Source organism: Acinetobacter sp. SwsAc4 (assembly GCF_013391535.1).
In the GTDB taxonomy this organism is placed as follows: Bacteria; Pseudomonadota; Gammaproteobacteria; order Pseudomonadales; family Moraxellaceae; genus Acinetobacter.
In genome coordinates this window covers 1-40,597 of sequence record NZ_JACAXC010000028.1, presented here as the reverse complement: position 1 = coordinate 40,597, position 40,597 = coordinate 1, and the positions used below count along the sequence as shown (strand labels likewise).

36 protein-coding genes, 2 tRNA genes and 7 pseudogenes are annotated in these 40,597 nt (G+C 36.3%); 29 read left to right on the top strand and 16 right to left on the bottom strand.

The window, feature by feature from the left end; genetic code table 11:
• The 3 genes and pseudogenes from HYG88_RS12395 to HYG88_RS12385 form a co-directional block, all read left to right on the top strand.
• Nucleotides 1-110: pseudogene (locus tag HYG88_RS12395) on the top strand (RNA-guided endonuclease TnpB family protein); the annotation flags it as partial.
• A 10-nt stretch (nt 111-120) separates the two neighbouring features.
• Entirely contained in the window at nt 121-519 is a 399-nt protein-coding gene (locus HYG88_RS12390) for a hypothetical protein (RefSeq protein ID WP_178883208.1), read from the top strand.
• A gap of 78 nt (nt 520-597) precedes the next feature.
• Nucleotides 598-3,474, top strand: coding sequence for a type I restriction endonuclease subunit R (locus HYG88_RS12385; protein ID WP_178883207.1), 2,877 nt, complete (start codon nt 598-600; stop codon nt 3,472-3,474).
• A gap of 17 nt (nt 3,475-3,491) precedes the next feature.
• Here HYG88_RS12385 and HYG88_RS12380 read toward each other — a convergent pair whose 3' ends face one another.
• Nucleotides 3,492-4,616: a Fic family protein gene (locus HYG88_RS12380; protein WP_178883206.1), complete on the bottom strand. Its 1,125-nt coding sequence runs from the start codon at nt 4,614-4,616 to the stop codon at nt 3,492-3,494.
• A gap of 260 nt (nt 4,617-4,876) precedes the next feature.
• On the opposite strand from HYG88_RS12380, the gene HYG88_RS12375 reads away from it, so the two are divergent.
• Genes HYG88_RS12375 through HYG88_RS12340 form a run of 8 tightly spaced genes read left to right on the top strand, consistent with a single transcriptional unit; the run spans nt 4,877 to nt 16,458 of the window.
• A complete protein-coding gene (locus HYG88_RS12375) occupies nt 4,877-7,213 on the top strand; it encodes a dynamin family protein (RefSeq protein WP_178883205.1) in 2,337 nt (778 codons plus the stop codon).
• A gap of 18 nt (nt 7,214-7,231) precedes the next feature.
• Nucleotides 7,232-9,439: a dynamin family protein gene (locus tag HYG88_RS12370; protein ID WP_178883204.1), complete on the top strand. Its 2,208-nt coding sequence runs from the start codon at nt 7,232-7,234 to the stop codon at nt 9,437-9,439.
• An 11-nt stretch (nt 9,440-9,450) separates the two neighbouring features.
• Entirely contained in the window at nt 9,451-10,947 is a 1,497-nt protein-coding gene (locus HYG88_RS12365; protein ID WP_178883203.1) for a dynamin family protein, read from the top strand.
• Nucleotides 10,948-10,951: 4 nt separating this feature from the next.
• The gene (locus HYG88_RS12360; protein ID WP_178883202.1) at nt 10,952-11,737 is read left to right on the top strand and encodes a DUF1566 domain-containing protein; all 786 of its coding nucleotides are present in this window, start codon (nt 10,952-10,954) and stop codon (nt 11,735-11,737) included.
• 12 nt (nt 11,738-11,749) lie between these two features.
• Nucleotides 11,750-12,622, top strand: coding sequence for a DUF1566 domain-containing protein (locus tag HYG88_RS12355; RefSeq protein WP_178883201.1), 873 nt, complete (start codon nt 11,750-11,752; stop codon nt 12,620-12,622).
• 3 nt (nt 12,623-12,625) lie between these two features.
• Nucleotides 12,626-13,393 (top strand): DUF1566 domain-containing protein, encoded by a 768-nt coding sequence (locus HYG88_RS12350; protein WP_178883200.1) that lies wholly within the window; start codon nt 12,626-12,628, stop codon nt 13,391-13,393.
• Nucleotides 13,394-13,406: 13 nt separating this feature from the next.
• Complete coding sequence (locus tag HYG88_RS12345) at nt 13,407-14,276, top strand: DUF1566 domain-containing protein (RefSeq protein ID WP_178883199.1); 870 nt, start codon at nt 13,407-13,409, stop codon at nt 14,274-14,276.
• A 34-nt stretch (nt 14,277-14,310) separates the two neighbouring features.
• The gene (locus tag HYG88_RS12340; protein WP_178883198.1) at nt 14,311-16,458 is read left to right on the top strand and encodes a glycine zipper family protein; all 2,148 of its coding nucleotides are present in this window, start codon (nt 14,311-14,313) and stop codon (nt 16,456-16,458) included.
• Between the two features lie 150 nt (nt 16,459-16,608).
• On the opposite strand, the pseudogene HYG88_RS15460 reads toward HYG88_RS12340, so the two are convergent.
• From HYG88_RS15460 to HYG88_RS12305, 9 genes and pseudogenes are all read right to left on the bottom strand, one after another.
• Nucleotides 16,609-16,677, bottom strand: a pseudogene (locus HYG88_RS15460) (hypothetical protein); the annotation flags it as partial.
• Between the two features lie 533 nt (nt 16,678-17,210).
• Complete coding sequence (locus HYG88_RS12335) at nt 17,211-18,065, bottom strand: hypothetical protein (RefSeq protein ID WP_178883197.1); 855 nt, start codon at nt 18,063-18,065, stop codon at nt 17,211-17,213.
• Nucleotides 18,066-18,094: 29 nt separating this feature from the next.
• Nucleotides 18,095-20,212, bottom strand: coding sequence for a TonB-dependent receptor (locus tag HYG88_RS12330; RefSeq protein WP_005157370.1), 2,118 nt, complete (start codon nt 20,210-20,212; stop codon nt 18,095-18,097).
• Between the two features lie 92 nt (nt 20,213-20,304).
• Entirely contained in the window at nt 20,305-21,426 is a 1,122-nt protein-coding gene (locus HYG88_RS12325) for a lipopolysaccharide assembly protein LapB (protein WP_178883196.1), read from the bottom strand.
• Nucleotides 21,427-21,476: 50 nt separating this feature from the next.
• Nucleotides 21,477-21,716, bottom strand: a complete 240-nt coding sequence (locus HYG88_RS12320; RefSeq protein ID WP_005165093.1) for a hypothetical protein — start codon at nt 21,714-21,716, stop codon at nt 21,477-21,479.
• Between the two features lie 15 nt (nt 21,717-21,731).
• A complete protein-coding gene (locus HYG88_RS12315; protein ID WP_178883195.1) occupies nt 21,732-23,225 on the bottom strand; it encodes a DUF4331 domain-containing protein in 1,494 nt (497 codons plus the stop codon).
• A gap of 195 nt (nt 23,226-23,420) precedes the next feature.
• Nucleotides 23,421-23,569 (bottom strand): annotated as a pseudogene (locus HYG88_RS15455) (transposase); the annotation flags it as partial.
• Nucleotides 23,570-23,571: 2 nt separating this feature from the next.
• Nucleotides 23,572-23,832: pseudogene (locus tag HYG88_RS12310) on the bottom strand (hypothetical protein); the annotation flags it as partial.
• Nucleotides 23,833-23,909: 77 nt separating this feature from the next.
• Nucleotides 23,910-24,140, bottom strand: a pseudogene (locus HYG88_RS12305) (IS5/IS1182 family transposase); the annotation flags it as partial.
• A 240-nt stretch (nt 24,141-24,380) separates the two neighbouring features.
• Between HYG88_RS12305 and HYG88_RS12300 the strand changes: the two are divergent.
• Nucleotides 24,381-24,608, top strand: coding sequence for a hypothetical protein (locus HYG88_RS12300; RefSeq protein WP_004662973.1), 228 nt, complete (start codon nt 24,381-24,383; stop codon nt 24,606-24,608).
• Nucleotides 24,609-24,692: 84 nt separating this feature from the next.
• Nucleotides 24,693-24,824 (top strand): annotated as a pseudogene (locus HYG88_RS12295) (IS30 family transposase); the annotation flags it as partial.
• A 22-nt stretch (nt 24,825-24,846) separates the two neighbouring features.
• On the opposite strand, the gene HYG88_RS12290 reads toward HYG88_RS12295, so the two are convergent.
• Nucleotides 24,847-25,077, bottom strand: a complete 231-nt coding sequence (locus HYG88_RS12290) for a hypothetical protein (protein WP_004662971.1) — start codon at nt 25,075-25,077, stop codon at nt 24,847-24,849.
• A gap of 290 nt (nt 25,078-25,367) precedes the next feature.
• Between HYG88_RS12290 and HYG88_RS12285 the strand changes: the two genes are divergently transcribed.
• From HYG88_RS12285 to HYG88_RS12250, 8 genes are all read left to right on the top strand, one after another.
• Nucleotides 25,368-25,979 (top strand): LexA family transcriptional regulator, encoded by a 612-nt coding sequence (locus HYG88_RS12285; RefSeq protein WP_005159261.1) that lies wholly within the window; start codon nt 25,368-25,370, stop codon nt 25,977-25,979.
• A 4-nt stretch (nt 25,980-25,983) separates the two neighbouring features.
• Nucleotides 25,984-27,282: a Y-family DNA polymerase gene (locus tag HYG88_RS12280; protein WP_005159263.1), complete on the top strand. Its 1,299-nt coding sequence runs from the start codon at nt 25,984-25,986 to the stop codon at nt 27,280-27,282.
• 325 nt (nt 27,283-27,607) lie between these two features.
• The gene (locus tag HYG88_RS12275; RefSeq protein ID WP_178883194.1) at nt 27,608-28,255 is read left to right on the top strand and encodes a hypothetical protein; all 648 of its coding nucleotides are present in this window, start codon (nt 27,608-27,610) and stop codon (nt 28,253-28,255) included.
• Between the two features lie 17 nt (nt 28,256-28,272).
• On the top strand, nt 28,273-29,238 hold the full coding sequence (locus HYG88_RS12270) for a D-glycerate dehydrogenase (protein ID WP_005159267.1): 966 nt from the start codon (nt 28,273-28,275) through the stop codon (nt 29,236-29,238).
• A 111-nt stretch (nt 29,239-29,349) separates the two neighbouring features.
• The gene (locus tag HYG88_RS12265; protein WP_178883193.1) at nt 29,350-29,937 is read left to right on the top strand and encodes a 1-acyl-sn-glycerol-3-phosphate acyltransferase; all 588 of its coding nucleotides are present in this window, start codon (nt 29,350-29,352) and stop codon (nt 29,935-29,937) included.
• Nucleotides 29,938-30,091: 154 nt separating this feature from the next.
• Nucleotides 30,092-31,504, top strand: a complete 1,413-nt coding sequence (locus HYG88_RS12260; protein WP_256731731.1) for a M48 family metalloprotease — start codon at nt 30,092-30,094, stop codon at nt 31,502-31,504.
• 28 nt (nt 31,505-31,532) lie between these two features.
• Nucleotides 31,533-31,898 (top strand): GFA family protein, encoded by a 366-nt coding sequence (locus tag HYG88_RS12255; RefSeq protein ID WP_178883210.1) that lies wholly within the window; start codon nt 31,533-31,535, stop codon nt 31,896-31,898.
• Nucleotides 31,899-31,938: 40 nt separating this feature from the next.
• Nucleotides 31,939-32,298, top strand: coding sequence for a hypothetical protein (locus HYG88_RS12250; protein ID WP_004662963.1), 360 nt, complete (start codon nt 31,939-31,941; stop codon nt 32,296-32,298).
• A 79-nt stretch (nt 32,299-32,377) separates the two neighbouring features.
• On the opposite strand, the gene HYG88_RS12245 is transcribed toward HYG88_RS12250, so the two are convergent.
• Together HYG88_RS12245 and rpsU are read right to left on the bottom strand one after the other, a co-directional pair.
• On the bottom strand, nt 32,378-32,824 hold the full coding sequence (locus tag HYG88_RS12245; protein ID WP_004808327.1) for a GatB/YqeY domain-containing protein: 447 nt from the start codon (nt 32,822-32,824) through the stop codon (nt 32,378-32,380).
• A gap of 29 nt (nt 32,825-32,853) precedes the next feature.
• The gene (gene rpsU, locus HYG88_RS12240; RefSeq protein ID WP_004652785.1) at nt 32,854-33,069 is read right to left on the bottom strand and encodes a 30S ribosomal protein S21; all 216 of its coding nucleotides are present in this window, start codon (nt 33,067-33,069) and stop codon (nt 32,854-32,856) included.
• A gap of 145 nt (nt 33,070-33,214) precedes the next feature.
• Between rpsU and tsaD the strand changes: the two genes are divergently transcribed.
• The 4 genes from tsaD to HYG88_RS12220 are packed head-to-tail and all read left to right on the top strand — an operon-like array spanning nt 33,215 to nt 35,975.
• Complete coding sequence (gene tsaD / locus HYG88_RS12235; RefSeq protein WP_178883191.1) at nt 33,215-34,222, top strand: tRNA (adenosine(37)-N6)-threonylcarbamoyltransferase complex transferase subunit TsaD; 1,008 nt, start codon at nt 33,215-33,217, stop codon at nt 34,220-34,222.
• 1 nt (nt 34,223) lies between these two features.
• Nucleotides 34,224-34,676, top strand: coding sequence for an AAA family ATPase (locus HYG88_RS12230; protein ID WP_178883190.1), 453 nt, complete (start codon nt 34,224-34,226; stop codon nt 34,674-34,676).
• Complete coding sequence (locus HYG88_RS12225) at nt 34,676-35,431, top strand: tRNA(His) guanylyltransferase Thg1 family protein (RefSeq protein ID WP_178883189.1); 756 nt, start codon at nt 34,676-34,678, stop codon at nt 35,429-35,431. The genes HYG88_RS12230 and HYG88_RS12225 overlap by 1 nt, the downstream gene beginning before the upstream one ends.
• A gap of 40 nt (nt 35,432-35,471) precedes the next feature.
• Complete coding sequence (locus HYG88_RS12220; protein ID WP_004662957.1) at nt 35,472-35,975, top strand: hypothetical protein; 504 nt, start codon at nt 35,472-35,474, stop codon at nt 35,973-35,975.
• Between the two features lie 75 nt (nt 35,976-36,050).
• Here the strand turns inward: HYG88_RS12220 and HYG88_RS12215 are convergent.
• The 3 genes and pseudogenes from HYG88_RS12215 to HYG88_RS12210 all read right to left on the bottom strand — a co-directional run bounded on the left by HYG88_RS12215 (nt 36,051) and on the right by HYG88_RS12210 (nt 37,562).
• Nucleotides 36,051-36,406, bottom strand: a pseudogene (locus HYG88_RS12215) (DUF6670 family protein).
• Complete coding sequence (locus HYG88_RS15450; protein WP_372616658.1) at nt 36,342-36,575, bottom strand: hypothetical protein; 234 nt, start codon at nt 36,573-36,575, stop codon at nt 36,342-36,344. The pseudogene HYG88_RS12215 and the gene HYG88_RS15450 overlap by 65 nt, the downstream one beginning before the upstream one ends.
• 102 nt (nt 36,576-36,677) lie before the next feature.
• Nucleotides 36,678-37,562 (bottom strand): ATP-binding protein, encoded by an 885-nt coding sequence (locus tag HYG88_RS12210; protein WP_178883188.1) that lies wholly within the window; start codon nt 37,560-37,562, stop codon nt 36,678-36,680.
• Between the two features lie 178 nt (nt 37,563-37,740).
• Between HYG88_RS12210 and HYG88_RS12205 the strand changes: the two genes are divergently transcribed.
• From HYG88_RS12205 to HYG88_RS12190, 4 genes are all read left to right on the top strand, one after another.
• Nucleotides 37,741-39,249, top strand: a complete 1,509-nt coding sequence (locus tag HYG88_RS12205) for a DUF3336 domain-containing protein (RefSeq protein WP_178883187.1) — start codon at nt 37,741-37,743, stop codon at nt 39,247-39,249.
• Nucleotides 39,224-40,045 (top strand): protein kinase, encoded by an 822-nt coding sequence (locus HYG88_RS12200; RefSeq protein WP_178883186.1) that lies wholly within the window; start codon nt 39,224-39,226, stop codon nt 40,043-40,045. Before HYG88_RS12205 ends, HYG88_RS12200 begins: the two co-directional genes overlap by 26 nt.
• A 106-nt stretch (nt 40,046-40,151) precedes the next feature.
• Nucleotides 40,152-40,236, top strand: a tRNA-Leu gene (locus tag HYG88_RS12195).
• A gap of 68 nt (nt 40,237-40,304) precedes the next feature.
• Nucleotides 40,305-40,378 (top strand) — tRNA-Trp (locus HYG88_RS12190).
• The last annotated feature ends 219 nt before the right edge of the window (nt 40,379-40,597 follow it).

Sequence of the window (40,597 nt, the reverse complement as noted above, 5' to 3'; positions counted from 1 at the left end):
AATGGCAGTGCATGGAGTGCGGTACGCTCCATAATCGAGATATAAACTCAGCACTGAATATTCTTGCGCTCGGACATGAGCGTCTCGCAGGAGGAATCCCCGTCCTTTAGGTCGGGGAGGATGTCAACCCTCACCAATATTATTGCGCTGGATCAGGTACAAAAGAACCAGTTAATCAGTGATGATGACGCTGCCGAACTTAGAAAAAAAGGTTTAATTGAAGGTAGAAAGCCAAATTATTGTATCTCTGCAAATGTGGCTGAACAAACAGATCAGCAAGCAGAATATTTAGAAATGCGTGGTTTGGATGATCAGCATTATCAGGGACTCATTTTGGAATATTTACGCAAGTTTAAGCAGGCGAAACGAGCTGATTTTGAAAAGTTATTAATCGATAAATTACCGCAAATATTAGATGAAGACCAGCGTAGACATAGAGTACGTAATTTATTGCAAAAAATGCGTAGAGATGGTTTGGTCGAAGCTAAAGGTTTGACATGGTATTTAAAGAAGAGCTAGTTTTAGCTAGTTTTAGCTAGTTTTAGCTAGTTTTTTATATAAGTTATTGTTAATTAAATATTTAATTATGAGAGAAATATGACAGTACAAAGCGAATATCAACTTGAAAATGAACTGATTGCACAACTGCAAGGACTGGGCTATGCAACCGTTACCATCAAGGATGAACGCCAACTACTGTCAAATCTCAAAACACAAATTGAACGTGCCAACGGACTTGCGCCACTGTCAGAATCTGAATGGAAGCAGGTCATTAGCTTTCTCAATACAGGTACAGTATTTGAACGAGCTAAAAACCTACGTGACCAGTTTCCTGTCAAATTTGATGATGGTTCAAGTAAGCACATCTTCTTTTTATCGGATGACTCAAGCAAAAACGTATACCAAGTCACCCATCAAATCACGGTAGATCATCGTGATTTTAATGGTCGAACCAGCCGTTTTGATGTCACGCTCTTGGTCAATGGTTTGCCTTTAGTTCAAATTGAATTGAAAAAACGAGGCATGGAAATTGCTGAAGCCTTTAATCAAACCCAACGTTATATTCGTGAAGCATATTGGGCAGGGCAAGGCCTATTTAGTTTTATTCAGCTTTTTATCATCAGTAATGGCGCAAATACTCGCTATTACTCAAATGGTACGACTGGGATAGAGTTTGCCTTTCCGTGGGCAGATGTTGCCAATAAACATATCAATGAAATTGTCGATTTTGCGGATGCATTTTTAAATCATCAGCATCTGACAGACATGCTGACCCAATACATGGTGATGTTAGAAACCAGTAAAAGTTTGATGGTGCTACGCCCTTATCAAATTTACGCCGTGCAAAAGATTATTGCCCATGTGCAAAATTCAGAACAAAACGGCTATATCTGGCATACCACAGGTTCAGGTAAAACACTGACATCATTTAAAGCCAGTCAGCTGATCATGAAGATGCCTGATGTAGAAAAGGTCTTGTTTGTGGTGGATCGTAATGACCTTGATACACAAACTTCACGTGAGTTTAATGCTTTTAAAGCCGAGAGTGTGGATAGCACAGACAGCACGCACACTTTGGTTAAACAACTCGATCAACGCCACGACAAGCTGATCGTGACCACCATTCAAAAGCTGAATCGTGCGATTAGCACGGATCGATATTTAGAACACATTAACTACCTCAAAGACAAGAAAGTGGTGTTTATTTTTGATGAATGCCATCGTAGCCAATTTGGTGATACCCACCAAAACATTAAAAAGTTCTTTAGTAATGCACAGATGTTTGGATTTACGGGAACACCGATCTTTGAGGAAAATAGTCAATCTAAAGCAGGATTGAAGCTCACCACAGATTATTTATTCAATCAGTGTTTGCATCAATATGTCATTGTAGATGCGATTCGAGACCGTAACGTATTGCAGTTCCAAATAGATTATCGTGGCAAGTATACTGCTAAGGGTATGCAGAATAACCTCGATTATGACGAAGATGTTGAGGGGATTGACACCAAAGAGCTTTATGATAATCCACAACGATTAGAAATGATTGCCCGTTATATCGTTGAGACACATGACACTAAAACCAAAAACCGTGAATTTACGGCGATGTTTTGTGTCAGTTCAGTGGATACCTTAACGCAGTATTATGAACTGTTTGAAAAGGTACAAGCTGAGAAGCAACAACAAGATGAAGCGGAAGGTCGATTATTTAAACCTCTCACCATTGCAACTATTTTCTCCTATGGTGCGAATGAAGCTGTTGAGAACAACGACCAAAATGGATTGATTCAAGAAGAGTCAACAGATGCACCGAGCCAAATCAATCAGTCTAGCCGCGACAAGTTGGATCGCTACATTGCCAACTATAATGCCCAGTTCGGCACGAATTATAACTCTGGTGATGGATTCTATGCCTATTACCGTGATATTGCAGATCGGGTAAAGAAAAAGCAGATTGATATTTTACTGGTCGTAAATATGTTCCTTACAGGTTTTGACTCTAAGCCGTTAAATACCTTGTATGTCGATAAGAACCTTAAATATCATGGTCTAATTCAGGCTTTTTCACGGACTAACCGTGTCTATAACGATAAAAAACCATTCGGGAATATTATTAGCTTCCGTAACCTAAAACGTGCCACCGATGAAGCATTGGCATTATTTTCAAATAAAGAAGCACGGAAGACTGTACTTGTCCCAAGCTTTGATGAAATCAAACAAGATTATGAGCAAGCTGTTGAAAAGCTACTCAGTATTACCCCTGACTATCAAACAGTAGATGATTTAGTCACAGAAGATGAACAACTTGAATTTATTAAAGCATTCCGTGAGGTCATGCGCTACAACGCCCAGCTACAAACCTTCATTGAGTATGATCAAGACGACACTAAGCTTGATAAACAGCACTTTGCGAATTTTGCATCTAAATATGCTGATCTCTGTCGAGCGATTCGTAAAACAACCAAGAAAGAAAAAGTCTCTGTGCTGGATGATGTCGATTTCCAGTTGGATTTATTGCACAGTGATCGTATCAATGTGGGTTATATCCTGACGCTGTTACAGATGGCAATAAATGCTGAAACAGATGAGCAGCGTAAGAAATACGAAGCTCAAGTACACGATCTCATAGGCAGTGATATTAGCTTGCATGATAAGCAAGATTTGATACAAAAGTTTATTGAAGAAAACATGCCGAAAATGATCAATGGGCAAAGCGTACAAGTGGCTTTTGCTCAGTTCTGGGATGCAGAAAAAGAGCAAGCCTATCAGCATTTTTGTGAGCAAGAAAAGCTTAAACCTGAAGCAATGAAACAGGTTTTAGATAATTATGAGTTTAATAAGCGCTTGCCGCGAAAGGAAGAGATGAAAGAGTTGCCAAACTACAAGATCAAGCTTTTTGAGCGGGACAGTGTATTATCCAATTTATTAGTGAAAACACGACAGTTGATTGAGAAGTTTTATGTGGGGTTGTAGTAAGGGTTTAGAATGACTTAAACCCTTAAATTTTGGATTTGATACCTTGTATTTCTCCCACCACCTTCAAGTTTTATGATACAGCCTTTTTCCAATAAATCAGTCAGGTGGCGAGTTGCCGTTGCTCGGCTAACTTTAGCCACTTTCTGATATTGTGAAGCACTGATGCCATGCTCAAAGCCATTTTCCCCACCATCAAGCAGTCGATTTAAAACTTTACGCTGCCCCTCATGTAAATCCACTTCCGAAAAAACCTGCCAAAACGTACTTTTTCGAAGCGTCCTTTCAATACGCTTTAATGTCTGCTCAAGGCTTTCATTGAGTGCCTGTAGAAACCAAAGTAACCAATCCGTAATATCAGAATCACTTTTTTGAGTGGCTTCAAGAATTTCATAATAACTCTTACGCTTATTTAGGATGACAGGTGACATTGCATATAGACGAATACTTTGTTGATCCATCTGAGCTAAAGCCAAGTCAGTCAATGTACGGGTAATACGTCCATTACCATCATCAAAAGGATGGAGTGTCACAAACCATAGGTGAGTAATGCCAGCCCGAATGAGTGGGTCAAGCAGGGTATTGGTTCTACCTGTGTTAAACCACTGAATAAATTCATCTACACGTTGCTCTAAACCATCTCGTGGTGGAGCTTCAAAATGTACAGTAGGGTAATCCATGCGCCCTGATACAACCTGCATAGGTTCATGTCCACGTAATTGTCCTATCCGAATACGTTGCATCGTCCAGTCAGTTTCATTAAATAACCATTGATGCCATTGGAATAATCTTTCAACAGATAAGTCTTGTTCAAAATTATTTAAGGCATCCAACATGATATTGGCTAGACCATCTGAACGTTCTGAGCTTGGATAGGGTTGTTCCAGTGATACACCTAGGCGTTTTGCCAGAGATGAACGCAGCGAATAAACATTCAGAGTTTCATTTTCAATTGCTGAGGATGAGACAAGATTGGCAATCAGGTTGTCTAGGGTAAGGTATTCTTTTTCAGGATTATGCTGACTTTGTCCAATCAGGATTCCAATTTTTTGATGAATGTGTCTAGTGAGTGGAAGAATATTTTCATCTTTCCATGTAAAGGCTGTCCAGTTAGATTGTTTCCAGATCCAGTCATCATACATGCTTGGTCATCCCCTGAAATAGTTAAGAATAGGTTTGAGTAGATTGTAGTATATATTTGACTCATTTAATGAGTTAAATATATGGGTTGGATCGATTTTAATTATAGGCATGATAGAAATAACTTTAGGTGAAAGTATTTCCAAATTTCTAATAATTATTGATTGGATTAAGTCTAATTTCATTTGTAAAAAATATATAACAGATGGTATTCTGCATTACATAGGTATTTAAAAAATAAGTATTTTTGGGAGTGTGGTTGGTGGTAAACTACCTTAACGAAGGATTGCAAATCCGTAAAGAAAAAATTCAGGATGCTGTGAATTATTTAGAGCAAACAGAAATATTATTTCAGCAACTTGGGCAACAAGAACTGACTCATATTACGCAGAAATTTGATGATATACAAAAATCATTAGAGTCTGGCGAAGAAGTAAAATTAGTTGTGATAGGTGAGTTTTCTCGAGGAAAATCAACTTTAGTTAATGCTTTACTTGACATTTTATTATTGCGTTCAGCTCAAGAAGCAACTACAGCAATTAATACTTTTGTTAGGAAATTGCCTGAAGGTGTAGAGCAACGCTTTATTCGTATTCATTTTCAAGATGGAAAAGTACAGGATATTGAATGGTTAGAAAATGACATAGACACTTTAGAAAAATGGAGTACAGAACTAGATACGACTCATGCAAGTGCTAGACAACAACTTGACCGCATTGAAATTTTTACATCACATCCATTATTAGACCAAGGGCTTGTGCTGATTGATACCCCAGGGTTGCAATCGGTGGTTGAATATCATGAAGGGATTACTCGTAGAGCCATTGATGAAGCTCATATTGCAATTTGGGTGCAAAGTACACAACAATTAGGTGGAAATGCAACTGAGTGGCAATTTTTATCGAATACGATTCGTAAAAATTTTAATAAATTTCTGACCGTTGTAAATATGTGGGATAGTGTTCTCGAACCACAAGATCCATTTGACCAACAAAAGTCTTTAGCAGAAAGAGAATCACAGAAATATCAACATGTAAAAAATAATTTTAGAAAGAACTTATCTGATGTTTCCGAACAAGACCTAGATGTCATGACCAATAGTGAGCATCTTATTGGAGTGAGTGCAGCATGGGCATTATCTAAGGAACAGGATAAAAGAGAACGTTCTAATATTAGTATGTTATCAAAAAGAATCAGTGATATGCTTTCAACGGGTGAGGCATTAGATGAAATTTATAAAAAACCTTTACGAACTTTGGTTTCGATTCAGACTGAATTAAGTGAATTTATTCACGAGGAATTACAACAGTTAGATTCTAGTCAGACGATTGCTGAACGACAGCGAGAAAGTGAAAAACTTGATTTAGAAATCAAAAACTTACAGCAAGAGCTTAAAATTACCAATGATAATGCACGAACAGAGCATCATCGGGTAGCAACATATTTAATTGCTGATTTAAAAGAAAAATTGATTTCACCTTTAGAGGATTTACAGGCAGATATCGAAAGTCAGGTGACTGTACGATATGTAGAGAGTCAAATTGTTCAGGGAAATCGTAACATTCAGCTTCCAAGCCAGTTACAACAGCAATATGAAACTGCGGTTGTAGAGGTGAACAGTACTATGCAACGACAAAGTAAAGATATTGATGCACAGTTAGCAGATTTAAGAGCGGATTATGCAAAAGAATTAGAAGAACATGCTGCACATTTAAAGCAAAGTATTTCAGGCATTAATTTTAGTTTACCAAGCCTAGATTTGAGTTTTGATGTTGATTTTAGTGAAATCAATAGTTATTTCTCAGAGCAAGCAAAACTTGAGCAAGAAATTTTACAAAAAAGACAGGAAATTGAAAAGCTTGAGCATGATATTGTCAATAGCCAAGCCAGTCCGATAGCTTTGGAAAATGCAAAAAATTCGTTGTTACGTGCAGAGCGAGCAAGAACCAGTTTGGGCGGAAGACCACAAGCCCAACAAGTAACACGTTCACGTACTGAACCAAGTTGGGGAATTTTTGGATGGATGGGATTTACCAAGCAGGTAAATTATATTGATTATGATGAAAGCAATGTGTTGAAATGGGAAGCAGAATATAAGGAAGCCCAGCGAGCGATTGCCAATAAAGAAGCATTTTTGGAGAAAGTTCAAAAAGAGGAAGAGGAAAAGGGACGTAAACGTATGAGTGCTGAACGTATTCAACAGAAGTATGAACAAGAAGTTGCAAAAGTTGAGCGTCAGCGTAAACGTATTGAAGACCAAATGCAAGCCAGTCGTCAGCAGTTGATTGAAGACACACATCAACAGTTATTACACAATACATCAGGTGTTTTAATTCGATTTATCCGTCAATTACAAGAGCAGGTACAACCGCATATTCAACAGGTTTTTGATGAGCAGTTGAATTTGTTGCAACGTCAGGTCAAAGAACAATTGGAAGAACCATTAAACGCAAAATTGACACAACGTAAGCAAGTACAGGATTTGATTGTACAAGGACAAGCCAAAATAGATGCTCGTAGAATAGAGTTACAACAAGGATTATCTAAAACACAATCTTTAATTGCAATGACACAAGATGCTTTAGAAAGTAGCTATTAAACTCTGTGAGAAAAAACCATGACAACATCTAAACATATTCAAGAGATAATAGATGTACTTCCTGAACAACATCAGAAACTTGTACAGGATATTTGGCAAAGTTTTAATGACCAAGGGCAAACTTTAACTTTGGCATTGATTGGGGCATTTTCGGTTGGAAAAAGTAGCCTATTGAATGGTTTATTAGGGGAGCAGTGGTTGTTTACTGCACAGGAAGAAGCTACTGCTTTACCAACATTGATTCAATATGCTGAACAGCAGGATATACAACTGGTTAATACTGACCAAAGTAGTGTGCAACTAGACCGTGAGCAATTTTATGACGTGACGACCCATGCACCAGATAACGCAAAATATGCCATGTTACATTTGTCTCAAGATTGGTTAAAAGGTTTGACGATTATTGACCTTCCAGGCTTAGGGTCAATCTCGGAAAAACATCATGCTTATACGATTGCTCAAATTCAGCAGGCAGATGTTATTTTATATTTACTTGCCCCTCGTGGGGCATCGTCTTCAGATATTGATGCGATTAAATTGATTCGCTCATATGGCAAGCATGTTTTAGTGATTGTCAATCGTTGGGACGAAGTAGAAACTGTGGTTAGTTTAGGTGAGAAAAAACCTGATTTGGATAAATGGTCAGCACAAATTAAAGCCGCAACTGGTTATGATAAAGCACTCATTTGTAGTCATTGTAATGGATTAAATCATCAGTTGATTTTAGATTTTATTGCTCAAGCAAAAGAACAAATCCATGATATTCGTGCAAAACGCTTATTTGCTGAATTACTTCCACGCCTAAAAAATATTTTGGGATATAATCAGGAGCAGCAACAAGCCAATCAATTATTAGATGAGCAGCAAAGCCAAACACTACACCAGTCATTTTTACAGAAAAAAGAAAAAATCATTGAGATAAAAAAAGATTTGTATCAACAACAGGAAAAGCAACAAAATGATTTGCAAAAACGGATGATTGATATTTTTCAAAGCAAAAAAACTGATTTATGTGCAGAATTAAATGCTTTGCATGTCACACCTGAACAATGGGACGCTTTTATTTTACAAGGTTCGCAAATTTTGCGTTTAACACAAGCCAGGACTATTCAAGCTGTGCAAGAGATAATGCAAAATTTTGGACAGATTTATTTACCAGAAAGTACAATTAACGATTTAAATTTAAGATTACCAGAACTGCCACAAATAGATGAGCAGGATTTTTTACAGGCTACCGCACTCTATCAATTACAACAGCAATTTATCGCAAAAAAAGATGAAGTAGAACAGTTTGAACAGTCTGATAATGTATTTTCAGATGTAGAGTTAAAACAACTGGAAGAACAAATTGCCGATTTAAGTCGGCATAGGCAGGATATTCTTAATCAGCCAATCCAAAATATCGAAGAAAGAGTTTATGATACATCAGGTTCGGATGCTGGTCGGGCGATTGGTGAAGTGATTGATTGGGCATTATTCTTTTTACCAGCCGCAGCAGTTACTAAAGTTGGAAAGTTAGCCAAATTAAGTGAGAAAACAGTTAAAACAGTACATACGATTCAAAAAACAGCAAAAATGGCAAAAAAGACGACCGAAAAAATGCAGCCATCAGCGGCAGGTCAAATTTTAAGTTTACTTTCGGTGGCGACATGGACTGAAAAGCTAGGTAGCTTACTCAATGACCCCTCACAGATTATTTTAAAACCTGACCCTGAAATTCAGGCACAAGTGACTGCACAAGCACAAAAAATTAATGTTGATATTCAGCATTTACATGATGATTTGATTCGCAAACAGGATTTAATTGCATCACAGCAATTAGAAGAATTGGCTTTAGAGCAAAAGAAAAAAGAGATTTTACGAATTGAGCAGCGTATTGTCCAACTGGAACAAGAACTAAAAGAACAGCAGACACAAGCTCAAGCGGAGCGAGAACAGCAACAAGCCAAAATTTTGCAAAGCTATCATGAGCGAGCATTGCGGCAGTGGCTAACACAATTTAACCATCAAACTCAAGGTATTGAGCAGTATATTCAACGGTATATAAAAGGTTATTGGGAAACAGTGATTCACGAACAATTAGCCATTAGAATTGAAGAAATGACAGAAATTGAGCGGCAAATCAATCAACTACCGCTACAAAAGGAACAAAGGTTGCGTGTTTTACAACAAGAAGAAACACAGCTTCAGGCGGCATTGGTCAAGCTAAATGCGGAACTGGTATGATGGATAAGGCTATGAATTTTCAGAAAACACAAATCGTCACGGAAAGTTTATTCGATTTTTCGGAAAAAATGGGTAATGCTCAAACAGAAATTGCTGATGGTGTATTAACTGCTCGTGTTGTGGGTGAATATTCGGCAGGAAAGACTAGGGTAATTCGTGAAATCTTAGCTAATCAGATTCCACAACAATATTCTCCTATTAGCTCATTAGAAGCACAAACTCGATTACAACTCGAAATTAGTTATGGTCAAAATAATCAACTATTTCTAATTGAAAAAAGTGAAGATTTAGATGATGCAGTCATTGTAGAAGAGCTTACACAATTTCCATCAAGAGCTGAAGTCAGCCAATATAATCCTGATGACTATAGGTTAAGATTATTGATTAATGAATCACGTTTTATTCTAGCAAAAGGTGATGGTTATTCAGATGACAATCAGCCGAAAAAACTGTTCTTAATTGATACTCCAGGGTGGAACTCTGGTGAGGATGATCTTGCCGAACAGGATGCACATCAATATTTTGTTGGTGAACATAATCTTGCAATTATCTATGTTTGTCATGCGAATCGTCTAGATGGTGAAATTAATAAAGCACGATTGGAAAATTTTCTAGAAGCTTTGGGCGATGCAATGTTTTTAACAGGCAAAGCTCATTTACATATCATCATTACACATTGTCAAAAAGATAGCCAACAGCGATTATCGCAACGGATGCGAGATCGGATTTTGCAACAGTGGCAAGATTTGTACTTTGAGCCTGAAAATTTAATGCTTAATATTACGGCTTTAGATTTTGCTGAAATGTCTGATCAAGAGATTCAAAAGTTTAGAGAAAATTTCTGGCAAGAATTATTAAAACCGATTGGGACAGAAAAGTTTGAATTTCAACAAGGTTATGCAGAACAAATTCTAAACTGGTCAAATGATTGGGATATTCGTCCTGTGTTAATAAAGCAGATTGCTAGCTTACGAAAAATACAGAAAATTCTTAGTTTTGCCTGTTTAGAGGGACAGTTTATTCAAAATATGAATATGACTCGATTACGTGGATTATCATCATCAGAAATGATACAGCGTTTAACTGAGCGTTGGCTTAAACAGATACAAGTACAAAATGTTGATGAATTAAAATTTTTAGTTCAGTTACAACAATTAAGTGAAGAACATCCTTTAGCACAGTGGTGGAATCAATATTGGCTAGAAAATTTATCCATCGTTTATCAGGCTTTTTGGCAATATATTCAATTCATGCAGCAGGCAATTGCTCAAGTTTCAACTGAAATTATAGATTTACAAGATTATTTATCTACTATGATAAAACCTGTTTATTTACAGGCAGTAGAAACGATAAGTATAGCTATATCATTTGATTTAGTGACACAAGTGATTGAACAACAGATGCAAACTTTACATTTGGATAAATTTATTGCGACTTTATTAAAGCTATCTATATTAGAAAGCCGTTATCAAGACCATTATCAGCATCAAATAGAATATCTTGGGTAACGTCATGGATAAGCAAACTAAATTACTGGCAGAATTATTGAGTGCAAGTGAACTCATGGTTATCGACCAGTTTATGCAATTGATGGTTAAAAATAATACTTTTGAGCGGAGGTTAGAAAAGCGCACTCAAAATATTGAATTGCTTAATGCAAAAATTGTCGCCTTAGAAAAGAAAGAAAATATTTATCAGCTGGAAATTCAAAAATTAAAACAGAATAGTATAGACACTGCTCAAACAGCTAAAACATCGAATACGACTGCACCTCAAGTAGTTATAAAGAAGAAAATCATTAATGGGGCTATGATTGCTCAGAAAATTAAGTCAGATGTTGAGTCAGTGAAAGGTCCTAATTCATCGATAAATAAAACCATAAGTTCAAATAATGAATTAGAACATGGTGTATGGACAGATCCAAAAACAGGTTTAATGTGGGCAAGGATTAGTATTGGGCAAGAATGGAAAAATGGGCAGTGTATAGGTGATGCTGATTTTATGGATTGGATTACTGCTCAAAAGGCATGTAGAAATTTCCGATTAGCAGATTGTAATGATTGGAGATTACCAACCATAGATGAACTAGAAACTCTTATGAAGAAAGCAGTGAGTGGCTATACTTGTCCGAATAATATTTTATTCCAACCCAAAAATCGTATAGATGGTTCATATTGGTCAATTACTGAATGTGATTTTCATCATGATTTTGCATGGATAGTATATTTTGGGGGTGGTAGTGCAGGTAGTTATTCTAAAAATAATGATTACTACGTTCGAGCAGTTCGCACTACTTAAAAGGACTCAAATATGAAAAATAACACATTGTCAGACTTTTTTAGTTCAAGTACAGAATTTAGTGCTATAGACCATTTTTTACAATTAATGGTAAAGACCAATACCTTTGATAAAAGGTTATATGTTTTACAGGAACAACTATGTCGGACTGAACAAGATAATCATCTATTGCAAGAGAAAATTATTAGTTTAGTACAAAAAGAAAAAAGATATGAGCAAGATGTTAAAAGTTTAACACTAAAATTTAGTACAAAAATTGCAGATTTAGAGCGAAAAGAAAGGACATATCAGCAAGATGTGAAGAGTTTGAAACAGCAATTTAATGCCAAGATTGCAGATTTAGAAAGTAGAGAAAATAAATATCGTCTAGAAATTGAACAGTTAAAGCAAAAAAATAAGCAACCAGTTGTAAATACAAAAGCGGAAAATGTTCAAGCATCGCAATGCCCTAAAACTCAAACAATTCATTCAAATAATGAATTAGAACAAGGTGTATGGACAGACCCAAAAACAGGCTTAATGTGGGCTCGTATTAGTATTGGGCAAGAATGGAAAAGCAACAAAATTGTAGGAAGCCCTAAATGGATTGATTGGCGAAAAGGCTCTCATCTTTGTGAAACTTTAAAATTAGCTGGTTATAATGATTGGAGGTTACCAACTATAGATGAATTGGCAACGCTCATGAGTGCAAATGGAAAGGGGTATGTAAATGAAAATATTTTATCTCAATCTGGTAGTAAGTTAGGATTTTATTGGTCAAGTTCCTCAACTCAATATAGCGGTATTATACAGGGGGTAGACTTCGATAAAGGGATTATTATTACTTATAACCATTTGCAATTTGATGGCCTGATACGTGCAGTTCGTCATAGTAAAATAGGATAAATCATGAAAAACAATTCATTGCCTGACTTTTTTAGTTCAAGTGCAGAACTAGCTGCAATAGAACATTTTTTACACTTAATAGCTAAAACCAATACTTTTGATCAGAGATTAGATGTTTTACAGGAACAACTACGCCAGTCTGAACAGCAAATCACAAAAGACAAGCAACAATATCAAGAGGAGATTGAAAAGCTAACGCAAAAATATAATAAGCAGTTTGATAAAAAAAATGCTGATTTAGAAACTTTAGAAATTAGATATCGTCAGGAAATTGATGAATTAAAACAAAAGTTAAAACAAAAAAATGACAAGCCTAATATAATGAAGCCAGCAGAATCTCAGCCATCTAAAAAACAAGCAATTAATTCAGTCACTGAATTAGAAAAAGGCGTATGGACGGACTCTAAAACAAGTCTAATGTGGGCAAGAATTAGTATTGGTCAAGAGTGGGAAAGCGGAAGATGTTTAGGTAGAGCAACGGAATTAAACTTAGCAGATGCTAAAAAATCTTGTCAACTTTTTCGATTAGCGGGATATAAAGATTGGCGTTTACCGACTATCGAAGAATTAAAAACACTCATTGATGAAAGTGGTAAAAATTATCAGTGTGGTAGACACATACTATTTAATCCAGCTCCTGCTACAAGTGGGTGGTATTGGTCAAGCACACAAATTGGAGAGAAATATGCCTATCTAAATTTCTATAATTTTCATTCTGGTGTTGATGTTTATTGCAATTATCGTCATGTTCGTCCAGTTCGTAATATTTAGAATAGGATAAATCATGAAAAACAATTCATTGTCTGACTTTTTTAGTTCAAGTGCAGAACTAGCTGCAATAGAACATTTTTTACACTTAATAGCTAAAACCAATACTTTTGATCAGAAATTAGATGTTTTACAGGAACAACTACGCCAGTCTGAACAGTTACAAAAAAAATCTGAACAGCAAATGGCACAAAACAAACAGCAATATCAGCAAGAGATTAATAAACTTACTCAAAAACATAATGAGCAATTGAATAAAAAAATTGCAGATTTAGAGCGAAAAGAAAGCACATATCAGCAAGATATTAAGAATTTAAAACAGCAATTTAGTGTTGAGATTGCAGATCTAGAAAATAAACATCATCAAGAAATTGAGCAATTAAAACAAAAAATTAAGCAACAAGTTGAAAATACAAAAACGGCAAATGTCCTTACATCGCAACACCCTAAAACTCAAATAATTCATTCAAATAATGAATTAGAGCAAGGTGTATGGACAGACCCAAAAACAGGTTTAATGTGGGCCCGTATTAATATTGGGCAAGAATGGAAAAATGGGCAATGTATTGGTGAAGCCAAAAGTTTGAATTGGGAGGATGCTCAAAAGGCATGTAAAGATTTTAGACTTGCTGGATATAGTAGTTGGAGACTACCTACACTTGATGAACTAAAAACACTAAAGCTTGAGAAAGAAGCAGGATATAACTGTCCTCAAGGTATTTTATTTAAACCTAGAAAATATGAATGGGGAGAATATTGGTCGAGTTCGCTTTATGCCTGTGACTATACGAATAGCTACTCGATCTACTCCATTAAGAATAGCTACTCGATCTACTCCAATAAGAATAACAAGTACTATGTTCGGGCAGTTCGTAGCGGTCAGTAGTTTTTGTTTTTTTGAATTAATTCAAGGATAGATAATGCTAGAAACCAAAGTATTAATAGAGCGTTTAAATCAAGTTGAACAACAACAGTATACACTTTATGCTGAACATAAGTTAATGCTGCTTACGATGCAGAATCCTGACTTTAATACAGGGTTATTTAAAAGATTACTGACGGTGACTGTACCAACAGAATGGCATTTCCCACATCAAAATAACAGTGATGTGGAATGCAGTAAGCGACTGATTGACATTATTATCCATGACTTAATTCCTGCTTATATTAAACAATCCTTAAATTATTATTGGTATGAGCAATGTATCAATTATAGCTTAAAATATTTTGAACAAAATCCATCGCAATACCAAATCGAAAAATATATTGAACGATTAAAAGATTGCAAAAATAATTCGCTAAAGACAACTATTTTAAGGAAATTTAAAATCTTAAATCCTTGTGTAAATAATGCACTGGTTTTGGCACAGGATTGTAAAAATAATCAACTTTGGTCAGATGCTATTTGGGAGTATCAGTGGATTTTACAACAACAAGAATCACTGACATCGGAAGATGTATTGGATTTTTCAGAATGTCTTCTATCTCGTAATAATTACTATAACGATGAATGTACCGATGCACAAATGGCTTTATATTTTTTGCTTAATACATCATCAACTCAGGAACGCTATAACTTACTGAAATATAAAGCTGTCACCCTGATTTTACCCGATGATATTATTGCAAAGCGTGGAGAATCTACCAATATCTTTGCAGATATGGGGCGAAGTTTAAACCATGTTGGAAAATCTATTGGTAGTGTATTTGGTGGAAGAGAGTCTGAAATTCCTTATAGTAAAGGCATTATTGCGAATGCCCCTATACTATTAACCCATTATGAAATTAGCCAACATTTAGACACAGATAAAATAGCACAAGACACTCTTGAAAAGATTTTATCAGATAGAGGCGTAACAACATCTATTGCAATTGCTTCGGTAACGTATTCGGCAGGTTTGCTATGGAGCTATGCTCAAATAGATTCTACAGTTTTAAATGCACTTATGTTTGCATCAAAAGGACAGCCCGAACAATTTACAACATTACAGGATATTGCAGGAACGACCCTAGACAGTGCAGGGGCAATGACCCGATTGAGTGGTTATGTTGCTGAACAGCAGGTTGCCTATAATTTAACGCAGCAAGGACATACAGTAGAGTTTCCAGATACGGCCAATCAAGTGGGTTTTGACCTAATTGTTGATGGTCAGGCAATGCAGGTTAAAAATACATTAAGTAGTGATTATGTATTGCAACATATTGAAAAAAATCCTGATATTCCAGTGATTGTAAATCAGGAGCTTACTGATTCGCTAGGTAATCATCCTAATGTATTTATTGATTCTGGACTAAGCCATGCTCATGTTAATCAAACCCTGCACGAAAGTTTAGAACAAATCGACCAATTTGAAAGTATGGCCGACCTTATACCTATTCCGCTAATTACTTTGGGCTTGGCAACATATCGTAATTATCGGGATTTTGATACAGGACAAACCAGTTCCAAACAATACCTTGAAAATATTGGTAAAGAAACTGCTGCAATAGCAGGTGGAGCAGTGGCAGGAAAGATGATTCTTGGTACGATCGGTGGAATATTGGCAGGACCAGTTGGAATTGTTGTGGCAGGGGGAGTAGGTGCTTATATTGGTGGTGTGGCAGGTTCAACAGGTGCGAATGCTTTAAATCGTGAAAAATTATGTAGCCAAAGGGATAGTGTTGTATTACTACTGATAGAATTTGCACAATGGTTTAAAAATGAACTATTAGATTATCGGGTCAATCAAAACTTATCTTCTTTTGAAAAAGTCAGAGAAAAATTAAAGCAGAATCAACAGAATCTGGCTTTGTCTATGACTTTTATCGCTTATCAGTTTGAAGTCTATCTTCATGCACATTGCTTGCAACACTGGTTGGAAGCAAAATTGCAAGGCAATCAAAATGAACAAGTACAAGCAGGATGGGTTGCATTACAGCAGTCAGAGCATTTCTTATCTACTGAGTTAAGACAGAAAGTTGCTAAGATTAATCAGGCATTAGAAATATACAGATCGATTGCCAATCCAATCCCAACTAGTAGTGAGTTTAGTATGATACGACAAGTTGGTTATAGAAATAATATTTAGTAAATACTTCTGGTTATGCGGAGTACATGTTAGTGAGAACAAGAAATTTCAGGACTTTACATGCTTATAGTATTTTTATTTTATGATTTTGAAAAAGTGTAGGTTGTTGTGTAGGTTTTTAAAAATAAGTGAAAAAAGATTTTATAAATCAATGTAAAGGTATTTCTGCATCATTGGTGTGTGAGAAGATAAGTCAGCCATGATTTCAGCGCTGTTCATGCGTATTAAGTCCTTAAATTTTTGAATAAATTAAAATATAGAAAGTCTAATTGTCTAACTGATAGGGAGTCAACAGGATCTCATCTAAGGAGAAGTATAGCTTTTATATCTAAGAATTGAGCCAATAGTGAGTGAAATCTTATTTTAAACCTAGAACAGCAGTTTTAATAAAAAAATGAAATTTGAAAAATGTCATAGTTTGTTATTTGATAGAAATTAATGAGAGTAGAATAATTGTTGACTAGCCTACTGGTCTTTAAAAAAGATCGAGGATTCTCGTAATTTTAAAAGACAGCAGCATGAAACAAGAAGAACAGTATATGTTGATATCGTTGAAAAATTAGGAGATAGACGGGTAGATATGATTGTAACAAAAGATATTGTGGAACTTGTTAAAAGTATTGTTGATCATGGGGTGCAAGTTCAAGCGAAGAAAGCTATCATAAAAGTATATTAATGATTGTGCTATCTGGATTGAATCACAAATAATTCCCCAAAAGAGAGTTTTTTAAATCTCTGTTTTATGTTGAAAATTAAATATTAACAACAAAAGAATAAGCTTTTTGATTCAGATTGCTATCTATTAGAATTGCATCAAACGACATGTTTTCTAATAATGATTTGAGATTGTGATGCATTTTCAATGATTCTGACGAAAGATGAATAAGAATAATTCGATTAACTGGATCGATTATAAATTCAATAGTTTCAGGATTTTTGTTGGTTAAAACTAAGCGATTTTCATGAAGTAGTTCTGTAATTTGTTCACTAAGTTGATTAATTTTAATTTCTTCTTCACTTGATGATGTGGTTTTAGAAACATGAATTTGAGCAGAATAACGTTCAAAATCCTTTGGTGTGTCAATAATTTCAACTTTGTAAAAACTAAATGAGTCAGTTTCTAATTTTAAAGAAGATAATTGGTTCTTTTCTAAGAAGTCAGTTTCCATCGGTTTGATATTTGACTGATAAAGATTTGATACGTCTTTTGCTTCTTTTATAGCTTTTTTTGCTCTATTTTGTGCATCCAAGAGCGGGTCATAAGTATGCTCAATTTTTGATGAATTTACATGCTCATCGATACTAAAGAACTCTGGTACTTGATTTTCTGTTGATGCATTTACTTGTGCTGTACTATCAAATATTGTTTCACTGATTGGTTGAGGTTGATCGATTGTTGCTGTTGTTTGCGAATCTTTTGAAGACAAAAACATTGCATCTTTATGATTTGCACTTGATGCCGAAACTAACGTAATCTTTATATTTGAATTTATATGATCGTTTTTTTTAACTGCAAAATTTAAAAGTAGGATTACAATAAAAACATGCATCATAATGCTAAAGAGAAATGCGCTCTGTGAAATATTGAGTTTATTTTGAGACAACATATTTTTCTCCTCAGCATTTATCGCTCAGGTCAGAATAAATAGCGGAAGGTCATTCTGAGGTTTCTGCCCTCAGTAGGATGAATATGCCTATCATAAATTCCTTCACGTTCTGAAGAGTTAGGTGAGCATGTAGGCTCACTGAGATCTTGACGAGGGCATGATGCATAGTAGTATTCGATATCATTTGTTTTTTGATTGAATACATTAAAGAGTTCAACTTGTGCTAGAAAATTTTTATTAAATTCATAGCTGCCTTGTAAGTTAACTAAAGTTGATGAATCGGAACGAACTGAGTTATCCTCAATCAAAGGGCGAGAACCAAAGTAACGCAAACGTCCTCCAAAATTAATTTGGTCATTCAGTTTATAAGTAAATCCAGCAGCTATGGTCTTTTCTATTGCCCCAGGAATATGATTTCCTTCCGAATTTTCATTTTTAAATCTTGCTTTTGACCAAGCCAGATCTAGATCGATAACCCAAGCATCTGTTGGTTGATAGAATTGTGAAATTTCGATACCTTGTCTTTTACTTGGTCTACTTGCTTCTGTCGTACCAGCATCGCCAATAAATACCAGTTCTGAATCTGAATCAAGTTGCCATAGAGCTATTGTTGAGGTGAGCTCAGGTATAAGTTTTGCTCTTAATCCAAGTTCTGAATTTATTGTTCTTACCAATGGAGAAACGGGGAGAGTTGGTTTTAAATAGTTACTATCACGAGAATCAATGTTTAGGTGCGTTGTAGTTCCTCTAGCATCATTGCTATGAAAGCCATATGCATAATTAATGTAATATTCAGTATTCTCCCACGGACCTAAAATTATACTCATTTTAGGGCTGAAAATATGATCAGTTTTATGACCACTATTTTCTTCTTTATCAGAATTTACATCAAAAGAATAAAAATCACCGCGAACGCCTAAAATGGTTTTTAACCAAGGTTGCCATGTTGTTTGATTTTGTCCCCATATTCCAATAGACAATTGATTAACATCATCATTTCTTATCGTGTTGAAACGTTGTCGATCTTGTGTCTGATAAAGACCTAAGTTGTTAATATAATCATACCTAAGAGATGATCCAAATGAGTTTAAAAGCTCTTTGCTTGACCATTCACTTAATGAACCTTTTTGAAATTTAAATCCAAGTGTCGTTCGTTCTTCAGCTTGCTCAAATTGGTCTCCATGGATTGGATCATTTAAAAAATAACTAAAGTCAGAAAATAGATTCAGTTTGTTATATACGGCATAAGAGGAGATTGTTGAGTATTTCGTTTTCTCATAATTTTTAGCATTATACCAAATAGCAGTCCGAGCAGACTTACCACCATCACTCTTGTTTAAACTATCGAAGCGATTAAGTTCACCGCTTTCAATCAGCCGCTCTGGAATTTGATCAGTAGCATCCCATCGTGCTTGATAATGTTGAAAGCTGATGGATTGATTTTTATTATGATCACCAGTGAAATATTTTAAGAATACATTTTGTTTTGAAAGATTTTCAGGGTTAACCCAAGGTCCGTCACTGTTGATATTCTCAACTGCACCGATTAATTCCCCGTCACTAAGAACTAAGTTTCCAACGGCTAAAAATCTAAGTAAGTTGTGATTACCTAACGTTATTTGTGCGTAAGGATTATCTAGAGAATGGATACTCGAAATTTTTGCTGTGCCTGCTGATGCAAAATCACCATCATCAATCGATACTGCTCCTTTGTGATATTGAATTGATTCAATCAGTTCGGGGATTAGAAAATTTAAGTCTGTGTAACCTTGACCGTGGGCATGACTCACCATGTTAATGGGTTGCTCATCAAATGATGTTGCAAAGTCAGTTCCATGATCTAAGTTAAAACCTCTCAGAAAGTATTGATTTGCCTTACCACTACCACTGTGTTGACTCACAATGACACCAGGGATCGTTTCTAAAACTTCTGCTGGACGTGATAAAGGTCGAGTTTCAATTTGTTCTTTCGATATTGTTCCTTGGGATGAAGTAAATGCGACCCCAAAAGTGTTATCTAAATTTGATGATGCTGTTATTTTAATTGTAGGAAGTGTTGTTGTAAGTTCACCTCCCGCATGAGTAAGCTGACCTAAATAGAAATGACTGCTTCCTATCAACAAGCAATACAAAATTCTTTTTTTCATTTTTATTCCATTAATTTTATAAATTTTCGTGATTTTCTCAAACATGAAATCATTATTCATTTCATGTTTTCAGTTGTTTATCAAATTTATATTTAGAGTTGCTTTAACATTTGTTTTAATTTTTGAATGTAGGTCGGATTTTCATAGCCAGTCTCATTACTCCAATTTAATAATTTTTCTGTGCTTTCACGATTTTTACTATCAAGTGCAAGGGCGGCATAAACCTCAAAATCGTCATTTTCTCTTTGCATATTCCAGTTTTTGGCAGCTATGCGTAAACCTTCATCATATTTTTTTGAAACCCATAGGAATTGAGCTTGCTCTCTGAGATGTATGTGATCCTTATGGTCGAGTAGATTTTGTACTCTTTGAGTTAGTTCATTTAGGTCTTTTTCTGCAAGAGGATCGTTTAGTTTCTGTTTGCTTAAAATAATTCTATACAACGCACCATCATGATAACGATATGGGGTCAGAATTTTGATTGCGTTTGAATATTCTTGTTGAGAAATATACCAATTGGATTTAGCAAGAGTGTTGGGTAAATTATCTACATTAAGTAATGGAATAGATTGGCTCGCAAGAGTTGGATCATTAAATCTTGTCGCTATTTCCAGCATAATATTACCTAACCATTGCTGATCGTTTTTATTTAGCCTTGTTGCCATTTGAAGAAGTTCATTTGTTCTAGATTTTATTTCTGAAATATTTTTTGTCATTGCATCCACTTGCAGGACACAACCAGCTTGATAAAGTTTCACACTCTGTTGATCTAATTGATCACATAATTTAAGTGACTGATTAAATTGACCTTGTAATCTATATATATTTGCGAGTTGTAAAATTGCATCATAATTTTTAGGGTCTTTTTTTAATACGTCATTAAGTATTGTTTCTGCTCTGCTGAAATTATGATTTGCTTGAGCGAGTCGAGTTTCTAGCAATTTATTTTCTGTGTCTGATGAATTGAAGCTTGATTTCATTAAGTCTTCAGCTTGTTCTAAAAACTCACCGTCGCCTTTTGAATAAGCTTTTTCAAGTAACACATTAACGATTTGATTTCTCAGTTCATCATTATGATTGTTTTTTAACATTACTGAATAATCTGGATGTTCTGAACTCGATGAAGATTCTTCATGGTGATGTTTGGGGTGAGCGAAAGCAGTACTTAAATACAATGAAGCTATTATTGATAATGTTAGCTGACGAATTAACATTTAAAACTCCTATAAAGACTCTTAACAGAAGTTTGTTAAGAGTCTCAATCTTAAAATTTCACTGCAACGGGTTCTGATTTGTTATCTATAGTAGATTCTGAAATTTCAGTAATACTTTTAGGTTCAGCCTGTTCGTAGTTACTTTGAGGTTGATTGGTTAATGACAACGTTTCTTTAAGAACGGGGTCATTTTGGGGTTGGTTGTTATTATTTGGTTTTGAATTATTGTCATTACCACCGCAGCCACTTAATCCAATACCAACCATGAACAGCAAAATGAGTTTTCTCATGGCGACTACTCCTAATTATTTGCTAGCTGTATTAAATGGAGAGCCTGCTACTGGAGTATTTAAGTATGGGAAAGCAGTACCAAATTGTTGTGGTGATTGTAGAGCTCCATCTGTAAAGCCTATTCCTCCAGCTTTAGCATCGCTCGCTTTACAACCAACAGCGGTATTCACACCATCAATTGTGCAGAGTAAGCCCATAGCAACTCTCAGCTCAATATCGACGACATCATCACCAGGTCTACGACCGTTCGGGAATCCTGCAGTATCTCCACCGATTACACCAAGACGATTTTGTTTATCTTTTGCCGCTGGAGTAATAGCAGTATTTAGACGTAACATTTCAGATGCTTTTACATTTTTAGGTTGATTTAAGCCAGGAATACCTAAAAGAAATGCGTTAACTAAGTCAGTTCTTGGAAAGTTTGTTGGCGCAACTACGGCACCACCAGTTGCCTCTTTAAAAAGAACTTCTATTAATGTAGGGAGGGTTGGGTTAGTCACATAGTCAGCAAATTGCCCATCATTCACAGGCTTACTTGCATTAAATTTATCTTTATCTTTAAGACCAATGACGACTTCATTAACTAAAGGCATGCCTAAACGTGAAACTTGAGTCCAAGCACCACCAACTTTACTTGCACTGGAAAGATTGCTTTCAGGATTAGGATTTAATAAGGTGGCTTGAGGTAAGCTTGCTGTTGTCCATCCTCCAATCACTGTATCATTTGAAGCCACTAAACAAGATTGTGGAACTTCTAAAGCAATTGAAGTGACGTTTTTATTTGCAATATTATTCAATCCTTGATCTTCAGCGTTTACGCCTGAAGGTGCGAGTTGAGTCGCAGGAATCTTAATATTCACTAAATCGAATACTTCACCTAAGTTAACAGCAAAAGGATCTTGACGTTGACCGACAAAAACTTTACCAGAACCACAATTTCCAAAGTTAATGTTTTGGACAAATGTATCTGCGTAGGCTTGATAGTTTGGAATTGATTTTGCGCCAACATTATCGAATGGCTTTTTAAAAGAGCCTAAAGTACTTCGATCACCTTTACGTCGGTCACCTTTAATCATGGTAACAGTATATGTTTCAGCGGTATTTTGAGCTGAACTACTATCATTTGTGATTTTACCAATGTTAGATAATGGTACAGAAACATTCTTGCCACCTACAGGAACTTGTAAGTCTTTTAACTCTTGATTGAATTTAAATTGGAAAGTAATGTCTTCTTGCCCATCTCCGTTGTTGTCAATGTGTATTTCATATAAGGCTTTAGGATCTAAAGCGAAATAATTAGGCCCCCCATAAGCATCTTGTAAAGGCTGATAGTTTGCTAGTATGGTTACGAAATTACTTCGGCTCGGCTCATAACTTTTAAACATATAAAAATCTGTAGCGTCAACCTTGGGTGTTTTACTGATTGATGGTGCTTCGCGGTGGCTTGAAGCGAATGATGTCACACTAAAACTACTTAGCATAATTGCTAAAAGTAGGCGAGAGTCCATTTTGTGTCTCCTTGACCATGTTGATCTTGGGTATATTTTTGATTAATTTTTATTCGTCTTATAATTTTCTGATATGAATTTAGATCAGTATAAGACTCTTAATATTTATACTGGTTCGATAGTGAAGTTTCTGTGAGCAAGTTTTAATTTAAAAAATTTTTTGTGCTGTAGTAGATAAGATTAAATAAGTAACATCTAAAAAGTAAACATGTATTTATTGCCAAAATATTTTGATATCTGATACACCCAATTTTGTATTTGATTAGCCGTCATTACTTTGAAATCACGCCAATGATACTTCATCTGTCACCATACCATATCTCAATGCGATTTAATTCAGGGCTATTGTAAGAACACTTGGCCTACCTGAACGATGACCTTCTTGAATAGATTCAAATTGGTAGAGTTGCCAATGGCGACGTTGTAACCGTATAGTTTCAGGTATTCGACTTTGAAGTTTAGCTACTTCTGCTACAGTTTTACCTTCGGATAGCCACAATATGGTTTGTGCGCGTTGTCTTTCTCGCCAATGTGCAGCGTGTTTGGTGAGATCAATAAGTTGTTTTTGTTCAACTGGGTTGAGATGGATTGAAACGATACGTGGCATAGTTGAGCAGCAGCTAATCAAACATACCTTTTCGCATGGTTAGTTTGATTAATCAACTTAATGTATCTTCAACCATTTTTAATGGTTCGATTCACATTACTTTCAGTGATATGGTAATTTTCCGCCAATTCCAATTGAGTGTTGTAATTACGCAAGTAATTGAGTGTTAATAATTGATCCTCTATAGCTAAAGTATGAGGATGCCCTGATTTCTTTTTGAGTAATTCCAGTTCTTTTAAAACCTTTACCATTTCACCAAAAACTGGTCGAGTTACGCCAACCAAACGTTTGAATTCAGAATCTGAAATGAGGCAGTTTTTACTTTCATAAGAGGTTTAATGTAAAATTTTCTGAAATATTTTTAAATAACATTGTAACTGTATGGTTAGTTTAATATTAAAGAAATTTCTAACCAGTGCTTAATTTCAACCACTTAGTCGTCTAAAAAATAAAAATATAATAGTTATAAGTCTTGTTACAAGCTATTAGTCGACAATCGATAGAAAATTTCTCATAGTCCTATCAACAATATTTTGGGAAGAAGTATTATGGATAAGATTACGGTAATTATTAAAGATCAAGAAGAAAATGAATCGATTGTTGTGGCACAGCTCAATGATTTAGAAGACCAAGATATTCCTTTTTTTAAACGAGTTGAGCATATTGAGGTAGAAGGGAATATCATTTTTCCAAATATCGATTTACTTTTTGAAAGTGATATAGATGGAAAGATTTATAAGTTAGTTGCACCTGTGAATGATAAAAGATTTATCTGACCTCAATCTTCTATTTTCAATACGATAAAAGAGACCCACTTATGAGATTCAAATAAGTGGGCTTTATTTGAGAGCAACAAAAGTGATTTAAATCAAGTTGCCATGTCACTGAATACTCGTCCTAGAAAAGCGTTAGATTGGCTTACACTATTAGAGAAGTTTGCTCAACTTGTTGATTATCATAAGGTTTTTGAAACTGTCGCACCTCAGGTTTGAATTCGCCTAGTGTTATGTGATCTCAATGAATTGGGTTAAGCCCTTTAACAATGTCATTAAACTCAGAGCCATTGAGCCAAAAAGATTTTTTTAGAAAAAGGGTAGTCATAATACTTTCCGCTGCTTCACTATTTTGGTTGTCACAAAATAGTCCATAGCTCTCACCTAATACAGTGTTGTTCTCGATGAGACGAATAAAGAAAGCATGTTGTTCGTCAGCATAACCTAGAATAGCATCACGTCGATTGTTCATTTTTTATGTCTCCACATCAAAAATCTTTTGAGTAAAATCTACTGCTAACAGATCAAATATATTCTTGAATTAGATCAATGATTTAAGTTTTTAAAAATAAATTTACTTTTTAAGTCATTGATTTTAAAAATTAATATCAGCTTGTTTTACATCCTTGTCTTAGTTAAACAAGCCAAAATTTGATCTATTAAATTCATTGTTATGCAAAATTAATTGTACGTCAACTTGAATTTGTAACTTTTTCAAGTTAAATTATTTGTAAGTATTTTAAACTTGGGTAAGGAGGAATTATGTCCAAAAAAAACGAATTTGAGCATGGCGGTGCCCGAAGTAATGCAGGACGTAAAGCACAATTCAGTGAGCCAACCAAAGTCATCCGTGTTCCCGAATCTCAAGTTGATTTCATCAAAAATTGGTTACTGAATAATGTCAAAACCGATACTCGTACAGATTTGACTGCTCAAATGAAAATCCAAAATGTGCAAGCAAAGAATGACCGAATTTATCATATTCCACTAGCAACCGAACGAGTTGCAGCGGGTTTTCCATCACCTGCGCAAGATTATGTTGAGCAATCACTCGATTTAAATGAATTTTTAATTCGTAACGAAAACTCGACTTTCATTGTCAAAGCCAATTCACTGTCGATGTTGGACGCAGGGATTGATATTGATGATCCATTAGTGGTGGATCGTAGTCTTTCAGCGAAGTCTGGGGATATAGTGATTGCTTTGATTGACAATGATTTTACGGTCAAACGTTTGATGATTGATCATCATTTCAGCCCTCCAAAGGTATGGTTAAAAGCTGAAAATCCAGATTACCAAAATATTTATATCACAGACGGACAAGAGTTACAGATCTGGGGTGTGGTGACGTATAACTTGAAGCCAATGAGGTAAGCCAATGAGCCTACCACAACGTATTTTTGCTTTAATTGATGTGAATAACTGTTATGTCAGTTGCGAGCGCGTATTCAATCCAAAGTTAGAAAAGCGTCCTGTGGTGGTTCTATCTAATAACGATGGCTGTGTGGTTTCCCGCTCTTATGAAGCAAAAAAGCTCGGCATTCGTATGGCTGTGCCGTTCTTTCAAATCGAAGATATTATTCGTCAGCATCAAGTGCAGGTCTTTTCCAGTAATTATGCTTTATATGCGGAAATGTCGCGTCGTTTTATGAATCTATTAGGCAACTTTGTAGATCCCTCTGAACAGGAAGTTTATTCGATTGATGAATGCTTTTTGGAGTTGACTGCCTATCAGCATAGTCACGATTTAACTGAATATGCACATCAAATTCTAGATACGGTGAAAAACTGGTTGGGTTTGCCATGTTGCATCGGCATTGGTTATTCCAAGACTCAAGCCAAACTGGCCAATAATCTAGCCAAGACACACGCCTGTTTTGATAGTGTCTGTAATATCGTTGCTGAAGACCCATGCGTGATTGAAGACTTGTTACAGCAGATGCCTGTAGGTGAAGTGTGGGGGGTTGGACGAAAGATTCGTCAGCGCTTGGAAAAAATGAATATCTACTCAGTGATGGATTTGGTTCAAGCTGATCCTAAAATGTTAGGTAAGTATTTTTCTGTGGTCATGGAAAATACGGTTAAAGAATTACAAGGCATGGCTTGCTTAGAAATTGAAGATGTTGTGACAGATCGACGACAGGTGTTAAGTAGCCGTTCCTTTGGTCAGCCGATTGAGGATAAAACTAGCCTGAGTGGCGCTTTAACTGAATTTAGCTTACGTGCTATTGAGCGTTTGCGAAAGCAAAACTTACTGTGCAAAGCTATTGGCGTTAGCATTCGTACCAATCGTTTTGACAAAGATCAATATTATCGACCCTATACAGTGATGTATCTATCCGACTATAGCGATGATCGTTTAGAAATTATCAAAGCTGTGTTACAGGGGCTTGATCGAATTTATCAAGCTGGTCATCGTTATAAAAAAGCAGAAGTGATTTTGTTGGATATTATCCCTCAACATAGCCATGCAGTCGATTTATTCCATGACACCAATAAACTGATTGCTCGAAAAAATCTTTCGATCGCTTTTGATAATATTAATAAAAGATTTGGTCGGGATTGTATGACACTAGGGCGATTGATTACGCCGCATGGGCGGGCGTGGCGTATGAATCAAAACCATAAATCACCGAGTTATTTGACCAAGTGGGATGAGCTTCTGAGGGTTCTCTAAAGTATTAATGGTACAGCTTATATTTTTCAATATTAACCTTGAAACTTATTATTTTTCCTTGAGAACGTTTGAATTTAACAAAGTAAGACCCTAATGATTTATTGAAGTATTGTAATAAAAATGTAGAAAATAGATGAATGAAAAATTATCTATTCTTATTAAATATTTCCCGAAATTAAAGATAAGCGTATCTTTTAAATAATAAATTGAATTTGTATGGATTTGATTGAACAAAAGGAAGCCATTTTGACGAGATCGGTTTATGTTAGACTACTCAACTTACGGTATCGCAAATTACCGTGAATAACCAGAATGAGTAGGTAAGATGATTGGGCAGCAGAGAAACAGGCTAGCAGCTTTGGGAATAGATGTTTGGATTCCTCGGGAAGTTGTATGTCAAAAAAACACTGCACCAAGTCTATGGCGAGATCAATTAATTGATGACGTTTCTAAGTCTACAGAACGTACATTTGAAGTTGCACCGATTTTAGAAGATATTCCAGCAACATCTGCACAAACGCCACCGATCGCCGAAATTGAAGTATCGCAGCAAACGAAAGTTGTTACAGAACCTATTGTTAAAGCAGCGCTTGTTGAAAAAGAACAGATTGTTATTACTGCTCAGGTTCAGTCATTTGAATTGCAAATGTATGTGTTGGAAAACTGTGCCATTTTATTAGAAAGCAGTCAGCTCAGCGATGCTCAAAGCCAACTCTGGCAAAATATTCAAAAGGCCAGATTAGGGCAGTATGCTGAATTAAAATGGCCATTTCCTTTGGCTGCTTTTCAGGAAAGTCGGGGACTCTCCTCGTATATTCAAGGTTTTCTCGATGCAACCGCAGCACAAAAAAAGATATTGTGCTTAGGTCAATTGGATTTTATTCAGCATTCTAATATCTTACATTTAGCGAGTTTAGAAGAAATGTTAGCCCAACCTTTATTAAAAAGACGGTTGTGGCAGCTCATGCAATAAAGATCGGAAATCGAATCATGAAGAAAGTTGTTGTATTCAGCCAAATAGATCAAGATGTTTTAGCGCAGTTACAGCAAGATTATCGGGTCGTGCTACTTAATCCTAAACTGGGTGATATCAACGACCAGATTCGAACAGAGGTTGTTGATGCTGATGCCATGATTGGCGCAGGACGACTGTTAAACGAAGGTAATTTGGCACCAGCCCAAAAACTTAAAATCATTTCGACAGTGTCTGTTGGTTATGATAATTACGATGTTAACTATCTTAATCAAAAGAAAATTTGGCTTGCTAATACACCACATGTTTTGACGGAAACAACGGCCGATCTTGCCTTTACTTTGTTGCTGAGTGCTGCACGCAAAGTTCCATACCTTGATGCATGGACCAAACAAGGTCAGTGGAAACGCACGGTATCTACTGAACAATTTGGTATGGATGTTTTTGGTAAAACTCTAGGGATTATTGGCTTAGGGAATATTGGTGCTGCCATTGCCCGTCGTGGATTTTATGGTTTTAATATGAATGTTTTGTACCATAACCGCCGTGAAAAGATTGAGGTGGCTCAAGCATTCAATGCTCAATATCGCGACTTAGACCAGTTATTGCAGCAGTCTGATTTTATTGTAGTTGCTGTTGATTTAAATCATGAATCCCAAGCACTGATTGGCGCAGAACAGTTTGACTTAATGCAAAACCATGCTGTCTTCGTCAATATCGCACGTGGCTCTGTAGTCGATGAAAACGCTTTAATCGAAGCATTAAAACAAAATAAGATCTTTGCTGCTGGATTGGATGTCTATGCCAAAGAACCTCTGCAAAATTCAGCATTATTTGAGTTGCCAAATGCAGTAACCTTGCCGCATATTGGCTCAGCAACGACTGAAACGCGTCAGAAAATGGTGAAACTTGCTTATCAAAATTTAGTGGACGCACTACAAGATAGAACACCTCGTTATCTCGTTAATCCAAAGTTTGAATAATTGCTTACAATGCTGATCAGTCAATTGCTGCATTATTGTGCGGGTCTATCTTTTTAAATTGATTAATATTGGTACACTTTCGACTTTTGAAATTTTGTCTTCGGGGTGTCTGTGTTTGAGAAATTGGCTGAAAAAAGTTTAAATCTAATGGGTTGGGAGCTGGATAATCATTGGGATTTGAATGTTGATCAATGCGTGATGATTGCAGCTCCACATACCAGTAATTGGGATGCTTTATATGCACGGTTGGCATTAAAAGCTTTAGGTGTAAATGTTCGTCTTACGATTAAAGATAGTTACATGAAGTTTCCATTTGGTCCATTTGTGCGTGCAATGGGTGGTATTGGGATTGATCGTAGCGCGAAACAAGAAGGACAAGCGCGACCGAGTATGGTTCAACTCATGAGTGACTTGTTCAAAACACATCCTAAGTTAGTGATGTTAGTGACACCAGAAGGGACGCGTGCTAAACAAGAACAGTGGAAAACTGGCTTTTATCATGTTGCAACCACCGCAGGCGTACCGATTGCATTGGCGTATATGGATTATGCTAAGAAAAAAACAGGTGTAGGAAAAATTGTTTATCCTACGGGAGATTATGAAAAAGATATGGTTGAAATTATGTCTTTTTATGCAGAGATTAATGCAAAGTTTCCAGAGAAATTTAGTGTCGATCAACGTTATATAAACACGAAATAATAGTGTTGATTTCAAAAATATAAACTAAGGCAGGATTTTCCTGCCTTTTATAACACTTCGTTGCAAATATCTTCATTTTCTAATGTTATATTAAATTTCTTTATTAGAATCATAGAGAAACGACTTGAGATCGCTGCTGCTTGCATGTGGTTTATTGGCCACTACTCAATTGAGTCATACTCAGATCTTTTTGCCTACACAGGCAATTGGACAAACAGAAGTACCTGAAATTGGCAGTGGTGTAGGTTTGCTTGATCAACAGAAAGAAAAACTGATTGGTGAAAAAGTTTATCGTGAAGTTCATCGACAGATGCCAACGGTACAAGATGCGTGGTTAGAAGATCAATTTCTACAGGTTTTTTCAGGTATTCTTAGTCAGACTCAGCTTGGTCAACCGATTGGTTTAGTGGTTATAAAAGATCCACAAATTAACGCATTTGCAGTGCCTGGTGGTTTGTTTGCATTAAATACAGGCTTAATTACATCTGCAAAAAATTTGGATGAAATAGCAGGGGTCATGGCACACGAGATCGCCCACGTTGCACAGCGACATTACAGTCGTTCACAAGAAGCATTTAAAGGACAGGGGTTACTTGCTCTTGCAGGTATTCTTGTCGGTGCTGCAATCGCATCTAAAGCAGATGGTGATGTTGGTTCAGCGGTGATGTTAGGCACTCAAGCTGCGTTGATGGACAAGCAACTCAGTTATAGTCGTAATCAAGAGCGTGAAGCAGACCGTATTGGTATGCAGTTTATGTATTCTGCTGGATACAATCCACAAAGCATGGCAGATTATTTCGAAACCATGCATCGTGAAACAAGTCGTGTGAGTTTCTTACCTGATTTTTGGCTCACTCATCCACTAACGACAGAGCGTATGAGTGAAGCCCGATTACGAGCAAACCAACTCCCAAAAGTAAAATCAAAAATATATGATCTTGATTTTGAGATTTTAAAGTTATATACGCTCGTAATTTCAAACCAAGCGACAGAAACTCAATTACAAGCTTTTGCAAATCAAAAAAATACAGCTGCACAATTAGCGCTAAGTAAGTTTTATTTAGAACGTGGTGATTATACTCAGGCACAAGCAAATTTAGATTTGGTAAAAGCAAAGCTTAAATATCATGTATTGGTCCCACTGATTCAAACAGATATTTACTTAGGGCAAAATAAATTTGATCAGGCTTATAGTAGTATAAATTTCATTCAAAAAACGATGCCTGAAAATAGGGCACTATCTTATAAACTTGCAGAAGTTTTAATTCGGCAAGGGCAGGCTGCTCAAGCTCAAACATTGGTTCAACGGTTTATTCATAAAAACCAGAGAGATATTGAAGGTTGGCAACTGTTGCAGCAGGCAACAAACTTAGATAAAAGTTCGCCACTACAAGCAATTAATGTGCTTTGTTACCGTGCTGAAGCTGAGTATTGGTCAGGATATGAGGAAAATGCGATTAAATCGATGTTGCACGCTCAACGTTTAGCTAAAGGAAATTTAGCCATGTCAGCAAAAATTGACTCTCGCTTAAAACAAATGCAAGATGATCGCCGTATGAAAATTTAATCTTTATCAAGAATTAAGAGAAATAAAAATCATCAAAGGACAATGTTTGTGTGGTGCTGTGCAGTATCAATATTATGGTGAAATTGAAAACAGCATTCTATGCTATTGTAGTGACTGTCAGCAGGCGCAAGGCTCAATCGCTGGTTGGAATAGCCCACTTGACGAAACACAATTTAAAATTCTGTCAGGACATGATCAGCTCAAAGAATATTTCCACACACCGAATAAAGCACGCGTATTTTGTCAAAACTACGCAAGCCCACTTTACTCATATCGTACCGATTTAGCTAATGTGATTCGTTTACGCCTAGGAACAGTGACAGATGGGAATCTTCCTGCACCAAAAGAAGAATTTTTTACTGAGCACAAACCAAACTTTATTGAATTAAGATAAGATGATCTGCCTAAAAAATCGCTGAGAAGTTAGAACATTTATGAAGAAAATTTTAGTTTTTATTTTTGCGATAAGCAGTGTGGGGATTAGCTCAGCAGCATCAGTTGAGCAATATGTCAATTCGGTTGAGAAAATTCGTAGTGTCTATGCACAGGATATTCGTAGTTTTTTACGTAGCCTTAATCCACAGATTTCACAGTTCACACCTGAGCAGCAAGCTCAGTATTGTGGTATTAATCAGCGTTATATTCAGGATATGTCAGATGCGATTGAAAAAAATCGCTCATCCTTGCCGCCACAATATGCAAATATGACTAAACAGGATGTAATCAAACAAGTCACTGAGTCAAATGAGATGCAAATGCTAGTGAAATATAACGTTCAGTGTGATTTTAAGTAAAAATAATCTCTTGGGTTCATGATTAAAAATGAATCCAGTTTTTTAATTGAATAGATTATATAAAGGGGGGTTAAGCAGATTAGCTTAATTTTGCTTTAATTTTAGCAGATACTTGTGCAGGATCGGCACGTCCGGCTATGATCGGACGTAGAGAATTCATCACCTTACCCATATCTTTCATGCTAGTAGCTTCTTGAGCAGCAATCGTTTGCTCAATGATGGAATCAAGTTCTTCCTCAGTCATAGCGGCTGGTAGAAATTGAGAAATAACCTCAACTTCGGCTTGTTCCTTACTAGCTAAATCATCTCGACCAGCGCCAGAAAAGGCCTTGATCGATTCTTTACGTTGTTTAATTTGCTTTTCAATGACCGCAAGAACCTGAGCATCGTCAAGCTCTATGCGCTCATCGACTTCGATTTGCTTAATTGCTGCTTGTACACCACGAATAACCGTTACTGTCGCCATATCTTTGGCACGCATTGAGTTTTTTAATACGTCAGTAATTTGGTTTTTTAAAGTATTCATAGTCTCTTCAGCAGTCAATCACAAATTAATTAGTAAAGGCGAGTAGTACGTACAGATTCGCGAGTCAATTTCTTTTGATAACGCTTAACTGCAGCAGCTTTTTTACGCTTACGCTCTTGAGTTGGTTTCTCATAGAATTCGCGCTTACGAACGTCAGCTAAAACACCCGCTTTTTCGCATGAACGCTTGAAACGACGGATAGCTACGTCTACTGGTTCGCCTTCTTTCAACTTAACTTGTGGCATGTAAAATCCTCTAAGATTATGGATAAGATCTAATGCACGATTGCACTAGATCGCAAGTGAAGGTCAGTATTTTACTCATTTACAACTCAGATCACAAGTCTATAATAGCTCTGATATTATTTTTGATCGTTGTAAAGGCAGTTTAATGATTGTTTTGGGCTTAGAAACTTCGTGTGATGAAACTGGGTTAGCACTCTATGATAGCGAGCTCGGCTTACGTGGACAGGTTTTGTATAGCCAAATCAAACTGCATGCAGAATATGGCGGTGTCGTTCCTGAATTGGCTTCACGTGATCATGTTCGTAAGATGATTCCTTTAATTAATCAATTGCTTGAGCAGAGTGGTGTTAAAAAGCAAGAGATTGATGCTGTTGCCTATACCCGTGGTCCAGGATTGATGGGTGCACTGATGACTGGGGCTTTATTTGGTCGCAGTTTGGCGTTTGCATTTAATAAACCTGCGATCGGTGTGCATCATATGGAAGGCCATATGCTTGCGCCATTGCTTTCGGAAACTCCACCGGAATTTCCATTTGTGGCTTTATTGGTTTCGGGTGGACACACTCAACTCATGGCAGCCTATGGCATCGGTCAATACGAATTGCTCGGTGAGTCAATTGATGATGCAGCCGGTGAAGCCTTTGATAAAGTCGCAAAAATGATGAAATTGCCTTATCCAGGTGGGCCGAATATTGCAAAATTGGCGTTACAGGGTGATGCCAAGGCATTTGAATTCCCACGACCAATATTACATCAAGGTTTAGATTTTTCTTTTAGCGGTCTTAAAACCGCAGTTTCTGTACAATTGAAAAAGCTCGGTGAAGAGAATCGTGATGCCGATGTGGCGGCTTCTTTTCAAGAAGCTGTTGTCGATACACTCGCTAAAAAATCTGTGAAAGCTTTAAAGCAAACAGGTTTAAAACGTTTGGTGATTGCAGGTGGTGTGAGCGCCAACCTAAGATTACGTGAGCAATTGGAAACATCACTTAAAAAAATCAAAGCTCAAGTCTATTATGCCGAGCCTGCATTGTGTACTGATAATGGTGCCATGATTGCCTTTGCTGGATACCAACGTTTAAAAGCTGGGCAACATGATGGTTTGGCGGTGACGACGACGCCAAGATGGCCAATGACTGAGTTACAACCGACCTAAAATGGAACTTATCATTTTTGTAGGTGGGCAAGCTTCAGGTAAATCAACATTCTTTAAGCGATATTTTTCTGATACTCATATTCGTCTCAATCTTGATATGTTGAAAACCAGACATCGTGAAAAAATATTGTTTAATGCATGTTTAGAAGCAAAACAGAAAGTTGTTATTGATAATACCAATCCAAGTAAATTCGATCGAAAGATATATGTTCAAGATGCAAAAAATGCTCACTTTAAAGCGATCGCATACTATTTTGATAGCGGTTTGGATGATGCTCTTTTGCGGAATGAACAACGAGTAGGTAAGGCGAAAATTCCTAGAGTTGGTGTTATTTCAACTTTTAAAAAGTTAGAAATACCTGAACTTGATGAGGGTTTTGATGAAATTTACAGCGTTTCAATTGATCAAGAAAATGGCTTTAATGTGAGATTGCTGTATCTAAGAGAACAATAATGAGATTTGAAGATTTAGATACAAGATTAAGAAAATATGAGACGGCTTACGATTTCTGTATTCCGCCCGAAAATTATATTGTCGTAAGGTTGGATGGTCGTGGGTTTACACGGTTAACCAAAGAAATCTGGCAATTCGAAGCGCCATTTGATGTACATTTTAGGGATTTAATGGTAGAAACCACAACCCATTTATTACAGTGTGGTTTTAATATCGTTTATGGTTATACCCAGAGCGATGAAATTTCTCTTTTATTCCATTACCGCGATGAAAGTTTTAACCGTAAGGAACGCAAAATTCTTTCTATTTTAGCAGGTGAAGCCAGTGCAAAATTCTCGGTGATGCATGGTCAAATTGCTACTTTTGATGCTCGAGTTTGTGTTTTACCCAATTCGCAATTAGTAGATGACTATTTCCGTTGGAGACAAGAGGATGCTCATCGAAATGCATTAAATGCACACTGCTATTGGATGTTAAGAAAATCGGGTCATGCAGTAGGTGAAGCAACGGAACAAGTTAAAGGGTTAAATCGTCAAGAAAAGCATGATTTACTCTTTTCACAGCAGATTAATTTTAATGAACTTCCTGCATGGCAAAAACGTGGTACAGGTGTTTATTGGAAAGACGTTGAGAAAACGGGTCTGAATCCGAAAACTGGTGAAATTACACAAACGACAAGAAGGCAATTAGTTGCTGATTTTGATTTGCCTTTAAATGAGTTTTATAGTGAATTTATAGGTCAAAATTTTTTTTGAAAATATTTTTATGAACTACCGTTCATAATGGAGTTGTAAGTTGAAAATTTCTTATATTTTTACATGTGGCCGATTAGAGTCTTTATTTAAGATTCTCTGTCTCACTCAACAAGGTGAGAAAAAGGTCGAGTCAAAAGAAAAGGTCGTTGAACAATATAGAAAAGACATCGCTTTAGGACGTCCTTTTGAAGAAACTGAACTTTATCAAATCATTGAGCAAAGTGAAGAAAAGATTGTTATTAACCGCTTGAGTAATATTCTGCGTGAAAAACCTACTCAGCAGAAGGGTAGCTTTGATGCGGACGAATATAAGACTGGCGCATGGTCTGAGTTTAGTGATTATAAGCTGGCGGTTCGATTCTCAAATGCGAAAACCGAGTTAAGTGAAAAGCACTTTGCGAAAACGGGTGAATACATGACCAGTCGTGGTATTGCAAAATTGACAGGTTTTAATCCAAGCAATATTAAGAATATGCTGCATCATAAAAGAAGTGTGGTGAGAAAAATGCTCACAACCTTAGAGAAGTTAGCAAAAGAGTATTAATATTTAAGCTGTATGTTTGATGCAGAGAAAATTTATTTTCTGCATCAATTCTGAACTAATACAATTTCAAGACTTTTAATCTTTAAACGCATTTTGATTTTCGACATCAATATATTCAAGATAACCACGACCTTGAACTTTTTGGTTTTGATATTCACCCGTGAAAGTGTATGCACTTGTATAACCGATCCCATGACCATAGCGGTATGGGCTGTCGACTTCAGCGATAATTTCTAGCAGTTTCTGATTAGCATTATCCTTCTCAGACCATGAAAACAATTGCGGTAAACGCATTTTTTACCACTTGTGGAAATATAATCATCAACTTGATGTGAAATAATTTTAAATTCCACGTTGGTATACACTTCAGCAGGTTGATCTGTGTGGCGAATAACGATGTGGCTCAGGTAGTAGTGGAAACAAGATGCCATAGTGTGTCCATGTATAGAATTTTTCTTCAGTTCTAGGACGAATGATTTCTGGTGCAGAAAAAGGAGTCGTTGAATATTTAATCGCTTGCTCTAAGGTGCTTTGTGCAAGTAATAAACTTTTACCCAAAATTTTGCTTGTAAGGGATGAGGGTGGCAATTGTTTTTTCATCTTGTTTCCTACGTTCTTTCCAGACTGAAAAGCTAGGTTAAAAACAATTGCCTTTGCTAAGCGGAAATAAGGACAAAGCCAAAGCTTTTTAGGGCAATCTCCTTAATCCTTGTTAGACAATTTTTCAAGGTTTTGCGAGCCAATCCAGTGTTTAGAGAACTGGTAAGCTGCACGCCCTGAACGCTGCCCACGAGCTTGGCACCATTTCAAACTTTCAGCACGAACAATGTCGTTATATTCCAAATTTGCTTGAACAATATAATGCTCGACAATTTCTAAATACAGTTGTTGATCCATTGGGTAGAAGGAAAGCCACATGCCAAAACGATCAGACAGTGAAATTTTTTCCTCAATCGCTTCCTGTGGATGTAACTCGGTATATTGAGGAACATCCACTTTACGCACAGGCGTATTTTCATGCATAAATTCAGGTAGTAAATGACGGCGGTTACTGGTTGCATAAATAATAAAATTACTTGAACCCGATTGAAGTGAGCCATCCAAGACACTTTTTAAACTACGATAATTTTCATCTTCTGCGTTAAACGCAAGATCGTCACAATAAACAATAAATTTTTCAGGGCGATGTTCTATTAATTTTTGGATTTTAGGTAAATCAGAAAGATCATCTCGTTCAATTTCAATTAAACGCAAACCTTGTGCTGAATACTCTGTAAGCAAGGCGCGAACAATCGATGATTTCCCTGTACCACGTGAACCTGTGAGTAAAACATCATTGGCAGGTAAGCCATTGAGAAACTGTAAAGTATTTTGAATAATCTTGGCTTTCTGGCGTTCAATTCCTTTTAGATCTTCTAAATACAATTTTTTAGGTTGTTGAATTGCAACTAGTTGTTGATTTTCCCATCGAAAAGCAATCGCAGAAAAATCTGTTGGCTGTTTAGGTGCAGGGAGAACTTGTTGTAACTGTGTCAAAACACTAGATAAAGATTGAAGAATAGATTCGGGTAAATCAAGAATAGCCATAAACACAAACCAAACTCAGTGATTAATGATTAGGGATACTATCATTGCTATAGCTGAAATGAAGAAAATATCATTAAAAATGTTGCAAATGGTCAATTTTACCCTTGATTGTTGGTGCTGCTTTTTGCATTGTATAAGTGCGAGATGATAAGAATATAATGAAAAAATAGGAATGCTAATGTTCAATAGAGCTCAAGAAAAAAGAAATACATATCAATTGCATAAAATCGATATGTTAAAAGAGAGCTTGCAACATGCGAGTTCTTATGCGGAATGGAAAGAAATTGCACTAAAACTGGACGAAGAAGCGGGGCATGAAGCATGGAAATATGACAATCAATCGCCTTACTTTGATGCAGAAATTTTGTCTAAACGATACAACTTATTAAAAAAATATCGAATGCAACATCGAACTTTAGATTTAATTTATGTTCTCCGTGAAGGCTTATCTTATGACTTCGCCAATATTGGTCATCCAATGTTATTTGCACAAACCTATATAGGTACGAAAAGAATTATCGAAAACTATGTTGAAGAAATGAGTGAATGTCTTCGCTATTTAGCTTCTAGTGAATGTATTACTTTTCAACTCAAAGAAAAAATTCAATTTTTTAAAGAATGTCAAAGAGCCTATGGACAACCTGCCCTTATGTTTTCTGGTGGTGCAACACTGGGTTTATTTCATACAGGTGTATGTAAGGCTTTGCTCGAACAAGATTTGATGCCTCGAGTCCTGTCTGGTTCAAGTGCAGGGGCGATCATGACGGGCATGTTGGGGGTATCCTCGGCTGATAAAATTCCAGAACTGCTCGAAGGCGAACATTTTTTTAGTGATGCTTTTCAATTCAGGAAAATTTCAGAGCTAATTCGAGGTCATGGTGGTATTGCTGATGTCATGTATTTGAAAAAATTCCTGATGCAAAATTTGGGTGATGTGACATTTGCAGAAGCCTATCAACAGTCAAAGCGACATATTAATATTGTAATTGCCCCGTATAACACAGCACAAAACCCACGGATTATGAATGCACTCACAGCGCCGAATGTTTTGGTGTGGAGTGCTGTTTTAGCATCTTGTGCTGTACCTGTATTATTTCCGCCTGTGCACTTAACCAGTAAACGTTACGATGGTCAGCATACACCTTATTTGGCCAATACCAAGTGGGTGGATGGGAGTATGCGTAGTGATTTTCCACAAGAAAAAATGGCTCGTTTGTATAATATAAATTACACCATTGCCAGCCAAGTAAATCCGCATATCGTGCCATTTATGCAAAGTGATACTGAACGGTTTCGTCGCGATGTTCTAAACTGGCCTAAACGAATTATTCGGCATCAAGGCAAATCGCTTGCTCTGGAAGTTATGGATTTAACACGTAATTATATGGGCAGTTTTTTCCCGATTCGCCGTGTTTTAGATCATGGATATGGCATTTTAGGGCAGCGTTATTACGGCGATGTAAATATTATTGCGCGCTATGGTTTAAGACATTATAGCTATATGCTTAAAAATCCACGTCCGAAACTCTTTAAGGTTTTGCAGCAAGAGGGAGAGCGAGCGACATGGCCGAAGATTTCATCTATTGAAATTCATGCACGGATTGGAAAAACGATTGAGCATTGTTTAACATCACTGCGTAAGCAGCAAGAAAAGCAACAGAATGAGTTTTACTACGTTGATCTTTGATTCAAATATTCAACTGGATAATTTGAGTTTAAGTACTAAACCTGAAAGCTATGCTTTTGGGCGGCGTTTATATCGTTGCCAGATTGAGCAACAACAATATTGGCTTAAATTTCATTTAATCAATAGCCATGATGTTTTAGAGCAAGCGTTTGAGCGAGAATTAAGTTTCTATCAACAAAACTCTGAAGTTAGACAGAATTTTTTATTGCCCCATCAAATTATACCGCTTTGTCATATTAAAAATGACGATGACTTTCCACAGTTTGGGGTAGGGTTGCTTAGTGTTGCTACAAATGTATTTTTTAGTCCTATTCAGGTAACAGATAGCATCCAAGTTATCTGCCATAAAATTTTAACTGCGCTGCAAGCCATTCAAAGTATGCATCAATTAGGTTGGATTCATGGCGATTTAAAAGCAGAGCATTTTCGATTATATGAAAATTCATGCAGGCTCATTGATTTTGAACAAAGTTATCAATTACAACCAATCCAAAATTTAACCGCAACTCCTCATTATATGGCACCTGAGCTTTTTCATGGGAAGCCAAAAACAATACAAACTGATTTATATGCTTTTGGCATCATTGTTTATGAGTGGTTATCCCAAAGCAAATTAACTGCAAAAAACTACCATGAATGGGCCATCCTACATTGCCAGAAATTAGAAATTAAATTACCTGATGAATTGCGGTGTTTTTTGCCTTTATTAACAGGCTTATTGCAGAAACATCTAAAACAGCGATTTAGCTCAGCAATAGAGGCAAAAAATTGTTTGAATGCAATTGATTTGCTGTAAAAATAAACATAAATGTTTGATTTGAATATTATATGTGCATTTGGTAGAGTTTTTTGTCAGAAAGACTTGTCATAACGAGTGTTTCTCACTAATATGCATACCCATCGGGGGCGTGGCGAAATTGGTAGACGCACTGGATTTAGGTTCCAGCGCCGCAAGGTGTAAGAGTTCGAGTCTCTTCGCCCCCACCAAATTTAAAAAGCAAGATTTTCTTGCTTTTTTTATGATTAAATCAGAAATGAATTGATCATAGGGTTATAGAGGATTGGTGTAATGGTAGCATGACGGTCTCCAAAACCGTTCGTCAAGGTTCGAGTCCTTGATCCTCTGCCAAATATCAAAAGGAACTTTAAATAAGTTTCTTTTTTTATTTCAAGAGTTTTTCATTTGTATACGAAAAAAGCATTAGCTTTCAGATGTATAGTTTTTTTCTTTGTACACGACAAAAAAAGACAACTCATTGAAATAATGGCATAATACTTGTTTTCTGACGACGAATATGATGACACATTTCAATGAGTTACATCTCATCTTAAACAAATATCTAAAGTG

What these genes read in the sequence shown, in the direction of transcription:
- HYG88_RS12315 (WP_178883195.1), bottom strand. Translation starts at nt 23,225, where the DNA reads ATGGACTCTCGCCTACTTTTAGCAATTATGCTAAGTAGTTTTAGTGTG.
- HYG88_RS12370 (WP_178883204.1), top strand. Translation starts at nt 7,232, where the DNA reads ATGACAACATCTAAACATATTCAAGAGATAATAGATGTACTTCCTGAA.
- HYG88_RS12355 (WP_178883201.1), top strand. Translation starts at nt 11,750, where the DNA reads ATGAAAAATAACACATTGTCAGACTTTTTTAGTTCAAGTACAGAATTT.
- HYG88_RS12335 (WP_178883197.1), bottom strand. Translation starts at nt 18,065, where the DNA reads ATGTTGTCTCAAAATAAACTCAATATTTCACAGAGCGCATTTCTCTTT.
- HYG88_RS12320 (WP_005165093.1), bottom strand. Translation starts at nt 21,716, where the DNA reads ATGAGAAAACTCATTTTGCTGTTCATGGTTGGTATTGGATTAAGTGGC.
- HYG88_RS12380 (WP_178883206.1), bottom strand. Translation starts at nt 4,616, where the DNA reads ATGTATGATGACTGGATCTGGAAACAATCTAACTGGACAGCCTTTACA.
- HYG88_RS12230 (WP_178883190.1), top strand. Translation starts at nt 34,224, where the DNA reads ATGGAACTTATCATTTTTGTAGGTGGGCAAGCTTCAGGTAAATCAACA.
- HYG88_RS12210 (WP_178883188.1), bottom strand. Translation starts at nt 37,562, where the DNA reads ATGGCTATTCTTGATTTACCCGAATCTATTCTTCAATCTTTATCTAGT.
- HYG88_RS12390 (WP_178883208.1), top strand. Translation starts at nt 121, where the DNA reads ATGTCAACCCTCACCAATATTATTGCGCTGGATCAGGTACAAAAGAAC.
- HYG88_RS12280 (WP_005159263.1), top strand. Translation starts at nt 25,984, where the DNA reads ATGAGCCTACCACAACGTATTTTTGCTTTAATTGATGTGAATAACTGT.
- tsaD (WP_178883191.1), top strand. Translation starts at nt 33,215, where the DNA reads ATGATTGTTTTGGGCTTAGAAACTTCGTGTGATGAAACTGGGTTAGCA.
- HYG88_RS12340 (WP_178883198.1), top strand. Translation starts at nt 14,311, where the DNA reads ATGCTAGAAACCAAAGTATTAATAGAGCGTTTAAATCAAGTTGAACAA.
- HYG88_RS12225 (WP_178883189.1), top strand. Translation starts at nt 34,676, where the DNA reads ATGAGATTTGAAGATTTAGATACAAGATTAAGAAAATATGAGACGGCT.
- HYG88_RS12350 (WP_178883200.1), top strand. Translation starts at nt 12,626, where the DNA reads ATGAAAAACAATTCATTGCCTGACTTTTTTAGTTCAAGTGCAGAACTA.
- HYG88_RS12250 (WP_004662963.1), top strand. Translation starts at nt 31,939, where the DNA reads ATGAAGAAAATTTTAGTTTTTATTTTTGCGATAAGCAGTGTGGGGATT.
- rpsU (WP_004652785.1), bottom strand. Translation starts at nt 33,069, where the DNA reads ATGCCACAAGTTAAGTTGAAAGAAGGCGAACCAGTAGACGTAGCTATC.
- HYG88_RS12200 (WP_178883186.1), top strand. Translation starts at nt 39,224, where the DNA reads ATGAGTTTTACTACGTTGATCTTTGATTCAAATATTCAACTGGATAAT.
- HYG88_RS12300 (WP_004662973.1), top strand. Translation starts at nt 24,381, where the DNA reads ATGGATAAGATTACGGTAATTATTAAAGATCAAGAAGAAAATGAATCG.
- HYG88_RS12345 (WP_178883199.1), top strand. Translation starts at nt 13,407, where the DNA reads ATGAAAAACAATTCATTGTCTGACTTTTTTAGTTCAAGTGCAGAACTA.
- HYG88_RS12285 (WP_005159261.1), top strand. Translation starts at nt 25,368, where the DNA reads ATGTCCAAAAAAAACGAATTTGAGCATGGCGGTGCCCGAAGTAATGCA.
- HYG88_RS12330 (WP_005157370.1), bottom strand. Translation starts at nt 20,212, where the DNA reads ATGAAAAAAAGAATTTTGTATTGCTTGTTGATAGGAAGCAGTCATTTC.
- HYG88_RS12325 (WP_178883196.1), bottom strand. Translation starts at nt 21,426, where the DNA reads ATGTTAATTCGTCAGCTAACATTATCAATAATAGCTTCATTGTATTTA.
- HYG88_RS12245 (WP_004808327.1), bottom strand. Translation starts at nt 32,824, where the DNA reads ATGAATACTTTAAAAAACCAAATTACTGACGTATTAAAAAACTCAATG.
- HYG88_RS12360 (WP_178883202.1), top strand. Translation starts at nt 10,952, where the DNA reads ATGGATAAGCAAACTAAATTACTGGCAGAATTATTGAGTGCAAGTGAA.
- HYG88_RS12365 (WP_178883203.1), top strand. Translation starts at nt 9,451, where the DNA reads ATGAATTTTCAGAAAACACAAATCGTCACGGAAAGTTTATTCGATTTT.
- HYG88_RS12385 (WP_178883207.1), top strand. Translation starts at nt 598, where the DNA reads ATGACAGTACAAAGCGAATATCAACTTGAAAATGAACTGATTGCACAA.
- HYG88_RS12275 (WP_178883194.1), top strand. Translation starts at nt 27,608, where the DNA reads ATGATTGGGCAGCAGAGAAACAGGCTAGCAGCTTTGGGAATAGATGTT.
- HYG88_RS12290 (WP_004662971.1), bottom strand. Translation starts at nt 25,077, where the DNA reads ATGAACAATCGACGTGATGCTATTCTAGGTTATGCTGACGAACAACAT.
- HYG88_RS12205 (WP_178883187.1), top strand. Translation starts at nt 37,741, where the DNA reads ATGTTCAATAGAGCTCAAGAAAAAAGAAATACATATCAATTGCATAAA.
- HYG88_RS15450 (WP_372616658.1), bottom strand. Translation starts at nt 36,575, where the DNA reads ATGAAAAAACAATTGCCACCCTCATCCCTTACAAGCAAAATTTTGGGT.
- HYG88_RS12270 (WP_005159267.1), top strand. Translation starts at nt 28,273, where the DNA reads ATGAAGAAAGTTGTTGTATTCAGCCAAATAGATCAAGATGTTTTAGCG.